Origin of the sequence: Kocuria coralli, from assembly GCF_008831305.1 — a bacterium.
In the GTDB taxonomy this organism is placed as follows: Bacteria; Actinomycetota; Actinomycetes; order Actinomycetales; family Micrococcaceae; genus Kocuria; species Kocuria coralli.
Map to the genome: position 1 here is coordinate 57,253 of NZ_ML708614.1, position 57,404 is coordinate 114,656.

General features: G+C 69.0%; 49 protein-coding genes, 1 tRNA gene and 1 pseudogene (2 of these 51 only partly in view). 12 read left to right on the forward strand and 39 right to left on the reverse strand.

The features are described from left to right. The 3 genes from FCK90_RS05540 to FCK90_RS05550 form a co-directional block, all read right to left on the reverse strand. A protein-coding gene (locus FCK90_RS05540) for a class I adenylate-forming enzyme family protein (protein ID WP_158033305.1) crosses the window boundary here: on the reverse strand, window positions 1-263 show its 5' end (the start). 1,366 nt of this gene lie to the left of the window's left edge; the window shows 263 of its 1,629 coding nt (coding positions 1-263); it begins with the start codon at window positions 261-263; the stop codon falls past the left edge of the window. After that, window positions 260-1,027: an enoyl-CoA hydratase/isomerase family protein gene (locus FCK90_RS05545; RefSeq protein WP_158033306.1), complete on the reverse strand. Its 768-nt coding sequence runs from the start codon at window positions 1,025-1,027 to the stop codon at window positions 260-262. Before FCK90_RS05545 ends, FCK90_RS05540 begins: the two co-directional genes overlap by 4 nt. A gap of 74 nt (window positions 1,028-1,101) precedes the next feature. After that, window positions 1,102-2,616: a sodium/proline symporter gene (locus FCK90_RS05550; protein WP_181954208.1), complete on the reverse strand. Its 1,515-nt coding sequence runs from the start codon at window positions 2,614-2,616 to the stop codon at window positions 1,102-1,104. A 200-nt stretch (window positions 2,617-2,816) separates the two neighbouring features. Here FCK90_RS05550 and FCK90_RS05555 point away from each other — a divergent pair, with 200 nt between their 5' ends. Continuing rightward, a complete protein-coding gene (locus FCK90_RS05555) occupies window positions 2,817-3,749 on the forward strand; it encodes a LysR family transcriptional regulator (RefSeq protein ID WP_158033308.1) in 933 nt (310 codons plus the stop codon). Window positions 3,750-3,906: 157 nt separating this feature from the next. After that, window positions 3,907-4,251 (forward strand): TfoX/Sxy family protein, encoded by a 345-nt coding sequence (locus FCK90_RS05560; RefSeq protein WP_158033309.1) that lies wholly within the window; start codon window positions 3,907-3,909, stop codon window positions 4,249-4,251. A gap of 11 nt (window positions 4,252-4,262) precedes the next feature. On the opposite strand, the gene FCK90_RS05565 is transcribed toward FCK90_RS05560, so the two are convergent. After that, window positions 4,263-5,795 (reverse strand): HNH endonuclease signature motif containing protein, encoded by a 1,533-nt coding sequence (locus FCK90_RS05565; protein WP_158033310.1) that lies wholly within the window; start codon window positions 5,793-5,795, stop codon window positions 4,263-4,265. A gap of 562 nt (window positions 5,796-6,357) precedes the next feature. On the opposite strand from FCK90_RS05565, the gene FCK90_RS05570 reads away from it, so the two are divergent. Together FCK90_RS05570 and FCK90_RS05575 are read left to right on the forward strand one after the other, a co-directional pair. After that, entirely contained in the window at window positions 6,358-8,034 is a 1,677-nt protein-coding gene (locus FCK90_RS05570; RefSeq protein ID WP_158033311.1) for an ABC-F family ATP-binding cassette domain-containing protein, read from the forward strand. A gap of 5 nt (window positions 8,035-8,039) precedes the next feature. Then, a complete protein-coding gene (locus FCK90_RS05575) occupies window positions 8,040-8,708 on the forward strand; it encodes a TetR/AcrR family transcriptional regulator (protein ID WP_158033312.1) in 669 nt (222 codons plus the stop codon). On the opposite strand, the gene FCK90_RS05580 is transcribed toward FCK90_RS05575, so the two are convergent. The 3 genes from FCK90_RS05580 to FCK90_RS05590 form a co-directional block, all read right to left on the reverse strand. Further along, a complete protein-coding gene (locus tag FCK90_RS05580; RefSeq protein WP_158033313.1) occupies window positions 8,687-9,349 on the reverse strand; it encodes an SRPBCC family protein in 663 nt (220 codons plus the stop codon). The genes FCK90_RS05575 and FCK90_RS05580 overlap by 22 nt on opposite strands. After that, window positions 9,342-9,737: an ArsR/SmtB family transcription factor gene (locus FCK90_RS05585; protein WP_158033314.1), complete on the reverse strand. Its 396-nt coding sequence runs from the start codon at window positions 9,735-9,737 to the stop codon at window positions 9,342-9,344. Before FCK90_RS05585 ends, FCK90_RS05580 begins: the two co-directional genes overlap by 8 nt. A gap of 119 nt (window positions 9,738-9,856) precedes the next feature. Then, window positions 9,857-12,076 (reverse strand): glycoside hydrolase family 3 C-terminal domain-containing protein, encoded by a 2,220-nt coding sequence (locus tag FCK90_RS05590; RefSeq protein ID WP_158033315.1) that lies wholly within the window; start codon window positions 12,074-12,076, stop codon window positions 9,857-9,859. Between the two features lie 467 nt (window positions 12,077-12,543). Between FCK90_RS05590 and FCK90_RS05595 the strand changes: the two are divergent. Then, window positions 12,544-13,476: pseudogene (locus FCK90_RS05595) on the forward strand (MFS transporter); the annotation flags it as partial. 293 nt (window positions 13,477-13,769) lie between these two features. Here the strand turns inward: FCK90_RS05595 and dhaM are convergent. The 22 genes from dhaM to FCK90_RS05705 form a co-directional block, all read right to left on the reverse strand. Beyond that, window positions 13,770-14,150: a dihydroxyacetone kinase phosphoryl donor subunit DhaM gene (dhaM, locus tag FCK90_RS05600; protein WP_158033317.1), complete on the reverse strand. Its 381-nt coding sequence runs from the start codon at window positions 14,148-14,150 to the stop codon at window positions 13,770-13,772. Between the two features lie 2 nt (window positions 14,151-14,152). Continuing rightward, entirely contained in the window at window positions 14,153-14,788 is a 636-nt protein-coding gene (dhaL, locus tag FCK90_RS05605; RefSeq protein ID WP_158033318.1) for a dihydroxyacetone kinase subunit DhaL, read from the reverse strand. Beyond that, window positions 14,789-15,787, reverse strand: coding sequence for a dihydroxyacetone kinase subunit DhaK (gene dhaK / locus FCK90_RS05610; RefSeq protein ID WP_158033319.1), 999 nt, complete (start codon window positions 15,785-15,787; stop codon window positions 14,789-14,791). It lies immediately after the preceding gene. A 156-nt stretch (window positions 15,788-15,943) separates the two neighbouring features. Continuing rightward, window positions 15,944-16,858 carry a polysaccharide lyase family protein gene (locus FCK90_RS05615; RefSeq protein WP_158033320.1) on the reverse strand — a complete coding sequence of 305 codons (915 nt, stop codon included), beginning with the start codon at window positions 16,856-16,858 and terminating at the stop codon, window positions 15,944-15,946. A gap of 171 nt (window positions 16,859-17,029) precedes the next feature. Beyond that, window positions 17,030-17,106 (reverse strand) — tRNA-Leu (locus FCK90_RS05620). Between the two features lie 54 nt (window positions 17,107-17,160). Then, window positions 17,161-18,546: an NAD(P)/FAD-dependent oxidoreductase gene (locus FCK90_RS05625; RefSeq protein ID WP_158033321.1), complete on the reverse strand. Its 1,386-nt coding sequence runs from the start codon at window positions 18,544-18,546 to the stop codon at window positions 17,161-17,163. 134 nt (window positions 18,547-18,680) lie between these two features. Beyond that, entirely contained in the window at window positions 18,681-20,219 is a 1,539-nt protein-coding gene (locus FCK90_RS05630) for a S8 family peptidase (protein ID WP_220433282.1), read from the reverse strand. A gap of 12 nt (window positions 20,220-20,231) precedes the next feature. Then, window positions 20,232-21,194, reverse strand: a complete 963-nt coding sequence (locus FCK90_RS05635) for a Ppx/GppA phosphatase family protein (protein ID WP_158033322.1) — start codon at window positions 21,192-21,194, stop codon at window positions 20,232-20,234. Window positions 21,195-21,261: 67 nt separating this feature from the next. Continuing rightward, window positions 21,262-21,843, reverse strand: a complete 582-nt coding sequence (locus FCK90_RS05640; protein ID WP_158033323.1) for a DUF501 domain-containing protein — start codon at window positions 21,841-21,843, stop codon at window positions 21,262-21,264. 9 nt (window positions 21,844-21,852) lie between these two features. Then, window positions 21,853-22,422 (reverse strand): FtsB family cell division protein, encoded by a 570-nt coding sequence (locus FCK90_RS05645; RefSeq protein WP_158033324.1) that lies wholly within the window; start codon window positions 22,420-22,422, stop codon window positions 21,853-21,855. A 205-nt stretch (window positions 22,423-22,627) separates the two neighbouring features. Continuing rightward, complete coding sequence (gene eno, locus FCK90_RS05650; RefSeq protein ID WP_158033325.1) at window positions 22,628-23,908, reverse strand: phosphopyruvate hydratase; 1,281 nt, start codon at window positions 23,906-23,908, stop codon at window positions 22,628-22,630. A 199-nt stretch (window positions 23,909-24,107) separates the two neighbouring features. Continuing rightward, a complete protein-coding gene (locus FCK90_RS05655; RefSeq protein ID WP_246180022.1) occupies window positions 24,108-24,902 on the reverse strand; it encodes a MazG nucleotide pyrophosphohydrolase domain-containing protein in 795 nt (264 codons plus the stop codon). Next, window positions 24,899-26,149, reverse strand: coding sequence for an adenosine deaminase (locus FCK90_RS05660; RefSeq protein WP_158033326.1), 1,251 nt, complete (start codon window positions 26,147-26,149; stop codon window positions 24,899-24,901). Before FCK90_RS05660 ends, FCK90_RS05655 begins: the two co-directional genes overlap by 4 nt. 3 nt (window positions 26,150-26,152) lie before the next feature. Further along, the gene (locus tag FCK90_RS05665; RefSeq protein ID WP_158033327.1) at window positions 26,153-27,721 is read right to left on the reverse strand and encodes a hypothetical protein; all 1,569 of its coding nucleotides are present in this window, start codon (window positions 27,719-27,721) and stop codon (window positions 26,153-26,155) included. Window positions 27,722-27,771: 50 nt separating this feature from the next. After that, the gene (locus tag FCK90_RS05670) at window positions 27,772-29,142 is read right to left on the reverse strand and encodes a thymidine phosphorylase (protein ID WP_158033328.1); all 1,371 of its coding nucleotides are present in this window, start codon (window positions 29,140-29,142) and stop codon (window positions 27,772-27,774) included. A 34-nt stretch (window positions 29,143-29,176) separates the two neighbouring features. After that, window positions 29,177-29,596, reverse strand: a complete 420-nt coding sequence (locus FCK90_RS05675; protein WP_158033429.1) for a cytidine deaminase — start codon at window positions 29,594-29,596, stop codon at window positions 29,177-29,179. A gap of 16 nt (window positions 29,597-29,612) precedes the next feature. After that, window positions 29,613-30,941: an ABC transporter permease gene (locus FCK90_RS05680; protein WP_158033329.1), complete on the reverse strand. Its 1,329-nt coding sequence runs from the start codon at window positions 30,939-30,941 to the stop codon at window positions 29,613-29,615. Then, on the reverse strand, window positions 30,938-32,275 hold the full coding sequence (locus FCK90_RS05685) for an ABC transporter permease (RefSeq protein WP_158033330.1): 1,338 nt from the start codon (window positions 32,273-32,275) through the stop codon (window positions 30,938-30,940). The genes FCK90_RS05680 and FCK90_RS05685 overlap by 4 nt, the downstream gene beginning before the upstream one ends. Beyond that, complete coding sequence (locus tag FCK90_RS05690; RefSeq protein ID WP_158033331.1) at window positions 32,272-33,912, reverse strand: ABC transporter ATP-binding protein; 1,641 nt, start codon at window positions 33,910-33,912, stop codon at window positions 32,272-32,274. Before FCK90_RS05690 ends, FCK90_RS05685 begins: the two co-directional genes overlap by 4 nt. Window positions 33,913-34,076: 164 nt before the next feature. Continuing rightward, the gene (locus FCK90_RS05695; protein WP_158033332.1) at window positions 34,077-35,168 is read right to left on the reverse strand and encodes a BMP family lipoprotein; all 1,092 of its coding nucleotides are present in this window, start codon (window positions 35,166-35,168) and stop codon (window positions 34,077-34,079) included. Between the two features lie 174 nt (window positions 35,169-35,342). Further along, complete coding sequence (locus FCK90_RS05700) at window positions 35,343-36,614, reverse strand: amidohydrolase (RefSeq protein ID WP_158033333.1); 1,272 nt, start codon at window positions 36,612-36,614, stop codon at window positions 35,343-35,345. Window positions 36,615-36,722: 108 nt separating this feature from the next. Then, entirely contained in the window at window positions 36,723-37,832 is a 1,110-nt protein-coding gene (locus FCK90_RS05705; protein WP_158033334.1) for a mannose-1-phosphate guanylyltransferase, read from the reverse strand. Between the two features lie 293 nt (window positions 37,833-38,125). On the opposite strand from FCK90_RS05705, the gene sdhC reads away from it, so the two are divergent. The 4 genes from sdhC to FCK90_RS05725 all read left to right on the forward strand — a co-directional run bounded on the left by sdhC (window position 38,126) and on the right by FCK90_RS05725 (window position 41,653). Further along, window positions 38,126-38,527 (forward strand): succinate dehydrogenase, cytochrome b556 subunit, encoded by a 402-nt coding sequence (sdhC, locus tag FCK90_RS15710; protein ID WP_281347442.1) that lies wholly within the window; start codon window positions 38,126-38,128, stop codon window positions 38,525-38,527. 18 nt (window positions 38,528-38,545) lie between these two features. After that, window positions 38,546-39,034, forward strand: a complete 489-nt coding sequence (locus FCK90_RS05715) for a succinate dehydrogenase hydrophobic membrane anchor subunit (RefSeq protein WP_158033336.1) — start codon at window positions 38,546-38,548, stop codon at window positions 39,032-39,034. A gap of 103 nt (window positions 39,035-39,137) precedes the next feature. Next, window positions 39,138-40,889, forward strand: coding sequence for a succinate dehydrogenase flavoprotein subunit (gene sdhA, locus FCK90_RS05720; RefSeq protein WP_158033337.1), 1,752 nt, complete (start codon window positions 39,138-39,140; stop codon window positions 40,887-40,889). Beyond that, the gene (locus FCK90_RS05725) at window positions 40,889-41,653 is read left to right on the forward strand and encodes a succinate dehydrogenase iron-sulfur subunit (protein ID WP_158033338.1); all 765 of its coding nucleotides are present in this window, start codon (window positions 40,889-40,891) and stop codon (window positions 41,651-41,653) included. Before sdhA ends, FCK90_RS05725 begins: the two co-directional genes overlap by 1 nt. A 94-nt stretch (window positions 41,654-41,747) precedes the next feature. On the opposite strand, the gene FCK90_RS05730 is transcribed toward FCK90_RS05725, so the two are convergent. The 6 genes from FCK90_RS05730 to glyA form a co-directional block, all read right to left on the reverse strand. Then, on the reverse strand, window positions 41,748-42,905 hold the full coding sequence (locus tag FCK90_RS05730; RefSeq protein ID WP_158033339.1) for a YhjD/YihY/BrkB family envelope integrity protein: 1,158 nt from the start codon (window positions 42,903-42,905) through the stop codon (window positions 41,748-41,750). Window positions 42,906-42,938: 33 nt separating this feature from the next. Further along, window positions 42,939-43,997: a tryptophan--tRNA ligase gene (gene trpS, locus FCK90_RS05735; RefSeq protein ID WP_158033340.1), complete on the reverse strand. Its 1,059-nt coding sequence runs from the start codon at window positions 43,995-43,997 to the stop codon at window positions 42,939-42,941. A 49-nt stretch (window positions 43,998-44,046) separates the two neighbouring features. Then, the gene (locus FCK90_RS05740) at window positions 44,047-44,898 is read right to left on the reverse strand and encodes an exodeoxyribonuclease III (RefSeq protein ID WP_158033341.1); all 852 of its coding nucleotides are present in this window, start codon (window positions 44,896-44,898) and stop codon (window positions 44,047-44,049) included. A gap of 52 nt (window positions 44,899-44,950) precedes the next feature. After that, on the reverse strand, window positions 44,951-45,502 hold the full coding sequence (locus FCK90_RS05745; RefSeq protein ID WP_158033342.1) for a hypothetical protein: 552 nt from the start codon (window positions 45,500-45,502) through the stop codon (window positions 44,951-44,953). A 105-nt stretch (window positions 45,503-45,607) separates the two neighbouring features. Further along, complete coding sequence (locus FCK90_RS05750; RefSeq protein WP_158033343.1) at window positions 45,608-46,495, reverse strand: bifunctional methylenetetrahydrofolate dehydrogenase/methenyltetrahydrofolate cyclohydrolase; 888 nt, start codon at window positions 46,493-46,495, stop codon at window positions 45,608-45,610. Next, on the reverse strand, window positions 46,495-47,781 hold the full coding sequence (glyA, locus tag FCK90_RS05755) for a serine hydroxymethyltransferase (RefSeq protein ID WP_158033344.1): 1,287 nt from the start codon (window positions 47,779-47,781) through the stop codon (window positions 46,495-46,497). Before glyA ends, FCK90_RS05750 begins: the two co-directional genes overlap by 1 nt. 372 nt (window positions 47,782-48,153) lie before the next feature. On the opposite strand from glyA, the gene FCK90_RS05760 reads away from it, so the two are divergent. Continuing rightward, a complete protein-coding gene (locus FCK90_RS05760; RefSeq protein WP_246180033.1) occupies window positions 48,154-51,438 on the forward strand; it encodes a beta-phosphoglucomutase family hydrolase in 3,285 nt (1,094 codons plus the stop codon). Window positions 51,439-51,461: 23 nt separating this feature from the next. Here the strand turns inward: FCK90_RS05760 and FCK90_RS05765 are convergent, their stop codons facing one another. Further along, window positions 51,462-51,983, reverse strand: a complete 522-nt coding sequence (locus FCK90_RS05765; RefSeq protein WP_246180023.1) for a gamma carbonic anhydrase family protein — start codon at window positions 51,981-51,983, stop codon at window positions 51,462-51,464. Window positions 51,984-52,066: 83 nt separating this feature from the next. Further along, window positions 52,067-52,663 (reverse strand): TetR/AcrR family transcriptional regulator, encoded by a 597-nt coding sequence (locus tag FCK90_RS05770; RefSeq protein ID WP_158033347.1) that lies wholly within the window; start codon window positions 52,661-52,663, stop codon window positions 52,067-52,069. Window positions 52,664-52,739: 76 nt separating this feature from the next. On the opposite strand from FCK90_RS05770, the gene FCK90_RS05775 reads away from it, so the two are divergent. Further along, window positions 52,740-53,885, forward strand: coding sequence for a Gfo/Idh/MocA family protein (locus FCK90_RS05775; RefSeq protein ID WP_181954209.1), 1,146 nt, complete (start codon window positions 52,740-52,742; stop codon window positions 53,883-53,885). On the opposite strand, the gene FCK90_RS05780 is transcribed toward FCK90_RS05775, so the two are convergent. After that, window positions 53,878-54,975 carry a LacI family DNA-binding transcriptional regulator gene (locus FCK90_RS05780; protein WP_158033349.1) on the reverse strand — a complete coding sequence of 366 codons (1,098 nt, stop codon included), beginning with the start codon at window positions 54,973-54,975 and terminating at the stop codon, window positions 53,878-53,880. The genes FCK90_RS05775 and FCK90_RS05780 overlap by 8 nt on opposite strands. Window positions 54,976-55,314: 339 nt before the next feature. On the opposite strand from FCK90_RS05780, the gene FCK90_RS05785 reads away from it, so the two are divergent. Then, window positions 55,315-55,938: a hypothetical protein gene (locus FCK90_RS05785; RefSeq protein WP_158033350.1), complete on the forward strand. Its 624-nt coding sequence runs from the start codon at window positions 55,315-55,317 to the stop codon at window positions 55,936-55,938. Window positions 55,939-55,976: 38 nt separating this feature from the next. Here FCK90_RS05785 and purH read toward each other — a convergent pair whose 3' ends face one another. Next, window positions 55,977-57,404 carry the 3' portion of a bifunctional phosphoribosylaminoimidazolecarboxamide formyltransferase/IMP cyclohydrolase gene (gene purH, locus FCK90_RS05790; protein WP_158033351.1) on the reverse strand. Its footprint extends 204 nt past the window's final position, so only the last 1,428 of its 1,632 coding nucleotides appear in the window; its start codon lies off the right edge, out of view; its stop codon occupies window positions 55,977-55,979.

Here is a 57,404-nt window from a genome sequence, read left to right on the forward strand (position 1 = left end):
ACGGCGAAGATGAGCACCACCTGCTCGGCCTCTGTGGGCAGCGCGATCGCGATCCGGGAGGACGCCTCCGCCCCCCGGCCGCGAAGCTGGGTCACCGCATCGTCCACGCGGCGATTCAGCTCACCGACGCTGACGACGCCCTGCCGGTCCTTCAGGTAGGGCCGCTGAGGATCCACGCGGGCCAGCTCCTCCAGGGCCTCGGAGAGGCCGGGACCGTGGATGAACCGCTCCGCCTCCGCCAGGCTCGTGCTGTGGCCGGTCACTTCGAACGCGCATCCTTCTTCGCCACGAAGCTGCCCGCCGTCCGCTGGGGCTCTCCATCGCCATAGGCGTGCTTGTCGGCCTCAAGCGCCGCCGCGAACGCGTCCTCCAGCCCGGGCATGAGCGTGGCGCGGATGCGCTGCTTCGTCAGCGCGAACGCCTGCTTCGGCAGCGACGCCAGCTCCCGTGCCAGCTCGATGCTCCGTGCCAGGACCTCCTCCTGGGGGCGGATCTCCGCGATCAGGCCGAGATCCGCCGCTTCCCGGGCGTCGAGAAGACGACCGGTGAGCATCATCTCGGCGGTCTTGCTGTACCCCAGGGACTGCCACGTCAGGTACATCCCCGTGATGCTGGGAATACCGGAGCGCACCTCCGGCTGCCCGATCCTCACCCCGGCGTGCGCAATCCGCAGGTCGCACAGCAGCGCCAGCTGATACCCGGATCCGGCGGTGACGCCGTTGAGCGCAGCGATCACCGGCTTGGAGTTCGAGAGCACGGCGTCGTAGACCTGACGGAAGTTCTCCAGCCACTCCTCGACGTGGTTCTCCGTGAAGCCGGCCACCTCGTTCAGGTCCTGGCCCGAGCAGAACGCCCGGTCGCCGGCACCGGTGATGACGATGCCGTCGACCTCCGGGTCGGCGTCCAGCTCGTCGAGCCTGACCCCCATGTCGCGCTGCATCTGCTGGGTCCACGCGTTCAGCGCCGCGGGATTGTTCAGCGTGATGATGCCGATGCGGTTGTCGATGGTCACGTCCAGTGTGGGCATTGCGCGCTCCTCGGTTGTTTCCCTGATGGGCTTCTGGGTGTTCGGTTCTTGCGGGTGTTCTGCGCCGTCGTCGTTCACGAGGTCTTGAGCAGGTCGAACTGGGCGGTGACGACTTCCTGCCGCTGCTTGGGACCGAGCCAGCTGCCCAGCCACAGGGCGAGCATCCCGGCGATGAATCCGGGGATGAGCTCGTAGAGGCCGATCGTGTCCACCATGCGGTAGATGATCACCGTGGAACCGCCGGCGATGATGCTCAGCAGGGCCCCGAACCAGGTGGCCTTACGCCAGTACAGCGCCGCGAACAGCGCCGGCCCGAAGCTCGCGCCGAATCCGGCCCAGGCGTATCCGACCAGGTCGAGAATGGTTCCGCCCTGCAGAGCCACGAACACTCCGATGCCGGTGCAGGCGAGGACGGCGATCCTGCTCAGCCAGACCAGGGTCTTAGCCGGGGCATCGCGGTTGATGAAGGCGCGGTAGAAGTCCTCCGTCAAGGTCGAGGAGGCGACGACCAGCTGGGAGTCCGCCGTGCTCATGACCGCGGAGAGCACGCCGGCCAGGAAGATGCCCGCCACCCAGCTGGGGAAGAGCTCGGCGACCAGCACCATATAGGCGTCCTCGGGGTTCTCCAGGCCGGGGCCGAAGATGCCGATGGCCGCGAAACCGACGACTCCCGCGCAGCCGAGGAGGGTGATGGAGAGGAACACGCCCAGGCGAGCGCCTCCGCGGGCGGACTCCGCGGTCCTCATCCCCATGAAGCGGGCGAGGATGTGCGGGGAGCCGAAATAGCCGAGCGCCCAGGCGAGCGCGGAGATCATGGCGATGAAGGGCACCGAGCTGGTCGTGACCCATTCGCCGCCCAGCAGTTCGACACCGGCGAACGGCGAACCGAGATCCGGGTTCTGAGCGCCCACGGTCTCCAGGAAGCTCCCCACTCCGCCGAGCTTCACGATGGCCGCGATGGAGACCGCCACCAGGCAGACCCACATCAGGACCCCCTGGACGACGTCGGTGTAGCTGCTGGCCAGGTAACCGCCGAGCGAGGAGTACACCATCACGACGACGGCCCCGATGATGGTGCCGACCACGACGGAACCGCCGAAGATCTGCTGGAAGATGACGCCGGTGGCGATGAAGGCGGAGCCGAGATAGATGATGTAGAAGATGATGATGAAGATCGCGGTCACGCTCCGCACCGAGTTGCTGCGGAAACGGTTGGCGAAGAAGCCGGGGAGCGTCACGGACTCCCCCGGGGCCGTCACGCGCCAGTCGCTGACCTTGGCCGAGTAGTCACGCAGGCGTCCGGCGAGGAGCTTCCAGCTGAGGTAGAAGCCGATCGTGAGGCCCACGATCAGCCAGATGTTGCGCATACCGCTGACGTAGAAGGCACCGGGCAGTCCGAAGAACACCCACTGGCTCGAGTCGGTCGCCTTGGCGCTCAGTGCCGTGACGAACGTTCCCAGGCGCCTGCCGCCGATGGCGAAGTCGCTCATGTCGTTGTTCTGGCGGTAGGCCCAGATCCCGATGGCCAGCACTGCGAGGAGATACAGGATGAAGACGATGCTCGTTGACGGGTCTGCTGTGTTCGTCATAGTGGTCTCCGTTGCTCTGCGTGCGCTGTCGTCGTTCGCGGTGATTCTCGGTAGAACGACCCAGCCGATGAGCATCAACTGTATGAATGCCTCCCCTCCCCGGATACCGGCAGGGAATAAGACTTGGGCAGGCTGAGCACCAGCTCTGCTTATGCTCTGGCCGGAGCGGACCGCCGTCGTCCGCGGCGTAGACTCGCGTCGTGGCTGTCGACATCAGAACCCTGCGGACGATGCGGGCGGTGATGCAGACCGGCTCGTTCGCGGCCGCGGGCCGGGAACTCGGCTATACGGCCTCGGCCGTCTCCCAGCAGATGGCCGGACTCGAACAGGCGCTCGGGATCCAGCTCTTCGAGCGGAGAGCGAGCCGCGTGGTGCCGACGGAGGCGGCCCAGTACCTGCTGCAGCGTTCCGAGGAAGTCTTCGAGCTCCTCGACCAGGTCGAGGTCGACATCGCCCGTCTCGGTGCTGGGCAGGCCGGGCGCCTGCGTGTCGGCACCTTCAACTCGGCCGGCGGATCGATTCTCGGACAGGCCATCGCCCGCTTCCTGATCAGGCGACGCGACGTCGAGATCACCCTCGACGAGGGAGAACCGTACGAGCTCTTCCCCCGGGTGTCCGACGGCAGCCTGGACGTCGCCCTCGGTTTCCAGTACGAACTCGTACCGCCCGCCTTCCCCGCGAACCTGCGGCTGACCAATGTGCTGACCGAAGAGCTCTTCGTGGTCGCCCCCAAGAAGCACCGGCTGGCGCGGAAGGACTCGGTGGATCTCAGCGATCTGCAATCCGAGACATGGGTGGCGCACCGGGAGGAGACGCCCTCCCATCGGTGCCTGCTGGCGCTGTGCGAACAGCACCGGTTCACACCGGACATCGCATTCCGCAGCAACAATCTGGGCACGGTGCTGGGGATCGTCGAAGCCGGGCTCGCCGTCGCCATGGTTCCGCGGATCTCGCTCACGGATCCCCACGAGGACATGGCCGTCCTCCCGATCTCCGGCCGGCTTCCGCGGCGTCAGATCGTAGCGGCGATCCGCGAAGGCCACGTGAACCCTCTGTCGGAGGCCTTCCTGGCGGCACTGCGTCAGGTGGCTGCCAAGACCTTGGACAAATCCGGTCATCGCAGCCTTGGATGACCATATTGGCGAGCCGAAGCCCTGGTGTTCTCCTGGCCGTTGATCGACGATGGATCTGAATGCAGATCCGGCGTATCGGATCGCACGGCCTGAGGGAGTGCATCATGAAGCAGGACACGGCCTATCACATCGTTCGGGTCTGGCACGGGGTCCCGTGATGGCCGCGCAAACGCTCCTGGTCCAACGTCTCCGCGAGCTCCTCGCGGACGAGCCGGTAACGCGCGAGGTCTCGATGTTCGGGGGGCGGTCCTTCATGGTCAACGAGAAGATGGTCGCCAGCGCCCTCAAGGGCGCCAACCTGCTGGTCCGGGTCCCCGCGGAACGCCACGAGGCCCTGCTCGAGGAGCCGGGAGCCGCCCAGGCGGAGATGGGCGCCGGGCGGGACATGGGGCCCGGCTGGATCGAGGTCGCCTCGGCGTCGATCAGCGACGACGACGCACTGGCGTTCTGGATCGACGTCGCCTTGGAGCACAACCGGGCCGTGACCGGTAGCGACGACTGAGCGCGCTGGGTTCAGAAGGGCGGTGGCAGATCTGCCCGTGCCTGGACGCGGCCGGATATCTTCACCGGTGACCGCGGCTCCAGCCAGCGGGTCGTCACCGGTGTTGCCGCCCCGGGAACGCTGCGGCGCACGACACCTGTCGGGGAGACCCACTCGAGCACGCCGGGAGAACGTTCACCGGCTGGGATCCGGCCGGTCTCGACGGCGGGATTCACGTGGCGGACCGCCCAGGACCCCAACGCCCCGGCGCTGTGCTTGACCCGGTGGTGGTGCCTGCACAAATGCTCCAGGTTTCCCGCATCGGTGGTGCCGCCGTTCTCCCAGGCCACCGTATGGTCGATGTCGCAGCCGGCGGCCTGGCGACGACAGCCGGGGAACCGGCAGGTCTCGTCCCTGACGGCGAGCAGGCGGCGCAGTCCCGCCGGCACCGGATAGGTGCTCCGGCCGTAACACGTGATCACGCCGGTGTCCGGGTCGGTGAGCACACGCTTCCAGCTCGGAGCCCCTGCGGCAATACGCAGGGCGTCCTCGACGGCGATCGGCCCGTATCCGACCAGGTGTGCTGGCTGGTCGCCGTAGCCGGGGTCTTCAATGCCTCCAGCCAACGCTTCATCGAGATCCGGGTCATGAGCGAGGACGCCGGTAGCCGGGACCATGATCGAGACCTGTCCTCTGATCCCGCGAGCGATGCCCGAGGATTCGGGCAGCTCACCGTCGAGCAGCAGATCGGCCAGTACATCGGCCCGCTTCTCACCCATCGAACGATGCTCCTCCATCCAGATGCCAGAGCCCGGACGGTCCTGGAGGTCTGGGTCGGAATGCCGATCCAGCTGTTGCCCTTCTCCTGGTGCGGCGTCGTCGAGGGTGCCGGCCAGGTGACGGATCCTGGCGCCGATCGCCGTGGCTGTCGGGGCATCCAGCAGGGCCGTCAGATACGCCAGCCCGTCGTCGTCCGGGGACACCCACACATCACGTCGGCGCCTGGCCGCGTTGCAGGCCCGCTGAGCCGCCGCGGCTCCGAGCCCGGCACGGCGCCGACGGGCGTAGTTGGACAGCTGTGCCGTGGTGACATGCGGGGCCCGGGCGAGAAGGTCTTCTACCAGGACGGTGGCCTTGTGCTCCAGATCCGCAGCCTCCTCCTGGGCCCTCTCCAAAACGTCTCCGGTCAAGGTCCGTAGAGCACGGCGAGTGGGGGCCTGCTCCGTCAGGGCTTGCCAATGAGCGAGGATCACTCGTGCCTGTCCCCAGGTGATCTCGCCGTCTTCCAAGGCGGCCAGGGCTACGGGGAGGTCACCGGCGAAAATGAGGGCCTCGGCGACGGTGGCCCTGGCGGTGCCGGCCGGCAGCATCAAGGCCACCGAGATCTCCGCGGCGACATCACGCAGGACCAGGTCCGACGATCCTTGAGCCAGCGTCGCAGCCGGCTCCTGCTGAGCCTGTTCCCCATGGCGGGCCCTGGCCTCCTCGTAGAGGCCTGCGATCAGCCGGAGCAGGCGGCCCCGGGCGGAGGCCTCCGCTCTGACCATCTGCTGGATCCCGGCCACCAGCTGCTCCGCCGGGGCTCCGTTCAGATACGTCAGTTCCGGTGGAGGAGAGTCACGATGAACGCCGTCGTGATGGGCCTGATCGCGAGAGAGGCGACCCCGGCTCGCGTTTCCACGAACCCCCGCACCGTAAGGCCCTCCCCCGCTCTGCTCCCCAGCAGCGGAAGGCTGATCGTCGAATGGGTCGAACCCCATCCCACCTGCCCCGTCCATAACTCAAGACTCCCACAGGGGTCAGACAGCACAAGGCGATTCAGACCCAGGCCGGCGGGGCGGAGAACATGGAATCTCACGCCCCTTGGAGGCAACGCCATCGTCCCCACCATCCGGTTCGCTCCCGGCAAGGAATCCGCGCGCTCACCCCTGACCCGCGGTTTCCTCGACGTCGCCGGCCGCTACGGCACCCGTGTACTCGTGGTCGGGGAATCAGTCCCGCTGCAGTCGCCGGGGAAGCCCGGGCGCCCGATACGCGGTGATCGGACCATGCCCTCGCCCGCAAGGCGGAATCGCCGGGCGAGAGAGGGCTTCTCTTTATTTATCACAGCTGTGATAATTTCGTTCCATGGCTTATCTCGACGTCGCCTCCGTGACCTACGCACTTCCAGACGGGCGTCCGCTGTTGGACGACCTGTCCCTCACCGTCGGCGCGGGAGAGCGCGTCGCGCTGATCGGCGCCAACGGGACGGGAAAGAGCACACTGCTGCGGATCATCACGAAGGAGGTCACCCCCGAACGGGGCGCCGTCGCCTGCACGGGAACGCTGGGGGTGATGAGGCAGTTCGTCGCCGGTGGGACCGTCCACGAACTGCTGCTGTCAGTCGCCTCTTCGGCGATCCGCCGGGCGGCCGAACACCTCTCGCGCTCCGAAAGGACCATGGCCGAGCAGGGCAGCACCGAATCGCAGATGGCCTTCGCCTCCGCGGTCACCGCGTGGGGCGACGCGGGAGGTTATGACACGGAAGTGATGTGGGATGCCTGCACGGTCGCCGCACTCGGACTGCCGTTCGAACAATGCCGCGGCCGGCCGCTCTCGGCGCTATCGGGCGGTGAGCAGAAACGGCTCGCGCTGGAAGCCCTGTTGCGGGGACCGGCAGACCTGCTCCTGCTGGACGAACCGGACAACTCCCTCGACGTGCCGGGAAAACAATGGCTCGAGGACCGGCTCCGGGCCAGCGACAAGGGCATCCTCTACGTCAGCCACGACCGCGAGCTCCTGGCCCGGACCGCGACGACGATCGTGACCCTGGAACGCGGCGCCGCGGGCAACCGCGCGTGGACGCACCCCGGAGGCTTCGATTCCTATCACGAGGCGCGCCGACGGCGTTTCGAGCGTCTGGAGGAACTGCGCCGTCGCTGGGACGAGGACCATGCGAAGCTGCGCGCCCTCACGCAGATGTACAAGCAGAAGGCCGCCTACAACTCCGACATGGCCTCCCGCTACCGGGCGGCGCAGACGCGCCTGGCCAGATTCGAACGGGAGGGGCCGCCCGAGGAACGGCCTCGTGAACAGCGCCTGACGATGCGCCTGCGGGGCGGGCGCACAGGCAAGCGTGCCCTCGTCTGCGCCCGGCTCGAGCTCACGGGCCTGATGCGTCCCTTCGATTTGGAGGCCCGGTACGGCGACCGGATCGCGATCCTCGGATCGAACGGTTCCGGGAAGTCGCATTTCCTCCGGCTGATCGCCGCCGGTGGCAGCGACCCGGAGCACGAGCGCGCATCCACCACGGGCGACATCGTGATCGAGCCCGTCCCCCATACGGGGACGGCGACCCTGGGCGCCCGCGTGAGCCCCGGGTGGTTCGTGCAGAACCGCGCACGCCCGGATCTGTCAGGGCGCACTCTCCTGGAGATCCTGCACCGAGGTGACGACCACCGGAACGGATTGGCAGAGGACGAGGCCTCCCGTGCCCTCGCACGATACGAACTCGTGCAAGCCGCCGAGCAGACATTCGACTCGCTCTCGGGAGGACAACAGGCCAGGCTTCAGATCCTGCTCCTCGAACTCAGCGGCGCGACCATGCTGCTCCTGGACGAGCCTACCGACAATCTCGATATCATCTCCGCCGAGGCCCTGCAGCACGCACTGGATGCGTACAGCGGAACCGTGATCGCCGTGACGCACGATCGCTGGTTCGCCCGTGACTTCGACCGGTTCGTCGTCTTCGGAGCCGACGGCAACGTCCGCGAGACCGCGCAGCCGGCATGGGACGAGAGCCGCGTCGAGCGAGAGAGGAGCTGAAGGGCATGCCTGCACGGATCGATCCCGCCCGCAGAAGGCAGCAAGTGGTGGAGGCGGCGTTCCGCCTGGTCGTGGCCGAAGGCATCGAGGGCCTGACCCTCAGGAGGGTCGCCGACGCATCGCACCTGAATATCGGCTCGGTCCGACACTACTTCGACGGCCATCAGGACCTGCTCGCGGCCGCGGCCCAGGAGGCCGGCGATCGTATGGGGCGCAGGCTGGCCAGGCACCCTCTCGAGCATCTGGACGGACTCGACGGCGAGGCCGCCGTCGACGCCCTGCAGGCACTGGTCGAGGAGGTACTGCCCGTTGACGAGGACCGGCGGGGCGAGGCCATCGTGGTGGTCGAGCTGATCATGGCCTCCCGCACCCGGCCCGTCTTCCAGGCGATGGCCGCACGCATGGCCTCGGACCTCTCGATGGTGGCCCATGACGCGCTGGCGACACTGGGCGTATCCGACCCCCGGATGCGCGCAGCCCAGCTCACAGCCACCATCGGCGGCCTCACCCTCGACGCCGTGACCCCGCACGGGGCGCTGACCGTCGGCCAGCTGCGCGCGACCCTGCGCGCACAGCTGCGGATGCTGCTCGGATCAGCCGGCATCGAAGGAGATCGCGGGGCACCGGTAGACCAGCCGGAGACCCGCTCCGATCAGTGCTCCTCGCCGCGATAGAAGGCGGTGGTGCGCAGTTCGGCGGCGCGTGCGTCCTCCTCGGGGGTTCCCGCATCGACGGAGGCCCGGGCCCACCGGTGGCTGGAGCCGGCCACGAACTCCCTGGCCTGGGGCGAGGTCTCCCAGCCCGAGGACTCGGGCGGCTTGGAGGCCCCGGTGGAGATGTGCAGGGCCAGCCCCAGCAGACCCAGCTCCCAGCCCACGCCCGTGGCGCCCGGACCGTAAGTTGCCCAGAAGTCGTTCGGGGTGTCCGCGCGGTGGACGAGAGTGAGCCGTGCACCCTCTTCCGCACCGGTTACGGCCTCCACGCTGACCTCGATGCGGGAGACCGCTCCGCCGAACTCCCAGGTGGCGGCGAAATGCCGCGGGGGCTCGCAGCTCTCGACGGTGCCACCCGCATTGCCCTCCACCTGGTATCGGCCGCCGAGCTTCAGGTCGCCCGTGACCGGGGCGAACCACCGCGGCAGTCTCTCGGCATTGGTGCAGGCATCCCAGAGGTCATCGACGGTGGTCGCGTAGACCTGGCTGAGGCTGGACTGGACACGCGCGACCTCCTCCTTCTGCTCGATGGTCAGCCCGCGCTCGACGGCGTCGAGCTGTCCGGCGATATCGACGGGCAGCTCCCCGGTCTCGTCACTCATCTCTGTCTCCCTCTCCTGGTACCGGTGCTTCCGGTACTCCCGGTGCGTTTCGCTCCTGCTCCATGCGCCGCTCTCGACGCCCGCGAGCGATCTCGGTGTCCAGTGCCGCGAACTTGGGCACCCAGAACCGCCGGAAGGCCGCGATCCACTGGTCCGCCTCCTGCAGGGGTGCAGGGTCGACCGAATAGAGCCGCCTGGCCCCCTGGGGGCGAACGGTGGCGAACCCGCTGTCGCGCAGCACCTTCAGATGCTGGGACACAGCGGGCTGACTGATGCCGAACTCCCCTCCGACGATGTCCGAGAGCTCGCCGGCGGAACGTTCCCCGCTCGCCATGAGCTCCAGGATCCTTCTCCTGACGGGGTCCCCCAGGATGTCGAGTGCGTGCATGGCTCCATAGTTTCAGCTGTCGCTTATATAAGTCAATACTGAAGCTATCGATGCCGGGGCGCACAGAGAACCGCCCCCGGATCGGTACCGATCCGGGGGCGGTCAAGGACGGGCGTCCGTCAGGACTGCTGCGCCTTCTCGACGATCTTCACCATCTCCGTGCGCGGGAGCGGGAAGCCGTCCATCCTGCCCACGGGGAAGTTGGCCAGCATCTTGAGCATGCCTGCGTCGTCATCGCCCATGCTCTCGTCCAGCGCGGCCTGCAGAAGAGGGCCGGCATTGGGATCGGCCAGGACCTCGTCGAACGAGGACTCCAGGGTGATCGGCAGCTGGACCCGGTCACCGTCGATCTGCACCGTGGCGGACGTGCGCAGATCGCGACTGGAGGCCCCGACCTCGACCGTGTAGGTCCCGCTCTCGACGATCCAGCTGTCGACGCGGATGTCCCAGTAGGCCAGTTCCGCCCGGCTGAGGGTGAGGGTGACCTCCTTGGTCTCGTTCGGCTCCAGGGCGACGCTCCGGAACGCCTTGAGCTCGCGCGGCGGGCGCTGCACGGAGGAGCCGGGCAAGGAGGTGTAGGCCTGCACGACTTCGCGGCCGGCCACGGCACCGGTGTTGGTCACCGTGACCGTCACGACGACGTCGCCGTCCGCGTCCACCGAGGCCGAGGCGTCGCCGATGTCGAAAGTCGTGTAGGACAGGCCGTGGCCGAAGGGGAACCGGACATCCAGGCCCTTGGCGTCGTACCAGCGGTAACCGACCAGCAGCCCCTCGCCATAACGGGCGTGCCCGTTCTCACCGGGGAAGTTGCCGAAGGCAGGGGTATCGCTCAGGCGCAGCGGAATCGTCTCGGCGAGCTTGCCGGAGGGGTTGAGCACCCCGTAGAGGACGTCGGCCGTGCCACCGCCACCGGCCTGGCCGAGCAGCCAGCCCTCCAGGATCGCGGGCACCCGGTCGGCGAACGGGAGGTCGACGCCACCTCCATTGGAGAGAGTGACGACGACGTTGGGGTTGACCTCGAGCACCGCATCGAGGAGCTCCAGCTGAGCGGCGGGGAGGTCGATGTGCTCGCGGTCGTAGCCCTCCGACTCCTCGTGGGCGGGAACGCCCAGGAAGACCACGACCTTCTCCGCCTCGCCGGCGATGGCCACGGCCTCGGCCCGCAGAGCCTCGGCGTCCCCGGAGCCGTCGACCGTGTAGCCCTGGGCGAAGGCCACCTCGCCGTCGGCCAGGGCGCGGATCTCCTCCAGCCCCGTGTCGAGGCGGGTGGGGTTGATCTGGGACGAGCCGGCACCCTGGTAGCGCGGCGTCTCGGCGAACGTCCCGACCACCGCCACCTTCGTGCCACTGCTGAGCGGCAGGAAGCCATCGTCGTTCTTGAGCAGCACGATCGAACGGCCCGCGACCTCGCGGGCGAGGGTGTGATGCGCCTCGACGTCGAGGGGTCCGTCGACGGCCGGGCGGGTCAGGGACCTGCCGACGAGGTCGAGCACCCGCTGGACCACGGCGTCGAGCTCGGCCTCCTCGAGCTCACCGGCGCGAACCGCGGCCACGATCTCGGCGGGCGTGCGCCCGTTGCTGGAGGGCATCTCCAGGTCGAGACCGGCGCGAACACCGGCCACCCGGTTGGACACGGCTCCCCAGTCGGAGACGACGAGGCCCTCGAAGCCCCAGTCGTCCCGCAGCACCTCGGTCAGCAGGAAGGGATCCTCCGATGCGAGGACGCCGTTGACCCGGTTGTAGGAGCACATCACCGTCCAGGGCTGGGCGCTCTTGACGACTCGCTCGAAGCCCCGCAGGTAGATCTCGCGCAGCGGCCGGGGGTCGACGTCGCTGGAGACCCGGAGGCGGTCGGTCTCCTGGTTGTTGGCGGCGAAGTGCTTCAGCGACGAGCCCACGCCCTTGGACTGGATGCCCTGGACCAGGCCGGCCCCCATCGCCCCGGCGACGATCGGATCCTCCGACATGTATTCGAAGTTGCGGCCGCACAGGGGCGAGCGCTTGATGTTGATCCCGGGGCCGAGGATGACGGCGACGTCCTCGATGGCCGACTCGGTCCCCAGCGCCTCACCGACCCGTTCCGCCAGATCGGGGTCGAACGTGGCGCTGAGCCCGACGGCCGGAGGGAAGCAGGTGGCCGGGACGCTGGCCGAGAGCCCCAGGTGATCCGATCCGCCCGACTGCTTGCGCAGGCCGTGCGGCCCGTCGGTCATCATGATGGACGGGACACCGGCTCGCTCGACGCTCGCCGTGGTCCAGAAGTCGGCGCCGCTGGTCAGAGCGGCCTTCTCCTCGAGAGTGAGGTCGGAGACGTTCGGCAGTTGAGGCGATTCAGACATGGAAACTCCCGGAGGATGGACGGCGTCATTGCCGCATCCCAGGACGGGTGCGGTGCGAGAAACCGTAGCCGTTTGGATTTTGATCGACAAGGGCTTGCGAGCGGGCTACCAGCGGGTTACGCGTACCTTAACGAAACCTGAATCCTGCCTCTTGTGCTGAAAACCTAAACGGACTAGGTTTTCCTCGCATGAGGCGCAGTGTGGCGTCCGACACATTCGGATCCGTCATTCCCGCCGATCCCAAGATTGGCCATAGGAGGCAGGGATGACGTCAGTAAGTGGGTCAGCCGCTGGCAACCCTTCGGGGATGACCATGGCGGGCGAGGTGGTCCGTGAGCACCACTGGTTCAAGGAACCGACCGACCCGGCACCCAAGTCGTATATGTTCGCGCTGGTCATAGCGCAGTTCCTTCTTCGTCGCCCTGCTCGGTCCGGCGATCATCGGCGTCAGCCTGAAGATCGTCACGATCGTCGAGGACGTCGGGGTCGCCCGTGAGAACGCCGTCGCCGTCGTCGCCGGTGTGGGAGCCGCGGGCGCCCTCATCGCCAACGTCGTCTTCGGCCGGCTCTCGGACCGCACCACCTCGAAGCTCGGCCGCCGCCGGCCGTGGATCGTGGGCGGCACCCTGGGCATGAGCCTGGGCCTGATCATCATGGCGCTCGCACCGAACGTCGCCATGACCGCGGGCGGCTGGTTCATCGCGCAGCTGGGTGCCAACGCCACCCTGGCGCCGTTCATCGCGACCATCTCCGACCAGGTCCCGAAGTTCCAGCGCGGCGGCGTCTCGGCCCTGCTCGGCATGGCCCAGAACGTCGGCATCCTCGGCGGCACCTGGGTCGCGGAGCTGTTCCAGTCGAACATGTTCGTGATGCTCGTGGTCCCGTCCTTCGTGGCGATCGCGGCCATGCTGTTCTTCGCCTTCGTCCTCAAGGACCAGGTGCTGCCGGCCAAGCCGCCGTCCATGACCCTCAAGGAATGGGCGCAGACCTTCTGGGTGAGCCCCCTCAAGTACCCCGACTACGCCTTCGCGTGGTGGTCGCGGTTCCTGATCACGATGGCCTCGTTCATGTTCAGCACCTACCGGTTCTTCTTCCTGAACCGGCAGGTGGGCGTCCCCGAGGAGAACGTCGCCGGCGTCATCACGACCAGCGTGCTGATCTACACGGTCTGCCTGGTGGTCACCGCCTGGTTCGCGGGCAAGCTCTCGGACAAGCTCCAGCGGCGCAAGATCTTCGTCATCCTGTCGACCGTCCTGTACGCCGTCGGCACGGTCATGCTCGCCCACACCCACTCGGTGGACATGTTCTACCTGGTCGAGGCGGTGCTCGGTATCGCCTACGGCGTCTACATCGGCGTCGATCTCGCCCTGGTGGTCGACGTCCTCCCGAACCCGGACGATGCGGGCAAGGACCTGGGCGTGTTCAACATCGCCAACGCCCTGCCCCAGACGCTCTCGCCGATCCTCGCCGATCCTCGTCGGCTTCATCGTCGCCTGGACGGCGGTGACGGTAGACGGCCAAGAAGTCGCGAACTATCAACCGTTGCTGTATATCGCAGGCGCTCTAGCACTCATAGACGCAGCGGTGATCATACCCATCAAGAAAGTCAAGTAGCGCCAGGAAGGGGCGGGACGACGTTCGGATACGTCGTCCCGCCCCTTCCCTGTGCCCGCTCCCCTGCCGCTCCGTCAGGTCACCTGAACAGCTCCCGGGCCCGGGCCGCCTCGGCGACGGCGTCGAGGTCGCGACCGATCTGCGCGGCGACCGCGGCCGAGACCGCTCCCTCGACCAGCGGGCCCGGACAGAAGCGGACGTTGTCGTCGTCCATCACCTCCAGGATGGACTTCACGGTCATGTCGGCCGAGCCCAGGTCGGTCAACAGCGCCACCTGGTGGCCGAGCCCGGTGAGCTCCTCGACGGCGGCGTAGATCGCATCGAACGAGGTCCCGATGCCGCCGTCGTCGGTGCCGCGCGCAGCACGGAATTCCACGTCCCGACCCATCTGACTGGCGAGTTCGACCACTCCCTCGGCCAGCTTGGCCGAGTGCGAGACGACGACGAACGCAACCGACATGGTCAGCCCCTCGATTCTGCGGCATCCGCCGCGGTGGCGAGCAGGTAGGCGGTCGAGGTGGCCCCCGGGTCCTGATGCCCGATGGAGCGCTCGCCGAGGTACGAGGCGCGTCCCTTGGTCGCCTCCAGCGGGACCGTCGCGGCGGCCCCCGCCTCGGCCGAATCGGCGGCGGCGCGCAGCACCTCGGCGGGACTCCGGCCCGCGTCCGCGGCGGCCTGAGCCGCCTCGGTCGCAGGCGACCAGGCGTCCACCATGGTCTTCTCCCCTGTGGTCGCCTTGCCCCGGGCCACGACTCCCTCGAGCGCGGCAGCGCAGACGGCAACCACACCGGCGGCGTCCAGGTCGCCTTCGGTCGCCTTGGCGGCGCGCATGAAGGCGGTCCCGTAGAGCGGACCGGCCGCGCCGCCGACCTTCGACATCAGGGCCTGCGCCACCACTTTGAACACCCCGGTGACATCATCGGGCGGCGTGGCCCCGATCCGCTCCACGACGGCCGTGAAGCCACGGGCCATGTTCTCACCGTGGTCGCCGTCGCCGATCGCACGGTCGAGATCGTTGAGTTCCGCACGGTGCTCGGTGAGCGCGGCGGACGCGCGGCGCATCCATTCCAGGGCCCATTCCACGTCCAGGTTCGACATTCAGACTCCTCTTCTCAGAGCGACGGTGTTGACGGGTGCATCCCATAGCTCGGTGAGCTCGTCGTCGAGCACCAGAACCGTGATCGAGCATCCCTGCATCTCCAGCGAGGTGATGTAGTTGCCCACCAGCGAGCGGGCCACGGTCAGGCCCGCCTGCTCGAGGCGCTCCCGGGCGTGCCGGTAGACGATGTACAGCTCGGACTCGGGGGTGCCGCCCATGCCGTTGACGAACAGCAGCACGGACCCGGAGTCGACCTCGAGGTCGGCCAGGATCGGGTCGAGCAGCCGGTCTGTGATCTCATCGGCGCCGGCCATCGGGATCCGGTGCCGCCCAGGCTCGCCGTGGATGCCGATGCCGATCTCGATCTCGTCCTCGCCGAGGTCGAAGGACGGCTTGCCGGCGTGCGGTACGGTGCAGGCGGTCAGCGCGACGCCCATCGAACGCACCTGGCCGATCACCTTCTCTGCGACCGCGGTCACCGCGTCCAGATCGTCCCCGCGCTCGGCGGCGGCACCGGCGATCTTCTCCACCAGCACGGTACCGCCGACGCCCCGGCGCCCGGCCGTGAAGGTGGAGTCCTCGACGGCGACGTCGTCGTTGACCACGACGGACCGGACCGTGATCTCCTCCAGTTCGGCCATTTCCGCCGCGGTCTCGAAGTTGAGCACGTCGCCGGTGTAGTTCTTCACGATGTGCAGCACCCCGGCACCGCCGTCGACCGCTTTGGTCGCCTCCAGGATCGGGTCCGGCGTGGGCGAGGTGAAGACCGGCCCCGGCACGGCGGCGTCGAGCATGCCCAGGCCGACGAATCCCGCGTGCAGCGGTTCATGGCCCGAGCCACCCCCGGAGACCACCCCGACCTTGCCCTGCACGGGGGCATCGGCCCGGACGACGTAGTCGGGGTCGAGGTGCACGGTGACCAGATCGGCGTGGGCCGAGGAGAATCCCTCAAGCGTCTCGGTGACGACGTTCGCCGGATCGTTGATCAGCTTCTTCATGGAGCACTCCTTGTTCGTGCGGCCCGCGGACGCCCTCGGCCGCCGGCGGCGTCGGCTGTGACGCACCTCCAACTCTGCCGTGTAACCGCGCCGCACGAAAGGGGTCCGTGAACTTACGGGCAACACCTGGGAAGCGTGAATCGTCAGCGTCGAGAGTCAGCGCAGAGGGTCGGCGGCGTCAAAGCTGCGCGCGATGCGATGCGAGGCGAAGAATGCCTCATAGGGCCTGCTGCCGTACACGCCGATGCGCGAGAACGAGGCCGGTACGGATGCGTCCCGGTACCACCCGTCGGTAACGCCGGGACGCATGACGTCCAGGGTCGCCTGGTTCTCGCCGTTGATCTGAACCTCCTGCCATTGCCCATCGGTGTTGATCCACATCTCCACCCAGCCGCCGTTGCTCTCGTATGCGTACTTGTACGCCTGGATCACGCCCACCCAGCGCCCGGTGGGCACCCGCACGGTGTCGCCGAGCAGTTGCGGGTCATCGCCCATCCGTAGCATGAGCCCGCCCTCGGGATGCCGCACCAGCATGAGGCCCAGAAGCGAGGCGCCATTGGCCGGTGGACCGTAGCCACCGGTGAACACCGTGATCCAGGTGTCCTGTTCGAAGTCGTCGTCCAGGACATAGATGGAGAACCCGTTGAAGTACACGTCGTTGTCGTTACCGTGCGCGGCCGCCTTGATGATCGGCTCGGTTTCGACCATGGATCGCGGGAACTCGTTGCCCAGGGTCAATCCCGGCTGGGACGTGAACCGGACTACCTGCCGTCCGCCGCCCACGGGGTCGGGGACCAGGTGGTAGCCCAGGCCCTCCCTGTTGTCATCCGGTATCAGCTTGGCGTAGCCGCTCAGGCCGCGCTCGTTGATGTCGGCATCGAAGATCCGATCCGCGGCGAGGTCCTCGCCGGTCGGTTCGTCCTCGAGCCACTCGGGAATCCGGGTGGCGACTCCCACCGCGGCAGCGGTCGCGATCACGCCGGCGGCGGTCATGATCACCCGGCGCCGTGTCAGGCCACCGCGCCGTTGCTCACCGGACTCGGGATCGGTACTTCCAGGACTCTCCCCCACGTGGTGCTCCTACTAGTTCTAGTCGTTGGTCTGCAACCGAGGCGAGATACGCGAGCCGGACTGCAAGGAGGCCACCGGCGCCCTCTCGTCCACCGCGTCGCCCGGGAATGGAACGTCCAGGCCGATGTCCCCGGAATCGGCCGTCGCTAAAGAGTCGCACACCATGATTTATGGTGCCCCCAGCGGGACTCGAACCCGCACTGAGCGGATTTTAAGTCCGCTGCCTCTGCCAATTGGGCTATGGGGGCATGGGTCAGCCCCTCCCCGAATTCCGGTGAAGGGGCTGACCGATGGCAAGAAGATCAGAGCTTGATCTTGGTGCGCACCACTTCCTGGCCGGTGGCGCTCTGGAAGTTCAGGCGGGGGTCACGGACGTGACGGATCGGGGCGGTGTTGCGCCCGAAGATCATGTTGAGACCCCATTCGGTGAACACGCGTGCCTTGTGCTCGATCGTGGGAATGGCGGCGCCGTGGTACAGGCGGTGCATGGCCCACGCCGGGAACCCCTGGAACTCGATGCCCTTGATGTTGGCCACGCCCTTGTTGAGGCCGAAGCCCGCGACGGCCCCGATGTTCTCGTGGTAGTAGTCCTGCAGTTCCCTGCCCTCGCGAGCGGCCAGGATGTTCCTGGCCAGGACCTTGGCCTGGCGGACCGCGTGCTGGGCATTGGGAACGCAGAAGCCGCCCACGCCGCCGCCGGAGAGGTCCGGCACCGCGGCGTTGTCGCCGGCGGTCCAGGCCTTCTCGAGCGGGCCGTCGTCGCCGGTGATACGCAGATCGGCACCCGCGCGAACACGGCCGCGCTCGTCCAGCGGGAAGTCCGAGTTCTTGGCCAGCGGGTTGGCCGCCACGCCGGCGGTCCAGATCAGGGTGTCGGCGTCCATCTCACCGGCGGGGGACTTGTCCTGCATGTTCATCAGCTTGAGGTGGTTGTCCTCCGCCGAGGCCAGGGAGGTGTTCAGCAGCACCTCGATGCCGCGGGAGCGCAGGTGCGCCACGACCTTCTCGGCACGTTCCTTGGAGACCTCGGGCATGATGCGTCCCATGGCCTCGATCATCACGAAGCGAAGGTCGGAGACCTTCAGGCGAGGATCGCGTTCGACGGCCACACGGGCCATGTCCTCGAGCTCTGCGATGGTCTCGACGCCGGCGAATCCGCCGCCCACGACGGCGAAGGTCAAGGCACGGCGCCGCAGCTCCTCGTCCGTGGACTGGGATGCGGTATTGATGCGCTCGAGCACCCAGTTGCGGACGGCGACGGCCTCTTCGATGGACTTCATGCCGATAGCGGACTCGCCCAGGCCCGCGATGGGGAAGGCGCGGGTCACGGAGCCACCGGAGACGACGATCTCGTCGTACGGGATATCCAGGACAGGACCATCGGCGATGGTCTGCACAGTGGCGACCCGGTTGGCGTGATCGATCCCGGTCACGCGGCCCGAGACCAGCTCGCTGTCGCTCAGGTACTGCTGGTGGGCGACCACCGCGGAACGCGCCTCAATGCTGCCCGCTGCCACCTCCGGAAGGAAAGGCAGGTACATCATGTACGGGTTGGGGTCCACGACGGTCACGATTCCGCCGGATTCCTTGATCCGCTTCTGTAGTTGCTGCGCCACGGTGAAGCCTACGTAGCCACCGCCGACGATAAGGATCCGGTTCCGGCCCTTGGCCAAAAAAGTGTCAACCATGCGCACGAGTCTAAACGCTGTCCGGACAAGACCGCGCGCATCACCGGCGAACTTCTCCGCTTGTTTCTGCTCAGCCCGTCACGGATCGATGTGTTTCGGACCGAATGCGCGGCGAGCCCGGCGGAGTAAGGGTCTCAGGAGCCCTTGGAGTTCTTCCCGCCGCGCAGCAGCCAGCGGATATGCCAGGCAGCCGCTCCGGTGATGCCCGCGACCAGCACCCCGAAGCCGGCCAGGATGAACACCGGCAGAGCGCCCGTCGAGTTCAGCGGCGCCACGGGTTCGGGCGGGAGGGCCTCGGCGGTCACCTCCGAGGTCAGGGCCGATGCGCTGGCCGAGGGCGTGGCGGTCGGCGTGGAATCGTGACGACGGTGGATCTGGATCCACTCGGCCATGGATCCCAGGGGCCCGTCGCCCTCCATGGGCGCCATGTCCTGGGTGACGGCGGCCTCCACGTCCAGGATGCCGTAGCCGTACAGCGGGTCGCGTCCGCTGGCGCCGACGTCCCGTGCCGAGGCGGTGATCCGGTGGGCCACCTCCTGGGCCGAGAGGTCCGGGTACTTCTCCATGATCAGCGCCGCGGTGCCGGAGACGATCGGGGCCGCCGCCGACGTGCCCGCCCACTCGCCGTAGCCGCCGCCCGGTACCGCGCCCACCAGATCCTCCGACGGAGCCGCAACGGCGATCGAGATCCCCTGCGACGACGACTCCCACCCGGCCTGGTCGTTGCGGTCGACGCCGCCCACCGTCAGCACGCTCGGGATCGTGGCCGGAGCGCCCACCTGCGTGATGCCGTTGCCGCGGTTGCCCGCGGCGGCCACGACCAGGACGTCGTTCTCCTCGGCGTACTCGAAGGCGGAGTCCCAGGACTCGGGCCAGGTCTGATCCGGGGAGCCGACCGACATGTTGATGATGTCCGCGTCGTTGTCCACCGCCCAGCGCACGGCGTCGGGGATCTGCTGATCGGTCGACCGCACTCCCTCGCGGTCCGTGCCGAGCCAGGTGGAGACGGGCAGGATCTCGGCACCCGGTGCGACGCCGATGACACCTGTACCGCCTCCCGGCTCACCGCTGGCAGGGCTGCCGTGCCCTCGTCCGGCCGCCACGGAGGCCACCATGGTTCCGTGGGGCGGTTCCGCGCCCAGGCCTTCCTGCCCGTCGGACGCCCCGACGCCGGAGACGTCCGTTCCGGTGCCCACGGCACCCTCGAGGTCGGGATGGCCGCCGTCCACGCCGGTGTCGATCACCGCGATCTTCACGCCCTCGCCGGTCGCCTCGTCCCAGGCACCGCGGACACCGTATTCGTCCAGCCAGTACTCCCCCGCCCGGGCCTGCTGCGCGCTGATCGCCGGAGGTGAGCTCAGGTCCGGGACGTCCGTGGGATCCGTGATCGGCACGGACGGCGCCGGGCCGTCCGGTGCCGGCTGCCGGTTCAGCTGGGCCCCGGCGTTGGTCGCGTTCGCCGGAGTGGCCAGTCCGGTCCGGCCGTCGGCATCGACGACGACGGCCGTCACCGCGCCTCCGGCCACCAGGGCGCCGGCGATCCCGATCCCCAGGACGCGCCGGCCCGCTCGCCTGGCAGGCCCGGCGGGACGCCCGTCATGATGCGGCGCCCCGTCCCACGGGGTGCCCGGCTGGTCGGGGACTTGCTGGTGGCCTGGGGCGTTTGTCGGCATCTGGTATCCGCTTCAGCGATCGGTCAGGGACAGGGCGATTCCGTCCAAAATATCGTGCTCGCTGGTGGTCACGGAGTTCACCCGCCCGGATGTCGCCTCCATGACACGTTCGACGATCCTGCGCCAGATCAGCGCTCCCCCGCCGATGACGTCCACCCGTCCCGGATGCATGTACGGCAGCGCGGCGCGCTGTTCGCGTGTCATCCCGGTGAGCTCACGGCACGCCCGTCCGACGTCCTCCGCGCTCAGCACGCTGCCGTTGAGGCGTTCTGCGTCGTAGGTCTCCAGGCCCAGGGCCCGTGCGGTGATGGTGGTCACGGACCCGGCCACTCCCACGAGGCTGCGTGCCTGCGCCAATGGCACGGTCTGCAGGACCTTGTCGATGGCGCGGTCCACGTCGGTCAGGACGGCGGCCTGCTGCGTCTGCGACGGCGGGTTGGAGCCGAGGTGGCGTTCCGTCATCCGCACGCAGCCCACGTCGACGCTGCGGGCGGCGACGATCCCCTCGGAGGAGCCCAGGACGAACTCCGTGGAGCCGCCACCGAGGTCCACCACCAGGACCCGGTCCTCGGCGTCCGCGGCAGGGGCGACGAGGGAGGCCCCCGCGAAGGACAGGGCCGCCTCCTCCTGCCCGGAGATCACCTCGGGCTCCACCCCGAGACGTCGCTGGATGCCGTCGACGAACACGTGCCGGTTGCCCGCGTCGCGCGTGGCCGAAGTGGCCACGAACCGTACCGCGTCCACGTGGTGCTCGCCGAGCAGCCCGGCGTAGTCCTCCGTGGCCGCGAACGTGCGTTCCAGGGCGTCCTGGGCCAGCCAGCCGGTGGCGTCCACCCCCTGCCCCAGGCGCACGATGGTATTCAGCCGCACGACGTCGGTCAGGGTGGTGCCGTCTCCCCACGAGCCGTCGCGGCCCACATCGGCGATGAGAAGGCGGATCGAGTTGGTTCCGCAGTCGATGGCGCCAACGCGCATGATCAGGTCCTTCCTCAGGGGGATCCCGGCCGGCCCGCGGCCGGCCGGCGGTGGTTCCGCTCCAGACTCAAGCCCCGCGCCAGGCGGGGTCGCAGTGGCAGGTCTCGGTGTCCCAGGTCTGCGAGATCAGCTCCAGGGTCTCGTCCCCCAGGCGGTTCACTCCCGCACCGGCGGAGAGGGAGTGCCCGGCCAGGACGTGGAGGCACTTGACCCGCGTGGGCATGCCCCCGGCCGAGATGCCGTCGATCTCCGGGACCGGGCCGGTGCCGGACTTCAGCCGGATGCGCTCGCGTTCCGCCAGGAAGTCCTGGTGGGAGCGCCGGTAGGAGGCGGCGAGATCCTCGTCCGTGCTCAGCCGGTCGGTCATCTCGTACATCTTCCCCTCGGCCTCCAGGCGGGAGACCGCGGCCGTGATGACGGGGTGCGCCAGGTAGAAGACGGTGGGGAACGGCGAGCCGTTCGACAGTCGCGGCGCGGTGGCGGCCACCAGGGGATTGCCGCAGACGCAGCGGGCCGGGATCTCGACGACGTCGCGCACCTGCCGACCCAGCTGACGGGACAGCACCTGCAGGTCCAGGTCGCTGGGATCCAGCGTGTCGGCGGTCGAATGCAGGCCGCGCGCGGTGCGCTCCTGGGGGGATTCAGTCACGTGGGTTCCTCATGGGGCGGCGGGATCGGTGGTGGCGTCCGCGCCCGGTTCGCTGGTTTCGGTCGGCTGGGCTGCGTCCCCCAGCTGGGGGAAGTTCTCGGCTTGGCTGGGCGATGTCCGCTGCTCCGGCCACCCGGAGTCCAGGACGGAGCCCCACAGGGCATCCGCCCAGGCGGGACGGTCGGCCTCCTCCTGCACCGCCGACGATTCGGGGGCCTCGTCGCCCAGGCTGTCGGCCCCCACCACCAGGTAGGAGCGTTCCCCCGGTTCGACCATCAGGAGACGGTTGCGGGCCTGCTGCCGGACGTAGGCGGGGTCGTCCCACAGGGAGACCTCGTGCTGGAGATCGTCGCGGGCGGTCTGGTTCTCCGAGATGCTCTGTTCCAGGGAACGGATCTCCGCCCGCTGATCGAGGTAGATCTTGGTCGTCGGCGCCGCGAGGAAGACCATGAGCAGCACCGTGGCGATCAGCAGCAGCATGCGCCGTCGTGCACCGAATCCGCGGGCCAGGGCCGCAGCCGAGAACGGTTCGTGGGCGCCCTGGTCCGTCCGCTCGTCGTGAGAGTCGCGCTGGGGCACCTGGTCACTCCTGCTGGTCGTCGTCCGCCCGGGCGAGCGGACGTTCACATGGTCCGGGACGCGACCACGACTGCGAGGTCATGGATCCGGGATCGCTGCGCAACCGCGTCCGATGCGAGAGTCTAATGGCCCGGCCTCCATGCCGGGTCCGAAAACACCGTGGCCGCCCGGGAGCCCCGGGCGGCCACGACGAGTCTCAGCGCTGTCAGGCGGTGAAGCGCGGGAAGGCGGAGGCCCCCGCGTACACGGCGGACTCGCCCAGGGCTTCCTCGATGCGCAGGAGCTGGTTGTACTTGGCCACGCGCTCCGAGCGAGCCGGCGCGCCGGTCTTGATCTGGCCGGCGTTGGTGGCCACCGCGATGTCCGCGATGGTCGTGTCCTCGGTCTCACCCGAGCGGTGCGAGACCATGCAGCGGAAGCTGCTGGTCTGGGCCAGGGTGATGGCCTCGAGGGTCTCGGTCAGCGAGCCGATCTGGTTGACCTTGACCAGCAGGGCGTTGGCGACGTCCTCGCGGATGCCCCGGGCCAGGAACTCGGGGTTGGTCACGAACAGGTCGTCGCCCACCAGCTGGACCTTCTGACCGACCGAGGCGGTGAGCTTGGCCCAGCCCTCCCAGTCGTTCTCGTCCAGCGGGTCCTCGATGGAGACCAGCGGGTAGTCGGCGACCAGCTGCTCGTAGTAGGCGGCCATGTCCTCGGCCGACTTCTGCTCGCCTTCGAAGGTGTAGGAGCCGTTCTCGAAGAACTCCGAGGAGGCGACGTCCAGGGCCAGGGCGATGTCCTTGCCCGGCTCGTAGCCCGCCTTCTGGATGGCTTCGAGGATCAGGTCCAGCGCCGCCCGGTTGGACTCGAGGTTCGGCGCGAAGCCGCCCTCGTCGCCCAGGCCGGTGTTCAGGCCGCGGTCCTTGAGCACGGACTTCAGCGCGTGGTAGACCTCGGCGCCCGAGCGCAGGGCCTCGGAGAAGGTCGAGGCACCGATCGGGGCGATCATGAACTCCTGGATGTCCACGTTGGAGTCGGCGTGGGAGCCGCCGTTCAGGATGTTCATCATCGGAACGGGCAGGACGTGCGCGTTGGGGCCACCCAGGTACTTGTAGAGCGGCAGCTCGGCTTCGTCGGCGGAGGCGCGGGCCACGGCGAGGGAGACGCCCAGGATGGCGTTGGCGCCCAGCTTGCCCTTGTTGGGGGTGCCGTCGAGCTCGAGCATGGTGCGGTCGATCAGGCGCTGATCGGTGGACTCCAGGCCGATGACGGCCTCCGAGATCTCCTCGTTGACGGCCTCGACCGCGCCCAGGACGCCCTTGCCGAGGTAGACGGACTTATCGCCGTCGCGACGCTCGACCGCCTCGTGCTCACCGGTGGAGGCGCCCGAGGGAACCGCTGCGCGGCCGAAGGAGCCGTCCTCCAGGCGCACCTCGCATTCGACGGTCGGGTTACCACGGGAATCCAGGATCTGGCGGGCGTGAACATCGATGATCATTGCCATGGGACGTGCTCCTCTACTGGTACGTCGGCTCAATATATCCGCCCCGAGAGATCGGCGGGCGCGAGGCTTGAGCACGCGTTGAACCGCCGCCTCCGCTTGAACGGGGTGGCCTGGGTCTCAGCCTAGCGACCGGAGGCCCCCGTCACAGCATTGTTGCCTGCCGTTCGCTGGGAGGTGAGGGATCCCACACGCCGCCGGCTCATCGGGCGCTCTCCCGTTCCCGGTCGCCGGCCCATCGGCGGGCCGTGGCACGCAGGGCGCGTTCGGGGTCGAGCCCTGCGACGGAGGCCTGCCGGACCAGGTGGAAGAGGCGTTCGCCGAGCTCCTCCTCGCTCGCCGGGGCTCCCGGCTCGGACCCGGATTCCGGTATCCCGCCCGGCTGCTCTCCGCCGGGTGCGGGCTCGAGGCCGTGGCGGCGGGCCTTGGCCAGGATCTTCTCCGCGTACTGCAGCGCCGGGAGCCCGGGCGGCACGCCGTCGAACGGGCCCTTCCGCTCGGGTTTCTCCTGCTTCTTGAGCTCCTCCCACCGGGAGTGCAGCGCCTCCTCGGAAGCCTGCGTTCCCAGGGTGTCGCGGTACTCGGCCGCGAAGACCTGGGGATGACGCCGGATCAGCTTGGCGGTGACCGCCTCGAGGATGTCGGAGACCGTGAACCCGCCGTCCTGCTCGCGGCGCTCCTGGGCCACCCGGGCGTGGAAGACCACCTGGAGCAGGAGGTCGCCGAGCTCCTCGACCAGCTCCTGCCGGTGGGCCGCCGGACCGCCGTCCGACTCGATGGCCTCGATGACCTCGTAGGACTCCTCGATCAGGTACTTCACGAGGGACTCGTGGGTCTGCCGGGCGTCCCAGGCGCAGCCGCCCGGCGAACGGAGCCGGTCCATGACCTCGAGCAGCCCGGTGAATCCCCGGGCCGCCGACTCCGGGTCGAGCGGCTGGACAGCCGAGGTGGCGGGCGGGTCGGCCGGGGCGCCGGCCGACGGGGCCGCCCCGTTCACTGCCCGGCCCCGTCCTCCGCGGCCAGCAGGTCGCCCAGGCCCAGCTGCGCGCCCGCGGCGCGCAGGGCGTCGAACTCCTCGGTGATCCGCGCCTCGAGCATCACGCGGTGGTCCAGGGGCGCGAAGGCCGCCTGGGCGCCGTTGCGCTGCAGCGTCTCGACGTCGTCCAGGGTCAGGCCGTGCAGGTTGACCAGGCGGCCCAGTTCGGCGGAGATGTCCGTTCCGGAGATCAGCCGGTTGTCGGGTCCGATCACCACGCGGAAACCGGCACGGTGCAGGAACCCCACGGGATGCTGGGCGGTACCGGGGCCCAGGACCCTCACCAGGTTGGACGGCGGATCCCACCGGGGGGTCGCGTGCGTCTGGCGGTTGGACTCGGGGCAGATCTCCAGGGCGATGGAGCGGTCGCGGACCCAGGTGGCCACCGGACCCATGTCGATGGTGACATCGCCATCGGGAGCATCCGTCAGGGTGATGTCCTCGGCGATCCGCACGCCGTGCCCGAGCCGCAGAGCCCTACCGTTGACGACGGCGTCCCGGATCGAGTCGACCCCGTCAGCCTCCCCTGCGTGAAGGGTCACGGGGATCAGGTTCTCGGCCAGCAGGTCCAGTGCGGCCCGGTGCGATGAGACCGGGTAACCGGCTTCCGGGCCGGCCAGGTCGAAGCCGAGGATCCCGCCGGCGCTGACGGGATCGTAGCGGGTCACCACCAGGCGGGCGATCTCCTCGGAACGGTCGTTCTGGCGCATGGCGCACAGCAGCTGCCCCACGGAGATCTCGTAGCCCTCCGTGGCGGCGGCCTCCACCCCCGCGGCCAGCCCCTCCTGGACGGCCTCGACGGCCCCTTCCAGGGTGAGGCCCCGGCGCACATGCAGCTCCGGCGCCCAGCGGACCTCGGCGTGGATCACGCCGTCGTCGACGTAGTCCTCCACGGCCTCCCGGGCGACCCGGCGCAGCGCGTCCGCGGTCTGCAGCACGGCCAGCGTGTGCTCGAAGGTCTCCAGGTAGGACACGAGAGACCCGGAGTCACCCGCGCGGGTCATCCATCGGGCCAGCTCGGCGCCGGTCGAGGCGGGCAGGTCATGTCCGGCCAGGGCGGCCAGCTCCACCACCGTGTCCGGCCGGAGACTGCCGTCCAGGTGATCGTGCAGGCTGATCTTGGGCAGGGCGCGCAGGACCCCGCCGGAGGCACCGGCGGGGTCCTGGCTCCCGGTCCCGTGGTCCAGGGAAGTCGGGATATCCGTCATGGATCAGTAGTTCCAGTCCTGCAGAGCGTCGTTGACGTGGGCCGGGATATTGGCGCCGGTACGCGGGTACATCCGCAGCTCCTCCACGTAGTTCTGCGAGGGCAGGCGCTCGGGGTAACGGACGAACGCCTCCTCGTCGGCGTAGTCGAAGGACACCTCGGGAGGGATGCCCGGCCGGAAGCGGAACATCATGGCCAGCGGCGCGCCCTGGCCCTCGACGTAGGAGTCCTCCTTGAGCTCCTGGACCTTCAGCTCCTCCTCGGGCACCAGGTCGAACGAGGGGCGCTGGTCCCAGAAGCCGCCCTGGCGCACGTGGGTCAGGGCGTCGTAGTAGGTGCCGAGGGTGCGGACGCGGATCAGGACGGTGGAGACGTCCAGGGCCGTGCCCTCGGCGCCGAACAGGCGGCGCTGCGCGCCGGCCAGGCGGCCGAGCACATCCGCTTCGGTCAGGACCTTGTTGCCCTCGGCCAGCTTGTCCTTGGAGGGAGCCCTTCCGCTCACCTCGCCGGCCCTGTAGGAGGGGGCGACATCCGCGGTCTGGGCCATCGACGGGGCATCGCCCTCACCCGACCCGGCGGAGGCACGCGCCCCGGCACCCGAGGCCGCACCTGCAGCCGCGGCGCCGGTGGCCTGCGCGCCGGAACGGCCGGCGTCGTCATCGCGCCACTCCTCGTGGTCGACGTGCTGGGGCACGTCGTCCTGCGAGCCGGGGCCCGGCTCGACGGCGTCAGTGACCGTGGGCGGCACCGGTGCCGGCTCGGACGCCGGCTCCTCGCCGCGGTCGGCCTCAGCGGCCGGGGCCTGGGGCGCAGGCACCGGCTGCGGTGCTTCCGGCCGGGGCTGCGCTTCCGGCTCGGCGGTCCCCGAGGCCTCCTCGGCGGCCTCTCCACGGCCCTCGGCGGCAGCCGCGGCCAGGGCTCCCGACCCCACGCCGGCGGCGGTGCCGGTGCCGGAGTCAGCCCCTGAATCAGCACTGTCGGCGGGAACGCGGGATTCCGGGGCGCTCTCGCGCCCTTCGGCGGTTCCAGTGGTTCCAGTGGTTCCGGGGGTCTCCGCGGTTCCGGCGGTTCCGGGGGCTTCACTGCCCTGACCGGCGGTTCCAGCGGCCGGAGCACCGGGGGCCGCGGCCGCAGCGTCTCCAGCACCGCCGCCGAGCTGATAGCGCTCGGTGGAGTGCGGTGCAGCCGGGAAGTCGTAGTCGACCTGGACCAGACGGCCGCGACCGGAGTCGGGGCCGACCTCGATCACGGCGGTCTGCCAGGCCCCGGTGTCACGGGACATGGCCTCGGTGTAGAGAGCGGCGACGTCCTCGAACAGCGGGTGGGCCTGGTCGACCGTGCCGCCGTCGGTGGTCGGGTTGCCGCCCACGGAGCGTTCGGTCTGCTGGCTCATGGTGTTGCCGCGCTGGACCAGGGTCAGCTTGCCCCGGTCCGCGCCATCGGCCACCAGGCCGGCGACCAGGTTCCGCAAGGGGCCTTCGGCCGGCAAGGGCTGAGCCGCCGGGGCGGCCTCAGCGTTCGGGGCCCCGGCAGTCTGCTGCTCGGTATTCGACTTCCTGGAAAAAAGTCCCACGGTGTTGGTCCTCCCGCGTCAAGAGCGTGCTGGATCTGTCTGGGACCAGACTACAAGTCCTCGGCAGCAACTCGACCGAGCAGCACGTTCGCTCGCGGCGTGCTGCGGTCGCCCGGTTCCCTTGCGCCGGCGGCGGCCGCGGCCCCGTGGAGACTCTCGATGCCGTAGGCGGACCGGATCCGGTCGGCGGCTGCGGTGACGGCCGACGCGCTGTCGGTGTGCATGGTGGCCAGGATCTGCCCTCGTCGCACGGTGTCACCGGGCTTTGCCCGCAGCACCACACCCGCCGCCGGCTGGACGGGATCCTCACGACGGGCCCTGCCCGCCCCGAGGCCCCAGGAGGCCAGTCCGATGCCCATGGCGTCCAGGCTCGTGACCACGCCGTCCGAATCGGCGCTCACGGTCTCGGAGATCCGCGCCTGCGGCAAGGGAGCCTTCGGGTCACCGCCCTGCGCGGCGATCATCGCCCGCCAGGCGTCCATCGCCCGCCCGTCACGGAGCGCGTCGGCGGGATCCGCCTCCACTCCGGCCGCCCGGAGCATCTCCCCGGCGAGCGCGAGGGTCAGGCCGACGACGTCGGACGGGCCTCCCCCGGCCAGGACCTCCACGGACTCCGCGACCTCGCACGCGTTGCCGACCGCATGGCCCAGTGGCGCGGACATGTCGGTGAGCAGGGCGATCGTCGTCAGGCCGGCATCCGTGCCGAGGCCCACCATGGTCTCCGCCAGCTCTCCGGCCGACCGCGCGTCCTTCATGAAGGCGCCCGCGCCGACCTTGACGTCCAGGACCAGCGCCTCGGCGCCCTCGGCGATCTTCTTGGACATGATCGAGGAGGCGATCAGGGGGATGGACTCGACCGTTCCGGTCACGTCGCGCAGGGCGTAGAGCTTCTTGTCCGCCGGGGCCAGGTCGCCGCCGGCGGCGCACACCACGGCTCCCACCGACTCCAGCTGACGGACGATCTGATCGTGGTCCAGATCGGCGCGCCAGCCCGGGATGGCCTCGAGCTTGTCCAGCGTGCCCCCGGTGTGGCCGAGCCCGCGGCCGGACAGCTGCGGCACGGCCACGCCGTGCGCGGCCACCAGCGGGGCCAGGGGCAGGGTGATCTTGTCCCCCACTCCCCCGGTCGAGTGCTTGTCGACGGTGGGCAGGCGCCGTCCATGGCGGGTGAGCCCGGAGAAGTCCATCCGCCGGCCCGAGTCGATCATCGCCCGCGTCCACCGGGCGATCTCCTGCCGGTCCATGCCGTTGAGCACGATCGCCATGGCCAGTGCGGCCATCTGCTCCTCGGCCACCTCGCCGCGCACGTAGGCGTCGATCACCCAGTCGATCTGGGCCGGGTTCAGGGCGAGGCCGTCCCGCTTGGCCCGGATGATGTCGACGGCGGCGAAGGCCGTCTCGGAGGAAGCGCTCATGGACATCCCGTCGGTCAGGGGTTCTGGTCAGGAACTCCGGTCAGAGGTTCTCGGGGCCGAAGGCGTCCGGCAGCACCTGGTCCATGCTCTTCACCCCGGACACCGTCATCAGCACCATATCCGGGGCACGGTGCTCGTAGAGCAGCTGGCGGCACCGGCCGCACGGCATCAGGATCCGTCCCTTCCCGTCGACGCACACGAAATGGGTCAGGCGTCCGCCGCCCGTGGCGTGGAGGGAACTGACCAGGCCGCATTCGGCGCACAGGGTCACGCCGTAGCTCGCGTTCTCCACGTTGCATCCGGAGACCGTCCGTCCGTCCTCGACCAGGGCGGCGGCCCCCACCGGGAAGTCGGAGTAGGGCACGTAGGCGCGGGTCATGACCCTGCGCGCCTCGGCCAGCAGGGCGTCCCATACGGGTGCCTCCGCGTCCTGGGGGGCGGCTCGGGGATCCGTCGTCATCTCGGACACGACCCTCTCATTCCTTGACGTACGGCTGCCCGGCGGAGGCGGGACCGCGGGAGGCGCCCACCAGGCCGGCCACGGCCAGGATGGTGATCACGTAGGGCAGCATCGCCAGGAACTGGCTGGGCATCGAGGTGCCCAGGAAGGACAGCACGGACTGCAGGTTGGAGGCGACGCCGAACAGCAGGGCGGCCAGGAAAGCGCCGATCGGATTCCACCGGCCGAAGATCAACGCCGCAAGGGCGATATAGCCGGCACCCGAGGTCATATCCCTGGTGAAGGAGGTCACCGACACCAGCGTGTAGAACGACCCGCCGATACCGGCGATCAGTCCGCCCAGCAGGACGTTGACGAACCGCATCCGGTTGACGTTGATGCCCAGGGTGTCCGCGGCCTTGGGATGCTCGCCGATGGCGCGGGTGCGCAGCCCCCAGCGGGTGCGGTAGACGGCGAACCACACGATCGGGATGGCCAGCCACATGAAGTAGCCCACGATCGACTGGTCGAAGAGGATCCGCCCGACCAGGGGCAGCTCGCTGAGCACCGGGATCGCGAAGGACGGAAGACGGGGCGGGGAGTTGAAGCGGCCGGCGTCGGACTCCAGCAGGGTGGCGAACAGGAAGCCGGTGAGGCCCGAGACCAGCACGTTGAGCACCACGCCTACGATCATCTGGTTGACCCGGTAGGTGATCGAGAAGACGGCAAGGACCAGGGAGACCAGGGCCGCGCCGATCATGGCGGCCAGCAGGCCGACCCACGCGCTGCCGGACACGGAGCCCGCGATGGCGGCCGAGAACGCCCCGAAGAGCAGCTGACCCTCGATCGCGATGTTGACCACGCCGGAACGCTCGCACATGAGTCCGCTCAGCGAGCCGAAGACCAGGGGCACGGCGAGGGCGACCCCGCCTGCCAGCAGACCGGTCAGGGACACGGAGGGGTTGTTGGCCGAGCCCACCACCCAGACCAGGAACCCGGCGACGAACAGTGCGCCGTAGAGCACCACGGACCACGTCGGGGTGAGCCGGCCGGACCGCACGCGCAAGAAGGCGAAGACGGTCAGCGCGGCGAGCGCGATGGTGATCACCCAACCCGTGACCAGGCCGGGAACCACCACGTTCGGAACCTGGAACAGGTCGCCGTCGCCGCTGATCCGGAAGGTCACGCTCTGGTCCGGGCCGTTGAAGGCGAAGACGATCAGGGAGACCAGGGCCAGGACGCCGAAACCCAGCGGGGCGCGGCGGGCGCTCGCGGGCAGGGCAGCGGGGTCCACGTGCTCGGCGCCCTCGTGGGCCTCTCCCTGCGTCCCGTGCCCGGGAGCGGGGGTCTGCGTTGCGGTGCTCATGCTCGAGCCTCCTTGGTTCCGCCCGGGGTGGTACTGGCCGGGCCTTCGGCGCCGGTGCCCTCCTGGGCCGTGTCGGCAGCGTCGGCGGAGGTCCCGTCGGAGGTCGCGCCCTCGGCGGACGCGGACGGCGACGGCGCGGCGCCCTTGGCGCCGGAGGACCTCTTCCGCCGGGCCGCGGAGAACAGCGGCGGCAGCGCGATGAACAGCACGATCAGCGACTGGACCACCAGCACGATGTCCACGTTGGTCCCGGTCATGGTCTGCATGGTCACCGCGCCCGCACGGAAGCCGCCGTAGAGCAGCCCCGCCAGGAACGTGCCCAGCGGCGTGGAGCGGCCCAGCAGCGCCACGGTGATCGCATCGAACCCGAACGACGCCGCCACACCGGCCGACAGCGACCCCTCGGTCCCGGATATCTGCGCCACGCCCGCCAGGCCGGCGAAGCCGCCCGCCATGACCATCACGACGACGAAGCCCTTGGTGACATTGATGCCGGCGGTCTTGGCGGCCCTGGGGTTGGAGCCCACGGCGCGAATCTCGAAGCCGATCGTGGAGCGGTTGAGCACCCACCACATGAAAACGGTGGCGGCGATGGCCAGCAGGAAGCCCCAGTGCAGCCGGAAGGGCGGTCCCAGCAGCAACGGGAACTGCGCCGTCTCCGCCACCGGAGGGCTGAGGGGGTTGGTGGACCCCTCGCGCAGGAACGCGGGCCGGGTCAGCAGATAGGCCAGGAGGTTGGCCGCGATGTAGTTGAGCATGATCGTCACGATCACCTCGTGAGCGCCCGTGCGAGCCTTGAGCAGGCCGACGAAGCCTCCCCAGATGCCGCCGCCGATCACGCCGGCCACGATCACGAGCAGCAGGTGCAGCGGCAACGGCATGGACCAGGCGAAGCCCACATAGGCCGCGAGGGTGGCGCCGATCAGGATCTGCCCCTGGGCGCCGATGTTGAACAGGCCCGCGCGGAAGGCGATGGCCACGCCGAGACCGGCGAAGATGAGCGGGGTGGCCACCGTCAGGGTCTCGGTCAGGGGGTAGATCTGCCGCGTGAAGGTATCGCCGCTGGGGTTGAACACGGCCCCGTAGAACATGGCCTCGTAGGCCGAGGACGCGGCGCGCCAGGCCGCCGCGAAAGTATCCGTGGGGCGGCTGAAGAAATAGCCGGTCGCCCGCATGACCCGCTCGTCGGTGGCGGCGATCAGGACGCCGCCCAGCAGCAGCGCCGCGATGATCGCCAGCACCGGCTGGAGGGCGGAGCCGATCCACCGCGGGCCGTCGGTCTCCAGGTCCTCGGCCGCGTTGACGGTCGGGGTGTCTGTGGTGGGGGTGGTCATGCCTGCTCCTCCCACGGTGCGTTCGGGACGGCCCGGCCGTCGTGATGGATGGGGTCGTCGCCGGAGGGGCCGGCGTCCCGCTGCGACGCTGCGGGCGGCTGGGGCCCGCCGTCGCCGTCCGGCGGAGGTGTCGCGCGCACCTCGTCCTCGGTGGCCCCGGCCATCATCTGGCCCAGGATCTCCCGGGGGGTGTCCGGGCCCACGATGCCCATGAGCCGGCCGTGGAAGAAGACCGCGATCCGGTCCGCCAGGGCGTAGACCTCGTCCAGCTCGGTGGACACGATGATCACGGGGACGCCCGAGTCGCGCTCGGCCACGATGCGCTCGTGGATGAACTCGACCGACCCCACGTCGACGCCGCGGGTGGGCTGGGAGGCCAGGAACAGCTTCAGGGGCCGGGACAGCTCCCGCGCGATGACGATCTTCTGCTGGTTGCCGCCCGACAGGGTCGCGGCGTGAGCGTTCGCCGACCCCGTGCGGATGTCGAACTCGGCGATCCGTTCCTCGGCGTTGGCCGCGATGGCGCGCTTCCTGAGGGACAACCCCGAGCGGAACCGAGGATCCTTGTAGAGGTCCAGGACCAGGTTCTCCGCGACGGAGAACGGGCCCACCAGGCCGTCGGTCGAGCGGTCCTCGGGGACGAAGCCCACACCGGCCTCCAGGACCTGGCGCACCGAACGGCCGACGAGCTCCTTGCCCTCCAGGCGGATGGAACCGGAGGCCTTGCGCAGCCCCAGGAGAGCCTCGGCGAACTCCACCTGCCCGTTGCCCTGCACCCCGGCCACGGCGAGGATCTCGCCCTTGGCAACGGACAGGTTGAGGTTCTCCAGCAGGGTCACGCCGTTGGACCCCACCACGGTGAGGTCCGAGACCACCAGGGCCTCCTCGCCGGCCTGCGCCTCCGCCTTGGTCACGGACAGCGAGACCTCGCGGCCGACCATCATGGCGGCCAGTTCACCGGGCGTGGCCTGCGGCGACACCGACCCCACCACTTCACCGCGGCGGATCACCGTAATCACGTCGGAGACCTCGCGCACCTCGCGCAGCTTGTGGGAGATGAACACGATGGAGGTGCCGTTCTCCTTGAGCTGGCGCATGATCGCCAGAAGCTCATCGGTCTCCTTGGGGGTGAGCACCGCGGTGGGCTCGTCCAGGATGAGCAGCTCGGCGTCGCGCACCAGGGCCTTGATGATCTCCACGCGCTGCTGCACACCCACCGGCAGGTCCTCCACGACGGCGTCGGGGTCCACCGCGAAGCCGTACTGGTCGGAGATCTCGCGGATTTTGCTCCGCGTGGTCTCCAGATCCAGGCTGGCCCCCTTGAGCGACTCCGAGCCCAGCGCGACGTTCTCCGCGACCGTGAAGACGGGCACCAGCATGAAGTGCTGGTGCACCATCCCGATGCCGCAGTCCAGGGCGTCCGACGGGCCGTTGAACTCCACGGCCAGGTCGTCGACCAGGATCTCCCCCGACGTGGGCTGGTAGAGGCCGTAGAGAACGTTCATCAAGGTGGACTTGCCCGCGCCGTTCTCGCCGAGCAGGCAGTGGATCTCCCCCGGCTCGACGGTCAGGGAGACATTCCGGTTGGCGGCGAAGGACCCGAATTTCTTCGTGATCTCCCGAAGTTCGAGCTTCATGGGTTCGTATTCCTCTGAGCTGACGGGATGTGGGATCGGTCGGGCCCGCCCGCCGTCCGGGCCCGGCGAAGGGCACGGGACGACGGGCGAGCCCGGGTTCCAGACCGGCGGACCGCGGCCGTGGAACCCGCGGATGCCCCGGCCTCAGGGTCGGGGCATCGGGGTCACTCGGGGGAGCTCTCGGACTCCACGGTGATCTCCCCGTCCACGATCTGCTGGCGGATCTGCTCGACCTCGCCGGCGAGCTCCTCGCCCACACGATCCTCCTGATCGTGGAACGGGGCGATGCCCACGCCCTCGTTGGACAGGTCCCCCACGTAGGGCTCGCTGTCGAAGTTGCCCTCCGCGGCGGTGGTCACCACGTCCTCGACCGAGGTGGACAGTTCCTTCAGCACCGAGGTCAGCTGATAGGGCTTCTGGTCCTCGGAGAGGGTGTCGTAACCGTCGGCGTCCACCCAGACGAAGGTGACCTCGTCCTCGCCACCGCCGGAGTTGGCTTCGACGACGGCGTCAGGGGTGCCCGTCGCGGCCTGGCCGGCGACCGGCATGATCACGTCGGCGCCTTCGTTGATGAAGTTCTGCGTGGTGGTCTTGGCCGCGGCGGCATCGCTGAAGTTGCCGACGAACGTGCCGTCCTGGGTCTCCTTGTTCCAGCCCAGCAGCTCGACGTCATCCGACTTCTGCTCGTTCCAGTAGTCCACGCCGTCGGCAAAGCCGTCCATGAACACGGTCACGGTGGGGATGTCCAGGCCGCCGTAGGTGGCGACGGTGCCCGTCTCGGAGGAGCCCGCGGCGACGTAGCCCGCCAGGAACGCGGCTTCGGCGGTGTTGTAGGTGATCGGCTTGACGTTGTCCAGGTCGATCGAGTGGTCGTCCACGATCGCGAAGTGCGCATCGGGGTTGGCCTCGGCGGCCTCCCGCGTGGCGTCGGCCAGGAGGAAGCCCACGGAGACCGTCAGGTCGCAGCCGTTCTGGATCATGGAGTTCAGGTTCGGGATGAAGTCGGTCTCCGCCTGGGACTCGGCCTCCTGGACATCGATGCCGAGGTCGGACTCGGCCGCCTTCAGCCCTTCGTAGGAGTTCTGGTTGAACGAGCGGTCCTGGAAGCCGCCCTCGTCGGAGACGATGCAGCCCGTGAAGTCGGACGCGTCCGCGGCGCCCTCGCTGTCTTCCGGTGCTTCGCCGCAGGCCGTCACGGCCAGAGCAGTCAGTCCGAGAAACGCAGACGCCTTCATGGTGCGGGAACGGAAGGTCATGTTTCCTCCGGTGGAGAGTGTGCCGGAGCCGGGCAGAGGAGTCCCGGCGAGGACCGGGAATGGTGAGTGCGCGCCGACGGGCCGGAACTGAACGGGTGGTGGTGGCGTTCAGTGTACTCAGGAGTATGTCCTGGATGTTGCGCACGGTACGAACATGGTGATCCGTGCAATGTCCTACCCGGCGAGCTCCCGAACGTGCAGCATGACGGCCCGCAGCGCGGTGTTGGTCATCACCTGGACGCCGCACCCGATGGCCTCCTCGTCCGCGATGTAGTCGGCCTGGTGGAGGTCGTAGGTCCGCCCGCCCGGCGTCCTGGTGCCCAGGCGCATCATGGAACCCGGCACCTCCTGCAGGTACCAGGCGAAATCCTCCCCGCCCATGGACTGCTCGACCAGCAGCACGGCGTCCTCGCCGAGCTCGTCGCGGGCGGCGTTCTCCAGCAGGGTGGTCTCGACCTCGCCGTTGACGACGGGCGGGACGCCGCGGATGTGCTCGACCTCCACCGTCACCCCGTACGGGGAGGCCACCTGGCCCACCACCTCGTCCAGGAGGGTGCCCGCGCGATGCCAGGCATCGGCGTCCAGGCAGCGCATGGTCCCGGCCAGGGTGCCCTGCGACGGGATGGCGTTGGGGGCGATCCCGGCGTTGATCTCGCCCCACACGACGGAGACGCCCGAGCGCACGTCCACCCGGCGGGACATCACCGCCGGGACGTTGACCGCGATCTGCGCCATGGCGAAGACCAGGTCCTGGGTCAGGTGCGGGCGGGACGTATGCCCGCCGTCGCCCGATACGTGCACCCGTACGGTGTCCGAGGCGGAGGTGATGGCGCCGATCCGCGTCCCGACGTGACCGACGTCGACCTTGGGCTCGCAGTGCAGGGCGAACATGCGGGGCACGCCCTCCAGCACCCCCTGGTCGATGACGGTGAGCGCCCCTCCGGGCAGCTTCTCCTCGGCGGGCTGGAACAGGACCCTCACCCGGCCGGCCAGCGGCGAGGACCGGTCGATGTCGGACAGGACCTTTGCCACGCCCAGCATCACGGTGGTGTGGACGTCGTGCCCGCAGGAGTGGGCCACGCCGTCGTTCACCGAGGAGAACGGCAGGCCCGTGGCCTCCTGGATCGGCAGCGCGTCGATATCGGCGCGCAGGCCGACCGCGATCGGACCCTGCCCGATGTCCACGTAGCAGCCCGACCCCTTGAGGCGCACGGGACTGAGGCCCGCCGCCTCCAACGCCTCCACGATGCGGCTAGTGGTACGGAACTCCTGGTAGGACAGCTCCGGGTGCTGGTGGATGTCACGGCGGAACTCGATCAGCTCGGGCAGCCACCGACGTATGAACGCGCCGACGGACGGCACCTGTCCGGCCTCGCCCGACCAGGCGGTCAGGGTCTGAATCTCGTTCTGAGCGGGGGTGACGAGGGGATCCGTGGATGGGGACATTGGCACAGAATACGCCGGGACTCCCATCATCAGGATTCCCTCGTTCACATAGTGACCCACATACCTGCTCTCAATGCGACGGCCGCCGCCCGGCGGCCGGGGCACTGATCACAGGACGTCCAGGTCCCCCGAGGCCTTGAGGGAGTTCACCGTCTCCTTGACGCTCTGGGCGTGTTCGCGCGTGGTCACCAGCAGGGCGTCGGGGGTGTCGACGACGACGATGTCCTCGACCCCGATCAGCGCCACGACCCTGCCCGTATCGGAGACCACGATGCCGGAGGAGTTGTCCACGAGCACCCGGGTGTTCTCCCCCAGGACGGCGACGTCGTCGGACTCCCCCACGTGGTTGAGCCGGGACATCGCGGCGAAGTCCCCGACGTCGTCCCAGTTGAAGGTGCCCGGCACCACGGCGACGTCGCCGGCGGCCGCGGCGGGCTCGGCCACGGCGTAGTCGATCGCGGTCTTGGGCAGGGACTCCCACACCCTGGACATGACCTGGTCCTGGCGCACGGTCCCCCAGGCGTCGGCGATGGTGCGCAGCCCCTGGAAGAGCTCGGGCTCGTTGGCCTCCAGGTGCTCGAGCATCAGGCTGGCCGGCGCGACGAACATCCCGGCGTTCCAGAGGTAGTCGCCACTGGCCACATAGGCTCGGGCCGTGTCCTCGTCCGGCTTCTCCACGAACTGCTCGACCCCGCGGACCGAGGAGGCGCCCTCGATGCCGAGGTCGCCGTCCGCCTTGATGTAACCGAAACCGGTGGACGGGGAGGACGGCTGGATGCCGATGGTCACGATCTTGCCCGTCCGCGCCGCCGTGACCGCCTGGACGACGGCCTCCTGGAAGACGCTGGCGGGTTCGATCACGTGGTCGGCGGCGAACGACCCGACCACGCACCCCGGGTCCCTGCGCTCGAGCAGCATGCAGGCGAGGCCGATCGCCGCTGCGGAATCGCGCGGGGAGGGCTCCAGGACGAGGTCCTTGGCCGAGAGCTCCGGCAGCTGCTGGCTCACGGCACCGGCGTGACCGCGCCCGGTCACCACCATCACGGGATCCTTGGTCAGCGGGGCCAGCCGCTCGTACGTCGCACGCAGCAGGGAGGACCCGGACCCGGTGAGGTCCAGCAAGAACTTCGGCGCATCGGCACGGGACAGCGGCCACAGCCGGGAGCCCACGCCGCCGGCGGGGATGAAGGGGTGAAAGTGCTCAAGTGGTTGGGTCACGTTCGCGATCCTAACCCGCGGGGGCTGCCGGGCAGCACCTGACGGGGCCCGGGTGCCGCCGCGGGCAGGACACCCCGCCGGCACGAGGCCCGGGGTCACGGGCCAGCTGTGCGGCGCCCGAGCGCTGACACCCTGTCGCCAAGTGGCGCTTCCGCCGCCCTGCGGCTGATATGGTGAGCTGCGAGTTCACTAGAGATCTTGACGTGAGCCACAGGCTCCGCCAAGGGTGCAATGCACGCAAAAACGCCAGGGCGAGCCAACGCACCCGCAGGCGATACAGGGAGGTATCAATCGTGGCCGCGACAACCACGGAGACCCGAACTGGACCCAAATCCGGCACCCTCTACCGGGGCGAGTACGGAATGTGGTCCTGGGTCGCGCACCGGATCAGCGGTGTGGGCATTTTCTTTTTCCTTCTGGTCCACGTCATGGATACGGCCATGGTGCGCGTGGATCCGGAGGCGTACAACGCCGTCATGGAGACCTACAAGAACCCCATCATGGGCCTCGGCGAGGCCGGCCTGGTGGCGGGCATCGTCTATCACGCCTTCAACGGGATCCGGATCATCCTGATCGACTTCTGGTCCTCGGGCGCCAAGCATCAGAAGAAGCTGTTCTGGGGTGTGATCGTGGCCTGGCTCGTAGTGATGGTGCCGTTCGCGATCCGTCACTTGTCCAACGTCTTCTTCCACTGATCGCGAGGGAACACAAGCATGAGCACTCCGCTGAAACCCCAGATTGCCGTTCCTCGCAGCAATGACCGCGTCGTCAACGGTGTCAAGTACAACCGCTCGGGATCCGGGCGCAGCAAGTTCGAGATGCTGGCCTGGCTCTACATGCGCCTGTCCGGGATCCTGCTGCTGGTCCTCGTCTTCGGGCACCTGATCGCCAACCTGATCGTCCCTGAGGGCGGCGTCCACGCCATCGACTTCGGCTTCGTGGGCGGCAAATGGGCCAACCCGTTCTGGCAGGTCTGGGACCTCGCCCTGCTGTGGCTGGCCATGCTGCACGGTGCCAACGGCATGCGCACGATCATCGACGACTACGCCGAGCGCGACGGTGCCCGCTTCTGGCTGAAGCTGGCGCTCTTCCTCGCCACCGGCTTCGTGATCCTCCTGGGCACGCTGGTCATCTTCACGTTCGAGCCCTGCCCCGCCGGTGCCGATCCCGAGCTGCTCGCATCCTTCTGCCCGGGTGCCTGAGCGAGGCCGTGCCCGCTAGTTTCCGAACTGTTCGGGTGAATGACGGCCCCGGCCTCCGCCCGCCGCTCGCCCACTGAATCTCGAGAAGAAAGAATATTTCAGAATGCAGGTTCACAAATACGATGTGGTCATCGTAGGAGCCGGCGGCGCGGGCATGCGCGCCGCTATCGAATCCGGTCAGCGCGCCAAGACCGCGGTGCTGACCAAGCTCTACCCCACCCGCTCCCACACGGGTGCGGCGCAGGGCGGTATGTGCGCGGCACTCGCCAATGTCGAAGAGGACAGCTGGGAGTGGCACACGTTCGACACCATCAAGGGCGGTGACTACCTCGTCGACCAGGACGCCGCGGAGATCATGGCCAAGGAGGCCATCGAAGCCGTCCTGGACCTCGAGAAGATGGGGCTTCCGTTCAACCGGACCCCCGAGGGCAAGATCGATCAGCGCCGGTTCGGCGGCCACACCCGCGATCACGGCAAGTCCCCGGTCCGCCGCGCGTGCTACGCCGCCGACCGCACCGGTCACATGATCCTGCAGACGCTCTACCAGGCCTGCATCAAGCACAACGTGGAGTTCTACAACGAGTTCTACGTCTTCGACCTGATCCTCGTGGACACCCCCGAGGGCCGCCGTCCGTCGGGCGTCGTCGCCTACGAACTGGCCACGGGCGAGCTGCACGTCTTCCAGGCGAAGTCCGTGGTCTTCGCCACCGGCGGCAACGGCAAGGTCTTCAAGACCACCTCGAACGCCCACACCCTCACGGGGGACGGCATGGCCATCGCCTTCCGCAACGGCCTGCCGCTCGAGGACATGGAGTTCGTGCAGTTCCACCCGACCGGACTGGCCGGGCTGGGCATCCTGGTCTCCGAGGCCGCCCGCGGTGAGGGCGGCATCCTCCGCAACTCCGACGGCGAGCGGTTCATGGAACGCTACGCCCCCACCATCAAGGACCTCGCCCCGCGTGACATCGTGGCCCGCTCGATGGCCAACGAGGTTCGCGAAGGCCGTGGCTGCGGCCCCAACAAGGACTACGTGCTCCTGGACCTCACCCACCTGGAGCCGGCGCACATCGACGCCAAGCTGCCGGACATCACCGAGTTCGCCCGCACCTATCTGGGCGTGGAGCCCTACACCGAGCCGGTGCCGGTGTTCCCCACCGCGCACTACACCATGGGCGGGATCCCCACCGACATCAAGGGCGAGGTCTTCGAGAACTCCGAGAAGACCATCCCCGGGCTCTACGCCGCCGGAGAGGTGGCCTGCGTCTCCGTGCACGGGTCCAACCGCCTGGGCACCAACTCCCTGCTGGACATCAACGTGTTCGGCAAGCGGGCGGGCGTCAACGCCGCCGAGTACTCCCAGCGAGCCGAGTTCCTGCCCATCCCGGACGATGCCATGGAGGCGACCGAGGCGCTGCTGCAGAACGCCCTCTCGGCGCACGGCTCCGAGAAGGTCGGGGCGATCCGCAAGGATCTGCAGGACACCATGGACCTGAACATGCAGGTGTTCCGCACCGAGGAGTCCATCAACCAGGCGCTCTCCGACATCTCGGCCCTGGAGGAGCGGTACGCGAACATCGCGATCCAGGACCACGGCAAGCGGTACAACCTGGACCTGCTCGAGGCGGTGGAGCTGGGCTTCCTGCTGCAGCTGGCCAAGGTCATGTCCGTCGCGGCGCTGCACCGTCAGGAGTCCCGCGGCGGCCACGCCCGCGAGGACTTCCCCAAGCGCGACGACGAGAACTTCATGGTGCACTCCATGGTGTACGAAGACCCCTCGTCGGAGACCGCGGGCATCCGCCAGGAGACCAAACCCGTCATCTTCACCCATTACGAGCCGATGGAGCGTAAGTACTGATGTCGACCGCTACCGCCGAGAACACTCAAGATCAGACCGCGTCCGAGGCCATTCCGTCGTTCGATGTCACCGTCCGGGTGCGCCGCTACAACCCCGAGGTCTCCGAGGACGCCCACTGGGACGAGTTCCAGCTGACGATGTACGGCACCGACCGCGTGCTGGACTGCCTGCACAAGATCAAGTGGGAGATCGACGGCTCGCTGTCCTTCCGCCGGTCCTGCGCCCACGGCGTGTGCGGCTCCGATGCGATGCGCATCAACGGCCGCAACCGCCTGGCCTGCAAGGTGCTGCTCAAGGACCTGGACCTGTCCAAGCCGCTGACCGTGGAGCCCATCAAGGGCCTCCCGTGCGAGAAAGACCTGATCGTGGACATGGAGCCCTTCTTCCAGTCCTACCGCGAGATCATGCCGTTCCTGGTCAACGTCGACAACGAGCCGGAGCGCGAGCGCTACCAGTCCGCCGAGGACCGCGCCCGCTTCGACGACACCACCAAGTGCATCCTCTGCGCCGCGTGCACCTCCTCGTGCCCCGTGTTCTGGACCGACGGCCAGTACTTCGGTCCGGCCGCGATCGTGAACGCGCACCGGTTCATCTTCGACTCGCGGGATCAGGCCGGTGACATGCGCCTGGAGATCCTGAACGACAAGGAAGGCGTGTGGCGCTGCCGCACCACGTTCAACTGCACCGAGGCCTGCCCTCGCGGGATCCAGATCACCAAGGCGATCGCGGAGGTCAAGAAGGCCGCGCTCTCCCGCGCCATGTGAGTTCTCGTTCCGCGCGCCCTTAGACGACGACTGGCCGTTCTGGTCGCCTATCCGAGCTGATGGCGACCAGAACGGCCAGTCGTCGTCTATACCTCTATACCTCACGTTCGTAGGAACGGATCCGGTCGAGCAGCCCGGCGTCGATGGGCGTGACGGCGCGGTCCTCCCCCGCCGGCTGGGCGTGCCCGCCGTTGAGGTCGGCCTGGACCAGGGCGCCGAAGGCCGTGGCCACCAGGATGATCTGGCTGAAGAAGTAGAACCAGAACAGCACGCCGACGATGATGCCCACGGACAGCAGGTACGGGTTGGCGGCCATGGTCTGCACCAGCGCGCCCCCGAGCTCACGCAGGGCGAAGTTCCCGACGACGCCCAGGATCAGGATGCAGGTCATGGGCCACCAGCCCGGCTTGAGCTGGGCGACCCCGCGGATCATCAGGAACAGCATCAGCGCGTCCGCGGCGAAGCCCAGGGTGGTGGCCGCCCCGTAGAAGAACTCGCCGCCCAGGAACTGGACGATCGCGTGGAGCCATCCGACGTCCTCCGTGGCTCCCTCGAACAGGCGCAGGGCGCCGGCGGCCTCCGCGTTGAGCACCAGGGAGACGGCGACGACCGTGACCAGCAGGATCAGCCCCAGGATGTCGCGCGGAATGGCGGCGATGGGGGCGCCCCGGGCCGGCGGAACCTCGAACATCCGGCGGCAGGACAGCCTGATGCCCGCGGCCCAGCGCCATGCCACGAAGCACAGCACCAGGGAGGCGATGACGGTGGTCAGGGTGAAGGGCTGCGGGTTCTCCAGCACGGAGGCAGGGATCACTCCCCCGTCGCCGGTGTTGATCAGCCCCGGGATGGTCTCGTCCACCGCGTCGACGACCAGGGCTCGCAGCTCGGAGTCGTTGCCCAGCACCCGGCCGCCGACGGAGGCGCCGATCACCAGGACGGCGGTGGAGGCGAAGAGCATGTTGTAGGACAGACCCGCGGCCATGAGCGGCCCGCCGTGGAAGAAGTAGTGCATGATGAGCCGCCCCGGCAGCAGGGTCCACACGAAGGCCAGCGCGGCGTTGAACGCCTGCCCCGCCACCTGCGGGAAGCCCGCGCCGGTCCGGCGCTTGTGCCGGAGGATCGAGGCCTGTCTGCGGAACTCGCGCTTCAGACCGGCCTTGTCCACGGCGGACGGCGGCACGCTGGGTGCGGTGATGACCCCGGTGTCGGTCGCCCTCTCCGGGGATTCAGCGGGTTTCGTCGTCTGCGCCACGGCAACCCTTTCAGCTGGAGGTCGGGCTCGGGCTCAGACGCTGGGCGGCAGGAAGCCGACCTTCTCGTGCACGTCGGCCAGGGTGCCGGCGGCGATCTCGCGCCCCTTCTCCGCCCCGCGGGCGAGGATCCGGTCCAGTTCCGCCGGATCGTCGAGCAGTTCCTGGGCGCGCTTCTGGATGGGGCCGAGGGTCTCGTTGACCACTTCGGCCAGGTCCACCTTGAGGTGGCCGTACATCCTGCCTTCGTAGTCGGCCACGATCTGCGGGATCGGGCGGTCCGTGATCGCCGAGTAGATGGTCAGCAGGTTGGCGATACCCGGTTTCGCCTGCCGGTCGAACCGGATCTCCGTACCGTCGTCCGTGACCGCCGACTTGATCTTCTTGGCGTTCCTCTTGGCGGGGTCCAGCAGGCGGATGAGCCCGTTGTCGGAGTCCGCCGACTTGGACATCTTGGCGGTGGGCCGCTGCAGATCGTAGATCTTCGCGGTCTCCTTCATGATCTTGGCCTCCGGGACCGTGAAGGTCTCGCCGAAGCGCGAGTTGAAGCGCTGCGCGAGGTTCCGGGTCAGCTCCAGGTGCTGCCGCTGATCCTCGCCGACGGGCACCAGATCGCTCTGGTAGACCAGGATGTCGGCGGCCATCAGCACGGGGTAGGTGAACAGGCCCACGGTGGCGGCGTCCACGCCCTGCTTGGCCGACTTGTCCTTGAACTGGGTCATGCGCGCCGCCTCCCCGTACCCGGTGATGCAGTTGAGCACCCACGCGAGCTGCGCATGCTCGGGCATGTGCGACTGGACGAGCATGGTGGACTTCTCGGGGTCGATCCCGGCGGCGATGTACTGGGCGACCGTCACGCGGGTCCGCTCACGCAGCCCGGCGGGGTCCTGGGGCACCGTGATCGAGTGCAGGTCCGCCACGAAGAAGATGCACTCGTTCTCGTCCTGCATCCTGACCCAGTTGCGCAGCGCGCCGAGGTAGTTGCCCAGGTGGAGCGAGTCCGCGGAGGGCTGCACGCCGGAGAGCACACGGGGCCTGCCCGGCGAGGCGGGCTGCGATGCGTCCGGAACGGTTTCTGTGGATGCGGCGGTCACGGTGAGGCTTCTTTCGTGTCTTCGGTCGGAAGGGCGCGGCGAGCCGCTGTCAGAGACGGTAGTCCACGACCAGCGGGGCGTGGTCGGAGAAACGGGTGTCGTAGGTCGCGGCGCGGTCGACGAATGCGGAGACGGCCTTCTGCGCCAGGGCGGGGGTGGCCATGTGGTAGTCGATGCGCCATCCGGCGTCGTTGTCGAAGGCCTGCCCGCGGTAGGACCACCAGGTGTAGGGGCCCGGCACCTCACCGGCCAGGCTCCGGGCGACGTCCACGTAGCCGAGGTCGCCGAAGTAGCGGTCGAAGTAGGCCCGTTCCTCGGGCAGGAAGCCCGAGTTCTTGACGTTGCCCTTCCAGTTCTTGATGTCGAGCTCGGTGTGGCCGACGTTGAGGTCGCCCACGATCAGGACATGGTCCGCGTGCTGCTTCAAGGCGGGCAGCCGCTGGAGCATGGCGTCCAGGAAGGCGTACTTGTCCACCTGCCGCGGGGTCTCGACCTCCCCGGAGTGGACGTAGGTGGACACCACGGTCAGCGTGGAGCCGTCCGGCAGGGCGATATCGTCCTCGATCCACCGGCCGGAGTCGTTGGTGCCCTCGGCCAGACCGACGCGCTGGGCGGTGGGCAGCAGCGAACCGCCGTGGGCGTCGCGGCGCACCGCCGTCAGCACGCCCGCGCGGCCTTTGGCCAGGGCTTCGTGGTGATGGATCTCCCAGGTCTCCCCGTCCAGCAGGTCGCGCACGATCTTGTCCGGAGCCCGGACCTCCTGGAGGCACAGGACGTCGACGTCGCGTCCCTCGAGCCAGTCGGCCATGCCTCGTTTGTAGGCGGCGCGGATGCCGTTGACATTGACGGTCGCGATCCGCAGCACCTGGTCGCGGGGGATCTCCGTGGACTGCGTGCTCATGCGCGCGTCTCCTTTCGAGCGGAACTGCAGCTTCTGGACGGGGTCGGAGTCGTCAGCGATCGTCGTCGTCGATGACTTCGCCGCTCAACGGCTCCGAGGCATCCTTGACCATACCCATTCCGTTGGAGGCGGTCACGGCCAGGGTGTCCAGGGCGCGGTCGACCTGCTCGCGGTCGCCCTCCGTGGAGCCGTCCGGGGCGGGCAGGTTCGCCGCGATGACGCGTGCCTGCACCATGATGATCTGGAAGGAGTGCTCGAGCTTCTGGTCCAGGATCGAGCGGTCCGCGGCAGGGGTCGTGGACGGCGAGGTCATGGGCGCCCGCCCGAAGCGCCGGTTGGCCTCCTGCTGGGCCTGCTCGATCTGCCGGGCTCCGAACTTGGCCGCCTTGCGCACCATCCACAGCACGAAGCACGCGATCAGCAGCCAGCCCAGGGCGATCGCCGCCAGCACCCAGCCCAGGACCGAGTTCTGGTTGGCAGCCTGCAGCAACGCCACCACGAAGATGACCACCAGGGCCGTCATGCCGATCAGGGTGATCCAGATCGAGGCCCTTCCTGAACTGGAGCCGGACGGGTTGGTGCGCGTGGAGCCTATCTGCTGCATGGGCATATTCTCCCGTACTCGCTGCCACCGGTGAAATGCAGCGGAGACGGAATCGCCCTGGGCGCAACGCCCAGGGCGATTCCGTCGTACTCGGGTCGACGCCGCCTAGCGAATCCCGGCCGCCCTCTCCGCGGCCTCGACCACGTTGACCAGCAGCATGGCGCGGGTCATGGGGCCGACCCCGCCGGGGTTGGGCGAGAGCCAGGAGGCGCGCTCGGCCGCGGCGGGATCGATATCTCCGGTGAGCCGCTTCCGGCCGGTCGCGGGATCCTCGACCCGGGAGACGCCCACGTCCAGCAGGACCGCGCCCTCCTTGATCTGCCCGGCCGTGACCATATGCGGCTGTCCCGCGGCCGCCACGACGACGTCCGCCGTGGCCAGCAGCGCCTCGAGGTCCCTGGTTCCCGTGTGGGCCAGCGTGACCGTGGAGTTGATCGACTTGCGGGTGAGCAGGAGGCCGATGGGCCGCCCCACGGTCACGCCCCGGCCGATCACCAGGACGTGCTTGCCCTTCAGGTCGATGTCGTGGCGCAGCAGCAGCTCCACGATCCCGTGCGGTGTGCACGGCAGCGGGGATGTCATGGGCTCGCCGACGTTGAGCACCAGGCGACCCAGGTTCGTGGGGTGCAGGCCATCGGCGTCCTTGGCCGGATCGATCTTCTCGAGGATCCGGTGGGTGTCGATGTGGTCGGGCAGCGGCAGCTGGACGATGTACCCCGTGCATGCCGGGTCCTCGTTGAGCGCTTCGATCTCCTGCTCCAGCTCCTCCTGGGAGATCGAGGCGGGGAGGTCACGGCGGATGGAGGTGATCCCCACCTCCTCGCAGTCCCTGTGCTTGCCCGAGACATAGGAGTGGGAGGCGGGGTCGTCGCCGACCAGCACCGTTCCCAGCCCGGGTACCACCCCCGCCGCGCCCAGGGCCGCGACGCGTTCGCGCAGTTCGGCTTTGATCGAGGCCGCCGTGGCCTTCCCGTCGAGTATCCCCGCGGTCATCACCACTCCTCGAGGCCGCTGTAGAGCGGGAAGTCCTCGGCCAGCTTGTCCACGCGGGCCCGCAGTGCGGCCACGTCGGGCTGCGGCTTGAGGGAGGTCGCGATGATGTCGGCGACCTCCTCGAACTCCTTCGCCCCGAAACCGCGGGTGGCCAGGGCCGGGGTACCGATCCGCAGCCCCGAGGTGACCATGGGCGGGCGGGGGTCGAACGGCACGGCGTTGCGGTTGACCGTGATGCCGACCTCGTGCAGCAGGTCCTCGCCCTGCTTGCCGTCGATCTCGGAGTTGCGCAGGTCGACCAGCACCAGGTGCACGTCGGTGCCCCCGGTCAGCACCGAGACGCCGGCCTCGGCGACGTCGGCCGCGGACAGCCGCTCCGCGATGATCCGGGCGCCTTCGATGGTGCGCTCCTGACGGTTCTTGAACTCCTCGGTGCCCGCGATCTTGAACGCGACGGCCTTGCCCGCGATCGCGTGCATGAGCGGCCCGCCCTGGTGCCCCGGGAAGACGTTGGAGTCGATCTTCTTCTTCCACTCCTCGGTGCACAGGATCACGCCGGAGCGCGGGCCGGCCAGCGTCTTGTGCACGGTCGAGCTGACCACGTCGGAATGCGGCACCGGGTTGGGGTGCAGCCCTGCGGCCACCAGGCCGGCGAAGTGGGCCATGTCCACCCACAGCTTCGCGCCGACCTCGTCGGCGATGGAGCGGAACGCCTCGAAGTCCAGGTGCCGGGAGTAGGCGGACCAGCCGGCCACGATCACCTTGGGGCGGCTGCCGAGAGCCACCTCGCGCACCTGGTCCATGTCCAGCCGGTGCGTCTCCGGATCGACCTCGTAGGCCGCGATGTTGTAGAGCTTGCCGGAGATATTGAGCTTCATGCCGTGCGTCAGATGCCCGCCGTGGGCCAGCGAGAGCCCCATCAGGGTGTCGCCCGGCTCCATGAGCGCGGTCATCACGGCGCTGTTGGCCTGGGCGCCCGAGTGGGGCTGAACGTTGGCGTGGAAGGCGCCGAACAGCTCGGTGGCCCGGTCACGGGCCAGGTTCTCCACCACGTCCACGTGCTCGCAACCGCCGTAGTACCGGCGTCCCGGGTAACCCTCCGCGTACTTGTTGGTCAGCACGGAACCCTGTGCCTCCAGGACGGCGCGCGGGGCGAAGTTCTCGGAGGCGATCATCTCCAGGGTGCCCCGCTGCCGGCCGACCTCAGCGGTGATCGCGGCGGCGACCTCCGGGTCCACCTCGGACAAGGGACGGTCGGTGACATCGGCGAAAGGCGTTGGGCTCATGCGATTCCTCCTGGGCTCCGAAGGCGCTGCTCCGGAGGTTCTGGCCACGTTCTGGCGGGGTTCTGCACTGCCGGCGCTGCCGGCAGCCGGTCGAAACGGCGCTGCCCATTGTAGGACCCCCGGCAGCGGCGGCAGCCACGCGGGGGTAATATGCCCAAGCCCACACCGAGCTTTCCCTGTCACGTACCTGACCTATTCGCCCGCTTGAACTACTCTTGAGTCACACCTGATCCGGAAAATGGTGCCCTCCACCTCATTCCTCCCAGGCCATCCACGCACAGTCGTGCCCAAACCCATGCTGACCAGCGGCTTCATGCCGTGGTCACACCCTTGGGGCAAGGGCTCGAAACTACAGGAGCACCTGTGAACGCAATGCCGACAGCGCCCTTCACCGCCTCGATCCCTCAGATCCGAGGAGATCAGGTTCCCGAGAAGCCCTCGGAGAGCCTGCGGACCCCTTACTCGGCCGTGATCTTCGACATGGACGGCGTGATCACCGACACCGCTGCCGTGCACGCCACTGCATGGAAGCTGCTGTTCGACGCCCTCCTCCAGGACGAGCGGCTCGAGCCCCTGAGCGATGACGACGAGATCGACCGCCGCGAGTTCGACGTCATGACGGACTACCGCGACTTCGTGGACGGCCGCCGCCGCGAGGACGGCATCAGGACCCTGCTGGCCTCCCGCGGTGCCGCCCTCCCGGAGGGCGCTGCGAACGACGAGTCCGGAGCCTGGACCGTCCAGGGCCAGGCCGGTCTGAAGAACGCCTACTTCACCGAGGCCCTCGAGGAGCAGGGCGTCCGGGTCTTCGACGGCACCGTCCGGCTGGCCGAGCGCCTGCGTGAGGCCAGGATCCCCGTGGGGCTGGTGACCGCCTCCCGCAACTCGACCAACGTCCTGGAGCGCGCGGGCCTGAGCAACCTGTTCGACCACATCGTCGACGGCGCCACCGCCGCGGAACTCGGCCTGCCGGGCAAGCCCGCCCCGGACACGTTCCTGCGCTGCGCCCAGGAACTGGGCGTGGACCCGGTCGAAGCGGTCGTCATCGAGGACGCCGTGGCCGGCGTGGAGGCCGGCGTGGCCGGCGGTTTCGGCCTGGTGGTCGGCATCGCCCGGCACGGCGACCGGCAGGCGCTGTACAACGGCGGTGCCCACATGGTCCTCAACGACGCCGGCGAGCTGGATCTGGGGGCGCGCCGCGAGGATTGCTGGAAGCTGGTCTACGAGGGCTACGATCCCTCCGTCCAGGCCCGCCGCGAGTCGCTGCTGACCCTGTCCAACGGCTACATGGGCGTCCGCGGCTCTCATTCGGAGCGCTCCGCCGACGGCATCCACTACCCCGGCAACTACCTGGCCGGCGTGTTCAACCGCGTCGTCAGCCATATCAACGGCCGCGACATCGAGCACGAGTCCATGGTCAACGCCCCCAACTGGACCCACCTCGACCTCCGGGTCTCGGGGGGTACCTGGCTCTCAGAGGGCGGACTGGAGTACTCGGACGAGCGCACCGAGCTCGATCTGCGCACCGGCGTCCTGACCCGCACGATGGTGCTGACCGACCTCAACGGCGATCCCACCGACGGCGGGGACCGCCCGCGCCTGCAGGTGGTCCAGCGCCGGCTCGTCTCGCTGCGCCTGCGCCACATCGGCGCCCAGGAGACCTCCATCACCGCGCTGAACTTCACCGGCCGCGTCCACGTGCGTACGGGCATCGATCCCGCCGTGACCAACGACGGGGTCAAGGAGTACAGGGAGCTCAACCCCCACCATCTGGTCACCACCGAGTCGACCACGCTGCCGGACGAGCAGGAGACCCTGCTGAGCCTGGTGACCACCAACCAGTCGCAGATCCAGATCGCCACCGCGCAGCGCACGGAGGTCTACGGCGGGGCCGCCATCCGCGCCCGTCGTGAGATCCGCCCGGGCGGCACCGAGTTCCGGCGCCACCAGGTCGGCGTCCGCCAGGGCGAGCCGGTGACCGTGGACACCGTCACCGCCGTCGTGACCAGCCGCGATGCCGCCATCGGGTCCCCGCGCGACGGCGCGCTGTCGCAGCTCGACCGCAGCCCGCACGACTTCAAGGGGCTCCTGAAGGGCCACGAGCTGGCCTGGGAGCGCCTCTGGGACCGCTACGACGTCGATCTGGAGCCGGACGACGCCCCCGAGGAGCTGCTGACCCAGCTGGCGCTGCGGACCCACGTGTTCCACACCGCCCAGACGCTCGCACCGCACCTGTCCCTGCGTGATGCCGGGGTGCCCGCGCGCGGTCTGCACGGCGAGGGCTACCGCGGCCACATCTTCTGGGACGACGTCTACATCCTGCCGATGGTCTCCCTGCACGAGCCCCAGGTGACGCGTTCGCTGCTGTCCTACCGGTGGCGCAGGCTGCCCATGGCCTACTACCGCGCCCAGGAGTTCGGCCTCAAGGGTGCGGCCTTCCCCTGGCAGTCCGGTTCGGACGGCCGCGAGGAGACTCCGCCGGAGCTCTACAACCACCATTCCCAGCGCTGGCTGCCGGACAACTCCTGGCGCCAGTTCCACGTGGGCCTGGCCATCGCCTACAACGCGTGGCACTACTACGAGACCACGGGCGACATCGACTGGCTCTCCGGCCAGGGCGCCGAGCTGATCATCGGCATCACCCGTCTGTTCGCCTCCCTCACGGAGTTCGACGAGGCCGACGGCCGCTACCACATCAGCGGTGTCATGGGCCCCGACGAATACCACGACGGCCCGCGCGGCCAGCACGGCGGCGGCCTGAAGGACAATGCGTACACCAACGTGCTCGCCGCCTGGCTGTTCCGCCACTCCGCGTACATCTTCAACGACATGGTGGACCACCAGCGCGAGGAGCTGATCTCCCGCTTCGGCGTCACGGAGGACGAGCCCGCCCGCTGGCTGGACATGTCCCAGAAGATGTCCATCGCCTTCAACTCGGACGGCACGATCTCCCAGTACGACGGCTACAACGAACTCGCGGAGCTCGACTGGGAGTACTACCGGAAGAAGTACCGCAACATCGGCCGCCTGGATCTCCTGCTGGAGAACGAGGGCGACATGACCAACAACTACAAGCTGTCCAAGCAGGCGGACACCATCATGCTGGTCTACCTGCTGGGCCCCGAGGGCCTGGTCGAGGAGCTCGGCCGCATGGGCTACGAGATCGATCACGACGTCGTCCAGCGCACCGTGGACTTCTACATCGCGCGATCCTCGCACGGGTCGTCGCTGTCCAAGGTGGTCAACGCCGCCGTGCTGGCGTGGCTGGCCCCGGACCGCTCCTGGGCGTCGTTCCAGGACGCGCTGGTGGTCGACATGGACGACACCCAGGGGGGCACCACCGGCGAGGGCATCCACATGGGCGCCATGTCGGGGTCGGTCGACGTGGTCACCCGCGCCTACGCGGGGATGCGCGTGCGCGGGGACTGGCTCGAGTTCAGCCCGCACCTGCCCCGGCAGCTGGACAACGTGAACTTCACGGTCCTCTACCGCGGCCAGGTCATCCGGGTGTGCATCGACCACGAAGTCCTGGAGCTCGAGGGAGGCTCCAAGCAGGCCGCGCCCGTGACCATCCACGTCCACGGTGCGGAGTACGTGCTCAAGGGCGGCCAGAAGATCGCCGTCGCCATCCGCCGGCACAAGCGCGGTCGTTCCTGACGAGTCGGTGAGGTCGAGGGCGGCTAGCGGTTCAGATCCCGGTGCCGGGCGCTGAGTTCGCGATAAGTAACGGCGTTGCCCTCGACCTTCTGCCGCTCCTCCTCCGTGAGCTCGCGCCGGACCTTCGCGGGCACCCCGGCCACGAGCGAACCCGGCGGGATCTCGGTGCCCTCCAATACCACCGCGCCCGCCGCCACGAGCGAGCCCGCTCCGATCACGGCTCCGTTGAGCACCGTGGCGGACATGCCGATCAGGACGTCGTCGTGGACGGTGCAGCCGTGCAGGACCGCCGCGTGGCCCACCGAGACGCCGTCGCCGATGGTGCACGGGAAGTCCGGGTCGGAGTGGACGGTGCAGTTGTCCTGGAGGTTCGAGCCGGCGCCCAGCCGGACCGGGGACCGGTCGGCGCGGATCACCGTCCCGTAGAACACGCCGCTGCCCGCGCCGATGCGGACATCCCCGATGAGGGTGGCGGTGGGCGCTATGAAGGCGTCCTCGGCGATCCGCGGTTCGTGTCCTTCCCATGCTGCGATGACGGGTTCCACGCTTTCCTCCAAATGCTCTGAATCAAATGCTCGGGATCGAATGCTCGGGGTCATGTCTTCGGGACAGGTATCCGGGACCGGGCTCATTCCCCCACGGCGGCGATGGTACGGGCGTAGTCGAGATAGGCCTCGTGGGCGAACCCTGGAAGCAGCTGGGACTGCACGACCCATCCCTGCAGCACCGACAGCACCGCCTGCGAGAACATGCCCACCCAGTCAGCCGCCTCCCGGTCGCTCAGCCCCAGCTGCTCGACGGCCCATGCGGAGAAACGGTCGTCGATCAGCCCCCGCAGGGCCTCCAGGTGCGATCCGAGGGCGCCGTGGACCTCCGGGTCGACGGCGGCTTCGCCCCACGTGACCAGAAGGAGACGGGCCAGCCTGGGCTGGGCGGCCAGCGACTCGAGCACCCCCACCAGCCAGCTCTCCGGATCGAAGGGGGCGCTCGCGGTCTGCGCGGCCAGATCGAAGACCTGGTCCAGGGCGGTCCGTGCGCAGGCCACCACGAGTTCGGACTTACCGCCCGGGAAGTGGTTGTAGATCGCCCCGGCGGACAATCCCGTGGCGGCGATGATCTCGTGCATCGACGCGCCGCGGTAGCCCTCGGTCAGGAAGCAGCCGGTGGCGGCATCGACCACCGAACGTCGTCGGTTCCGGCGATACTCCTCGCTGACTTTGGGCATAGCCCGATCCTACGCAGTCCGATTTGCCGCGTTCCGCCTGAGGCGATTTGCGACGATGCCTGACATCCTGGGTGATGTGACTGATTCGCACGCACCCACCGAAGACCTGTCCGCTGAGAACCACCTGGCCGATTTCGCCGCGGCCGGCCTGACCGCCCCGCACCTGGATTCGCCCCTCGAGCCCACGGTGGCCGACGCCGAGCCCCTGTGCTGGGGAGTCGTCGGACCGGGCGCCATCGCCGGCCGCGTGGTTCCCGATATCGCCCGTCTCCCGGATGCCCGCCTGGGTGCCGTCTCCTCGCGCTCCCTAGAGCGCGCCCAGGCCTTCGCCGCCGAGCACGGTATCGAGCGCAGCTACGGGGACGACGACGATCGCAGCGGTCTGGCCGCGCTGGCAGCCGATCCCGAGATCGACATCGTCTACGTGGCGAGCCCCCACGGCTACCACCACGAGCACGTCTCGGCGCTCCTGAAGGCCGGCAAGCACGTGCTGTGCGAGAAGGCCCTGGCGGTCACCGCCGCCGAGGTGGCCGATCTGATCGCGACGGCACGGGCGCAGGGCGTCCTGCTCATGGAAGCCGTCTGGACGGCCATGACCCCTGGCTTCCGCAGGGTCATGCGGCTGATCGCCGACGGCGCCATCGGGACGGTCCACGGCGTCTCCGGAGCCATCGGCTCCCATGTGCCGGCCGACGGCTCCAACAGGCTGTTCGCCCCGGCCGACGGAGGCGGCGTCACGCTCGACATGCTCGTCTACCCGCTGCTGTGGTCGGATGCCCTGCAGGGCGAGGTGCGGCGCCGGACCGAGGTGGCGCACCTGGGGCCGACGGGCGTGGACGACGACCTGGCCCTGCAACTGGACCGGCAGTACGGATGGGCGCAGCTGTCGGCCACGCTCAGGCGGGAGCCCGTCACGGGCGTCAGCATCTCCGGCACCGACGGCTGGCTACGGGTGGACGGCCGGATCACCAACCCGGTCCGGATCGAGGTGATGACCGCCCGGAGCCGTGAGGCCGGGGAGGACCCCCACGTCGAGGAGTTCGAGACCCTCGGCGCGGGCTACGTCCCCCAGATGCGCGAGGCCACCCGGTGCGTCCGGGAGGGACTCACGGAGTCGCCGTTAGTCCCGTGGAGCCTCTCCCTGTCGCGCGCCGAGCTCTTCGATGCGATCCGCGCAGCGATCGGACTGCACCTGCCGAACGACGACCGCCGGTTCAGCTGAGGGCGCTGGCGGCGCGGAACCGGCCCTGGATGTCGCTGGACTGCCGCACCACGAGCTTGGTCGGCAGGACCAGCGGCCGGCTGGAGGTGGGCGAGGCGCCCTTGATCATCGCCACCAGGTTCTTGGCGGCCGTCGAGCCCACCGCGTTCAAGGGCGCCGCGATGGTGGACATGCTCGGATTGAGGAACGACAGGGACATGATGTTGTCGTAGCCGATCACCGCGACGTCGTCGGGGACCTGCAGTCCCATCTCGTGCACGGTGCGCACGAAGCCCATGGCCACGAGGTCGTTGTAGCAGATCACCCCCGGAATACGGTTCTCGGCCCAGGCCAGGGCCGCGGCGCGGCCGCCGGCGACCGTGGGGGTGGCCGGACCGATCCGGTGGATCCGCAGACGGTGCTCGACCCCCGCCTCCCGGACGGCGCGCCACCGGATGCCGTCGGCCCAGGAGGCCTCCGGGCCGGCGACGTAGGTGATGTCCTTGCACCCCTGGGCCGCCAGGTGCTCCACGGCGCGCCGGGTACCGGTGGCGTTGTCCGTGACCACGGAGACGACCCCGGACACCGCCCGGTTCATGATGATGGTCGGCTTCTGCTTGGCCGTCATGCGAACGGCGGAGTCGGACATCCGCGACGACGCCAGGAGCACCCCGTCGACCAGCGGCAGGACGCGTTCCAGCGCCTCTCGCTCGCGCCGGTCGGATTCGTGGGAACTGGCCAGCAGCAGTGTGTAGCCCGCTTCTGCGGCCGCTTCTTCCGCTCCACGGATGAGGTCGAAGAAAGCAGGGTTGGAGATGTCCGTGACCACCAGGGCGATCATCTGGCTTCCGCTGCGGCCATCGGCGTTACGGGAGATGGTTCGCGCACGGTAGCCCAGCTCGTCGGCGGCCTCCCGGATGCGTTCCGCGGTCTCGTACGAGACCCGCCCCGGACGGGCGAACGCCCGCGAGACGGTCGAGGGTGCTACGCCCGCCAGTTTCGCGACGTCGTAGATCGTGGGCGCGCTCCCGCGCGACCGACGACGTGGTTGCGTCTGACTTGCTGTGCTGTCAACAGGATCCGCCCCATTGCCATTCTGTTGCTGCTTCACGCTTTCATTTTCACGCACAGGGGCGACATGACCAAGCCAAGACGTGAGCTGAGACGCGGGGAGGTAACGCTCAGGCAACGTCCGGAGCCGGCCGGCGCCCCGAACTCCCCGGTAGGGCGCAATAGCACGCCCCCATAATTGGTGACAGATCATCATTTATCGGTGTGCCAAACCTGCGAATACATATTTTTGGGGCGATTGAGGCTCCATGAAAGGGGACGCAGGGCCGCTCACGGCGGTGTCACACTAACGGGAGAGAACGCGACTCAGCAGGTCGGATCGGTTCCGGGCCTCTATCACCAGCCCGGCCGCCCCGTCCAACTACTGAAGGAGTGGCTCTTGCCCCCTGCTCAGACCCACCGTGCCTGGCGCGACGCGGAGAGGAAGAGATCCGGTATACCGCGTGCGGTCCTCGGCGCGGCAGCACTCCTCCTCGTCGGAGGCAGCGGTCGCTTCCTGGTCGACCGGGGCGGGGAGGACCCTCCCCGCCTTCCCGAGGCCTGCGAGAGCACGCAGCGGGTCTCGCTGGCCACGGAACAGGCCATGGCGGATGCGCTGGGGAGCAAGCCCGTCGATGCAGCTTCGTGCATCCAGCTGGAGATCACCGTTGAGCCCAGCGCCAGGACCGCGGGGCGGGCAGCCGCCGGGGAACTGCCCCAACTGCTGTGGATCCCGGATTCCATCCGGCGGGTTCCCGCCACGCCCAACGGCGACAGCATGGTCATCTACGCCCGGTCGCTGGCCTCCTCCCCCGCCGCCATGGTGGGGGAGGACCCGAGGCGCACGCCGGCCTGCAATACCGCGCTGCTCGACTACCCCTTGATGGCATCCCGCGATGCCGTCGAGAACAACGACGCGGTCCGCGCGGCGGCCCATGAGATCACCGAATGGCTGCAGACGGAGGAGGGCCGCGACGCCCTGAGTGCGGCGCACCTGGGCGCGGCCCGGCCGGGTGGCTGCTGACCGACCGGGCTAAGCCGGCCGGGCTCAGCCGAACGGGCTCAGTGGAAGAAGTGCCGTGCACCCGTGAAGTACATGCTCACGCCCGCTTCCTGGGCCGCGGCGATGACCTCGTCGTCCCGGATGGAGCCGCCGGGCTGGACCACGGCCCGCACCCCGGCTTCCAGAAGCACCTGCAGGCCGTCCGCGAACGGGAAGAACGCGTCCGAGGCCGCCACGGATCCCTCGGCCCGGATCGAGCCGCCCTCGGAGAGGGTGTTGGCGCGTTCGATGGCCAGCCGGCAGGAATCCACCCGGTTGACCTGGCCCATGCCGATGCCGACGGTGGCGCCGTCCTTGGCGAGCAGGATCGCGTTGGACTTCACGGGCCGCAGGGCGGTCCAGGCGAAGGCCAGGTCCGCCAGGGTCGCCTCGTCCGCGCTCTCGCCGGCCACGAGCTGCCAGTTGGCGGGATCGTCCCCGTCGGCCTGGACCCGGTCGGTCACCTGCATGAGCGCGCCGCCCGAGATCTGGCGGTACTCCAGGGGATCGCGGCCGAAGCCCTCGGGCAGCTGCAGCAGGCGCAGGTTCTTCTTGGCGGTCAGGATCTCGAGTGCCTCGGGGTCGAACCCCGGAGCCACGACCACCTCGGTGAAGATGGGCTTGACGCTCGCGGCCATCCCCGCGGTCACGGGGCGGTTGACCGCGATCACGCCGCCGTAGGCGGACAGGGGGTCGCACGCGTGCGCCTTGACATGGGCGCTGGCCACGGGGTCCTCGGCGCCGGGATCGGCCACCGCCAGTCCGCAGGGATTGTTGTGCTTGACCACGGCCACCGCGGGCTCGTCGAAGTCGTAGACGGCACGCAGCGCGGCATCGGCGTCCACGTAGTTGTTGTAGGACATCGCCTTGCCGTGCAGTTGCTCCGCCTGGGCGATCCCGGGGGAAGCGGCGTGATCGACGTACAGCGCTGCGTCCTGGTGCGGGTTCTCCCCGTACCGCAGGGTCTCGGCCCGTTCGAAGGCCAGCCCGGCGTAGGGCGGGAAGGTCACGGCGGACGCGATGGCGTCCTCGGAGCCGGCGGCGACCTCGGGGAACTGCTCCTGATACCAGGTGGCCACTGCGGTGTCATAGGCCGCGGTGTGCGCGAAGGCGGCTGCTGCCAGACGACGACGGGCGGCGAGGTCGAACCCGCCGTCCTGCGCGGCCTCGACGACCTCTCCGTAACGGGCCGGGTCGACGACGACGGCGACCGAGGGATGGTTCTTCGCCGCCGCGCGGACCATCGACGGCCCGCCGATGTCGACCTGCTCGATCACGGCGTCCCTGTCCGCCCCGGACTTCACCGTTTCCACGAACGGGTAGAGGTTCACGACGACCAGATCGAAGGGCTCGATCTCCAGCTCGGCCAGTTGCCGCACGTGGTCTTCCTTGCGGCGATCGGCCAGGATCCCCGCGTGCACGCGGGGATGCAGAGTCTTGACGCGGCC

Excerpts from the sequence above, each read along its gene's own strand:
- FCK90_RS05700 (WP_158033333.1), bottom strand. The coding sequence starts at position 36,614 with ATGTCCCCATCCACGGATCCCCTCGTCACCCCCGCTCAGAACGAGATT.
- FCK90_RS05750 (WP_158033343.1), bottom strand. The coding sequence starts at position 46,495 with ATGACCGCGGGGATACTCGACGGGAAGGCCACGGCGGCCTCGATCAAA.
- FCK90_RS05545 (WP_158033306.1), bottom strand. The coding sequence starts at position 1,027 with ATGCCCACACTGGACGTGACCATCGACAACCGCATCGGCATCATCACG.
- FCK90_RS05560 (WP_158033309.1), top strand. The coding sequence starts at position 3,907 with ATGGCCGCGCAAACGCTCCTGGTCCAACGTCTCCGCGAGCTCCTCGCG.
- FCK90_RS05575 (WP_158033312.1), top strand. The coding sequence starts at position 8,040 with ATGCCTGCACGGATCGATCCCGCCCGCAGAAGGCAGCAAGTGGTGGAG.
- FCK90_RS05625 (WP_158033321.1), bottom strand. The coding sequence starts at position 18,546 with ATGGTTGACACTTTTTTGGCCAAGGGCCGGAACCGGATCCTTATCGTC.
- FCK90_RS05745 (WP_158033342.1), bottom strand. The coding sequence starts at position 45,502 with ATGCAGCAGATAGGCTCCACGCGCACCAACCCGTCCGGCTCCAGTTCA.
- FCK90_RS05660 (WP_158033326.1), bottom strand. The coding sequence starts at position 26,149 with ATGACGGATATCCCGACTTCCCTGGACCACGGGACCGGGAGCCAGGAC.
- FCK90_RS05630 (WP_220433282.1), bottom strand. The coding sequence starts at position 20,219 with ATGCCGACAAACGCCCCAGGCCACCAGCAAGTCCCCGACCAGCCGGGC.
- FCK90_RS05550 (WP_181954208.1), bottom strand. The coding sequence starts at position 2,616 with ATGACGAACACAGCAGACCCGTCAACGAGCATCGTCTTCATCCTGTAT.
- FCK90_RS05740 (WP_158033341.1), bottom strand. The coding sequence starts at position 44,898 with ATGAGCACGCAGTCCACGGAGATCCCCCGCGACCAGGTGCTGCGGATC.
- FCK90_RS05580 (WP_158033313.1), bottom strand. The coding sequence starts at position 9,349 with ATGAGTGACGAGACCGGGGAGCTGCCCGTCGATATCGCCGGACAGCTC.
- eno (WP_158033325.1), bottom strand. The coding sequence starts at position 23,908 with ATGGCAATGATCATCGATGTTCACGCCCGCCAGATCCTGGATTCCCGT.
- dhaM (WP_158033317.1), bottom strand. The coding sequence starts at position 14,150 with ATGTCGGTTGCGTTCGTCGTCGTCTCGCACTCGGCCAAGCTGGCCGAG.
- FCK90_RS05715 (WP_158033336.1), top strand. The coding sequence starts at position 38,546 with ATGAGCACTCCGCTGAAACCCCAGATTGCCGTTCCTCGCAGCAATGAC.
- FCK90_RS05695 (WP_158033332.1), bottom strand. The coding sequence starts at position 35,168 with ATGACCTTCCGTTCCCGCACCATGAAGGCGTCTGCGTTTCTCGGACTG.
- FCK90_RS05570 (WP_158033311.1), top strand. The coding sequence starts at position 6,358 with ATGGCTTATCTCGACGTCGCCTCCGTGACCTACGCACTTCCAGACGGG.
- FCK90_RS05725 (WP_158033338.1), top strand. The coding sequence starts at position 40,889 with ATGTCGACCGCTACCGCCGAGAACACTCAAGATCAGACCGCGTCCGAG.
- FCK90_RS05770 (WP_158033347.1), bottom strand. The coding sequence starts at position 52,663 with ATGCCCAAAGTCAGCGAGGAGTATCGCCGGAACCGACGACGTTCGGTG.
- FCK90_RS05685 (WP_158033330.1), bottom strand. The coding sequence starts at position 32,275 with ATGACCACCCCCACCACAGACACCCCGACCGTCAACGCGGCCGAGGAC.
- dhaL (WP_158033318.1), bottom strand. The coding sequence starts at position 14,788 with ATGTCGAACCTGGACGTGGAATGGGCCCTGGAATGGATGCGCCGCGCG.
- FCK90_RS05635 (WP_158033322.1), bottom strand. The coding sequence starts at position 21,194 with ATGCGCGTTGGCGCCATCGACTGCGGAACCAACTCGATCCGCCTTCTC.
- FCK90_RS05760 (WP_246180033.1), top strand. The coding sequence starts at position 48,154 with ATGCCGACAGCGCCCTTCACCGCCTCGATCCCTCAGATCCGAGGAGAT.
- FCK90_RS05670 (WP_158033328.1), bottom strand. The coding sequence starts at position 29,142 with ATGTCCATGAGCGCTTCCTCCGAGACGGCCTTCGCCGCCGTCGACATC.
- FCK90_RS05585 (WP_158033314.1), bottom strand. The coding sequence starts at position 9,737 with ATGCACGCACTCGACATCCTGGGGGACCCCGTCAGGAGAAGGATCCTG.
- FCK90_RS05680 (WP_158033329.1), bottom strand. The coding sequence starts at position 30,941 with ATGAGCACCGCAACGCAGACCCCCGCTCCCGGGCACGGGACGCAGGGA.
- glyA (WP_158033344.1), bottom strand. The coding sequence starts at position 47,781 with ATGAGCCCAACGCCTTTCGCCGATGTCACCGACCGTCCCTTGTCCGAG.
- FCK90_RS05590 (WP_158033315.1), bottom strand. The coding sequence starts at position 12,076 with ATGTCTGAATCGCCTCAACTGCCGAACGTCTCCGACCTCACTCTCGAG.
- sdhA (WP_158033337.1), top strand. The coding sequence starts at position 39,138 with ATGCAGGTTCACAAATACGATGTGGTCATCGTAGGAGCCGGCGGCGCG.
- FCK90_RS05675 (WP_158033429.1), bottom strand. The coding sequence starts at position 29,596 with ATGACGACGGATCCCCGAGCCGCCCCCCAGGACGCGGAGGCACCCGTA.
- FCK90_RS05690 (WP_158033331.1), bottom strand. The coding sequence starts at position 33,912 with ATGAAGCTCGAACTTCGGGAGATCACGAAGAAATTCGGGTCCTTCGCC.
- dhaK (WP_158033319.1), bottom strand. The coding sequence starts at position 15,787 with ATGAAGAAGCTGATCAACGATCCGGCGAACGTCGTCACCGAGACGCTT.